This window comes from Streptosporangium pseudovulgare, assembly GCF_014648055.1.
In the GTDB taxonomy this organism is placed as follows: Bacteria; Actinomycetota; Actinomycetes; order Streptosporangiales; family Streptosporangiaceae; genus Streptosporangium; species Streptosporangium pseudovulgare.
In genome coordinates this window covers 655,363-713,033 of the sequence record NZ_BMQJ01000002.1, presented here as the reverse complement: position 1 = coordinate 713,033, position 57,671 = coordinate 655,363, and the positions used below count along the sequence as shown (strand labels likewise).

The window sequence follows — 57,671 nt, the reverse complement described above, 5'->3', positions numbered from 1 at the left end:
CGGCGGAGACCTCCGCGCTCTCCGGAGCCACCGGGAGCACCGGAAGCACCGGGAACACCGGATCCCACGGGTCCCGCGGCCCCGACCGGGAGCGGCGGCGCGCCGGGCGGATCGCACTGATCGCGGCGGCCGTGGTCGTCCTCGGCGGAGGCGGCGCCGCGGCCCTGGCGATGAGCGGGAACGGCGAGCCGGACCCCTCCGCGGCGCGGCCGTCCGAGCGGGCCGTCACCGCCATCCCCGACGGCGCCGGGACGCCCGGTGACACGGTGACGCCGAGCGCCTCGTCCTCGCCCAGCCCCACCCCCACCAGGACCAGGAAGCCCGCCTCGCAGCTGCGGCTCTGGCAGGCCAAGGCGCCGGACAACTGGACGATCGGCTACCCGGCCGGCTGGCGGGGCGACTGGGCCGCCGAGACGAACTACACCCAGTGGCTGAGCCCCGACGGCCAGGCCCACCTCGGGGTCGAGGTGCTCCCCGAGAACGCCGGGAACCTGCGCGCGCTCCAGGAGACCGTCCGGGAGGACACCGCCCAGTGGAGCGAGATCCTCACCGAGAAGACGGTGAACGTCCCGCTCGCCTACGGCTCCGGGCTCGACTGGGAGTTCACCTGGAAGACGGACCAGATCGGGGGCGCGCCGTGGGCCAGGCCCGGAGTGACCTACCGCGAGACGCGCCGGTTCGTCGGGGTCGGCGACACGGTCTTCGTGCTGAGCTGGACGGCCGCCGAGGGGTGGAACGGGCGTCCCGGGCTCATGGAGAAGATCTTCACGAGCTTCCACCCGCGGGGAGGCGAGTGACATGACCGGTGAGGCGCCCTGGAAGGTGCTGGCGCTGCCGCCGCTGCCCGCCGAGGCGCTGCGCGGCCTGCTCGGCCCGCTCGGCGACCGGGTGGAGGTGTCGGTCCCGGAGAGCCGCGACCGCGCCGGTCTGCTCACCGCGCTGGCCGGCGCCGAGATCGTGGTCGGCGACTGGAGCGGCGGGCTCGCGCTCGACGCCGAGGCCGTCCGCGCCGCCCCGCGGCTGGCGTTCGTGCAGCAGCCCTCGGTGGGCGTGGACGGCCACGACCTCGCCGCGCTGGCCGCGGCCGGCGTGCCGCTGGCCAACACCGCCGGGGTGAGCGCCGTCGCGGTGGCCGAGTGGTGCCTCGCCGCCGCGCTCTCGCTGTCGCGACGGCTGCCCGAAGCCGACGCCGCGGTCCGCGCCGGCGGCTGGCCGCAGCTCGACCTCGGCCCCAGGGAACTGCACGGCTCACGCGTCGGGATCGTCGGCTTCGGCCCGATCGGCCGGGAGTGCGCGCGAATGTTCGCCGCGCACGGCTGCGAGGTGTCCTACTGGACCCGGCGGCCCCGGGAGGCCCCCTACCCCCACCGGCCGCTGCCGGAGCTGGTCGCCTCATCCGACGTGCTGGTGGTGGTGGTCGCGCTGGCAGAGGAGACCCGGGGCCTGGTCGACCCGCTGCGGATGCCCGCCGGGTCGCTGCTGGTCAACGCGGCCCGCGGGGGAGTGGTGGACGGGGCGGCCCTGCTTTCGGCCCTTTCCTCCGGGCATCTGGGCGGCGCCGCGCTCGACGTGTTCGAGACCGAGCCGCTCCCCGCGGACGACCCGCTGCGCGGCCACCCCCGGGTGCTGCTGTCCCCGCACGTGGCGGGGGTGACCGCGCAGGTCACCGGGCGGCTGGTCCGGCGGGTCCTGGACAACCTCGGCGCCGCCCTCGACGGCCGCCCCGTGACGGATGTGGTCAATGGGACGGGGGCGGTTGTCCGCCGCCGGACGGGCCGGGCGTAGAGTTTCCGCGCGTTTAACGTGTCCCGTCTGGCTCCGATGACAGGTGAGATATACCGTGCTAGAGGCGATCTTCCTATGAGTGCTCCGGGGGTGGATGTCCTGTGGAACAGATGACGGAGATGGCGGCGCACCGCCGGGCCGTCGAGCAGATCAGGCAGGCCTACGCCGAGATTCCCGAGGACGCGGCTCCCCGGCTGGCCAAGGCCACGACCAACCTGTTCCGCTTCCGCGACTCCTCCCGTGCGGCCAAGCTGTCGGCCCGCGACCTCGACAGGGTCATCGAGGTCGACCCGGTGGCCATGACGGCCGAGGTGCAGGGCATGACCACCTACGAGCACCTGGTGGACGCCACCCTCCCGCACGGGCTCATGCCGTACGTCGTGCCGCAGCTGAAGACGATCACGCTGGGTGGCGCGGTGACCGGGCTCGGCATCGAGTCCACCAGCTTCCGCGACGGGCTGCCGCACGAGTCGGTGGAGGAGTTGGAGATCCTCACCGGCGACGGCCGGGTCGTCGTGGCGCGCGACGACAACGAGCACCGCGACCTGTTCCGGGCCTTCCCCAACTCCTACGGCACGCTCGGCTACGCCCTGCGGATCCGCATCAGGCTCAAGCCCGTCCAGCCGTACGTCCGGCTCACCCACATCCCCTTCGCCGACGCAGACAAGTGCATGGTCGCCATGCGGGAGATCTGCGAGAGCGGCCAGTACGAGGGTGAGCGGGCCGACTTCGTGGACGGCACCTACTTCGGGCCGAACGAGCTCTACATCACCGTCGGGCAGTTCGCCGAGAAGGCCCCCTACCTGTCCGACTACACCGGGATGCGCATCTACTACCGGTCGATCCAGACCCGGACGCGCGACTGGCTGACCGTCCGCGACTACCTGTGGCGCTGGGACACCGACTGGTTCTGGTGCTCGCGGGCCTTCGGCGTGCAGGGCGCGCTGGTGCGCTCGCTGATGCCCCGCAAGTGGATGCGCTCCGACGTCTACCGCAGGCTCGTCGGCCTGGACCGCAGGTACGGCCTGACCGCCCGGGTGGACCGCTGGCGCGGCCGGCCCGTGCAGGAGTCGGTCATCCAGGACATCGAGGTGCCCGTCGAGCGCGGCGCGGAGTTCCTGGAGTTCTTCCACGACAAGGTCGGCATGACCCCGGTGTGGATGTGCCCGCTGAAGTCGTCCGAAGAGTGGCCCCTCTACCCGCTGGAGCCCGGCCGCCTCTACGTCAACTTCGGGTTCTGGGGCACGGTCCCGCTGCCCCGCGGCCAGTTCGACGGCTACTACAACCGCATGATCGAGAACACGGTCCACCGGCTCGACGGCCACAAGTCCCTGTACTCCACGTCTTTCTACGACCGGGACGAGTTCTGGAAGTTTTATAACGGTCCTATCTACTGGCCGGTAAAGCGGGCATACGATGCCGGTGGCCGATTGCTCGACCTCTACGACAAGTGTGTACGGGGGCGTTAGGAGAGTTGATTCTGTGAAACTCGCAGAGATCTTCGAAAAGGTCGTCGGGCCCGAGGCGAACGTCCGCCTCACCGCCTACGACGGCAGCAAGGCCGGCCCCGCCAGCGCCGACATCGCCATCGACATCAGGTCCCCCATCGCCGTCGCCTACCTGGCGCAGGCCCCGGGCGAACTCGGCCTCGCGCGGGCCTACGTGTCGGGCCACATCGACGTGCACGGGGACATGTACTCGCTGCTGTCGCGGATGTGGTCGATCACGCTCGACGACATCCCGGCGAGCGAGAAGATCGCCGCCGTCCGCGCCCTGGGCCTCAAGCCCCTTCTGATGCGCGTGCCCCCGCCCCCGCAGGAGGTGCGCCGCAGCATGCTGGCCAGGATGGGCAGCAGGCACGCCAAGGAGCGCGACGCCCAGGCGATCCACCACCACTACGACGTCTCCAACACCTTCTACGAGTGGGTGCTGGGCCCCTCCATGGCCTACACCTGCGCGGCCTTCCCCCGCGAGGACGCCACGCTGGAGGAGGCGCAGTTCACCAAGTTCGACCTCGTCGCCCGCAAGCTGGGCCTCAAGCCCGGGATGCGGCTGCTGGACGTCGGCTGCGGCTGGGGCGGCATGGTCATGCACGCCGCCCGCGAGTACGGCGTCAAGGCGCTGGGCGTCACCCTCTCGCGCCAGCAGGCCGAGTGGGCGCAGAAGGCCATCGCCGAGGCCGGGCTGGAGGAACTGGCCGAGGTCCGCCACATGGACTACCGCGACGTCACCGAGAGCGGCTTCGACGCGGTCAGCTCCATCGGCCTCACCGAGCACATCGGCAAGGACCAGCTGCCGAACTACTTCCGCTTCCTGTACGGCAAGCTCGTCCCCGGCGGCCGGCTCCTCAACCACTGCATCACCCGGCCCACCGGCACCGAGAAGACGTTCAACGGGGGCGGGTTCATCAACCGCTACGTCTTCCCCGACGGGGAGCTGGAGTCGGTCGGCCATCTCATCCGCGAGATGGAGGACACCGGCTTCGAGATCCACCACGAGGAGAACCTCCGCGAGCACTACGCCAGGACGCTCCGCCACTGGTGCGACAACCTCGACGCGCACTGGGACGAGGCGGTCGCCGAGGTCGGCCGGGGCACGGCCCGGGTCTGGCGGCTGTACATGGCCGGCTGCATCGTCGGTTTCGAGCGCAACAAGGTCCAGCTCCACCAGGTGCTCGGCGTGAAGCTCGGCCCGCAGGGAAAGTCCGGCGTGCCGCTGCGTCCCGCCCTCGACTGGCCCTGACCCGCCCGCCGGTACGGCCCGCCCGGTCCTCACCGGGCGGGCCGTACCGTGGGTCGCGGGGCAGGGCTCAGCGCAGCTCGCGCTTGAGGATCTTCCCGGTGGCGGTCATCGGCAGGGAGTCGCGGAACTCGATGATCCGCGGATACTTGTAGGCCGCCATGTTCTCCCTGCACCACTCCGACAGCTCCGTCTCGGTGACGGCCACGCCGGGCGTGCGGATGATGTACGCCTTGACCTCCTCGCCGTGCGACTCGTGCGGCACCCCGACCACCGCGGCGAGGGAGACCGCCGGGTGCGTCATCAGCACCTCCTCCAGCTCGCGCGGGTAGACGTTGAAACCACCCCGGATGATCATGTCCTTGGCGCGGTCGATGATCGAGTAGTAGCCGTCGGAGTCGCGGACGGCGATGTCACCGGTGCGGAACCAGCCGTCCCGCATCGCGTCGGCGGTCGCCTCGGGCCGGTTGTAGTAGCCCTTCATCACGTTGTGGCCGCGGATCGCGATCTCCCCGGGACCCTCGCCCTCGATCGTCTTCCAGTCGGCGTCGATCAGCTTCATGTCCACGCCCCAGATCGGCGTGCCGATCGTGCCGGGCTTGGTCGGCCGGCCCGGCTGGTTGAAGCAGGCCACCGGGGAGGTCTCCGACAGGCCGTAGCCCTCCAGGATGCCGATGCCGAAAGTGGCTTCGAAGTCCCTGAGCACCTCCACCGGGGAGGACGCGCCGCCCGCGACCGCCGCCCGGAGGGCGGTCGGCACCTCGTCGCCGTCGGCGTGGATCTTCGTCAGCATGCCCCAGTACATGGTCGGCACGCCCGCGAACAGGGTGATGTTCTCCGCGCGCATCAGCGCCAGCGCCTCGCCCGGGTCGAAGCGCGGCATGAGCACGACGGTGCCGCGGCGCCGGAACCCGAGGTTCATCACGACGGTCTGGCCGAAGGAGTGGAACAGCGGCAGCGCCGCCAGGAACGCGTCACCCTCGTCGCCCCGGGGGAACATCTCGTCCGACACCATGGCGTTGAGCACCATGTTCTGGTGGCTCAGCTCGGCGCCCTTCGGCTGGCCGGTGGTGCCGCTGGTGTAGAGGATCACCGCGGTGTCGTCCGGCGCGGTCTGCACGGTCTCGAACTCGCCGGACACACCGTCCAGCGCCGCCCACAGGGTCTCGCCGTACTCCGACTCGGTGGCGAACGCGGCGGCCGGCAGCACGAAGAAGTGCTCGGCCCCCGCCGCCCTCTCGAACCCCTCCCGGCCGCGCGCGCCCAGCGGCAGCTCCGGGGTGCCCTCGAAGCAGAACAGCGCCTTGGCCTCGGAGTCCTCCAGGTGGTAGGCGATCTCCCGCGACTGCAGAAGCACGTTGAGCGGCACGACCACCGCGCCGGCCTTGAGGATGCCGTAGTACACGAACGGGAAGTAGGGCAGGTTCGGGCAGGCCAGCGCGACCTTGTCGCCCCGGCCGATCCCGCGGGAGACCAGCAGGTTGGCGACCTGGTTGGCGATGGTGTCGACCAGGGAGTAGGGGAGCCGCAGATCACCGAAGACCAGAGCGGTGCGATCGGGCTGCTGCCGGGCGCTGTCCTCCAACACGATCGACAGATTGAGCATGGGCGTCCTCCTCCGGACAGGCTTCTGACGCGCCCATACTCGCAGGCCGGGATACCTGCCGGTAGGTAAGCGAGGTCACAAATTGACGGGCAATCGCCGAAGGAGTATGCAGATGTGAGCCCGCTCACACGGGGGAAGCGAGCCGACACCGTCCGTATGTCGAAGGGTGCTGGCACATGATGTACGACTACGTGATCGTGGGGGCCGGATCCGCCGGCTGCGTGCTGGCCGGCCGTCTCTCCGCCGACCCGGCGGTGACCGTGGCGCTCCTGGAGGCCGGCGGCCGGGACGACGCCTTCGAGATCCGGGTGCCGGCCGCCTTCCCCAAGCTCTTCAAGACCTCCCGCGACTGGGACTTCTCCACCGTCGCCCAGCCGGGCATGTCCGGCAGGCGGCTGTACTGGCCGCGCGGGCGGATGCTCGGCGGCTCCTCCTCGATGAACGCCCAGATGTGGGTGCGCGGCCACCGCGCCGACTACGACGACTGGGACGTGCCCGGCTGGTCCTACGACGAGGTCCTGCCGTACTTCCGGCGGGCCGAACGCCGCGTCGGCTCCAACCACGGCGGCGTGTACGGCACCGACGGCCCGATCGTCGTCTCCGAGTTACGCAGCCCCAACCCGGTCACCGCCGCGTTCCTGCGCGCCTGCGAGGAGACGGGGATCGCGCGCCTTCCCGAGCTGAACGGCCCCTCCAACGAGGGCTGCTGCCCCACCCCCGTCACGCAGGACCGCGGCCGGCGCTGCAGCGCCGCCGACGCCTACCTCGGACCCGCCGCGAAACGCCCCAACCTTACGATCCTGACCGCCGCCTCCGCCCGCCGCGTCCTCATCGAGGACGGCCGCGCCGTCGGCGTCGAGTACGGCGACGGCGCGGTGGCGCGGGCCCGCCGGGAGGTGATCCTGTCGGCCGGGGTGATCGGCTCGCCCCACCTGCTCATGCTCTCCGGGGTGGGCGCGGCCGACGAGCTGTCCGCCCAGGGGATCGAACCGGTCCGCGACCTGCCCCAGGTCGGCCGCAACCTCCAGGACCACCTGGCGGCGGGGATCATCCTGCACTGCCCCGAGCCGGTCACGCTGGCCGGAGCCGAGACGACCGGCAACCTGCTGCGCTTCCTGCTCGCCCGCCGCGGCATGCTGACCTCCAACGTCGGCGAGGCCGTCGCCTTCATCCGGACCTCACCCGACGAGCCCGCCCCGGACATCGAGCTGGTGTTCGTCCCCGTCCCCTTCGTCGACCACGGCCTGACCCGTCCCAAGGGCCACGGCCTGACCATCGGCGCGGTCCTGCTGCGGCCGGAGAGCCGGGGGCGGATCCGCCTCGACGGCCGCGACGTGGTGATCGACCCCGCCTACCTGTCGGCTCCGGCCGACGTCAGACGGCTGGTGGCCGGGCTGCGCGCCGCCAAGGGACTGTTCGCCACCGTGGCGCTCAAGCCGTACGCCGGACCGCCGATGGACCCCTACTGGGGCGCCGAGACCGACGAGGAACTCGCTCGCTGGATCCGCGAACGCGGTGAGACCCTCTACCATCCGGTGGGAACCTGCCGGATGGGGGCCGACGACGAGTCGGTGGTGGACCCGTCGCTACGGGTCCGCGGCGTGGCGGGCCTCCGGGTCGCCGACGCCTCGGTCATGCCGGCCATCAACCGGGGCCACACCCATGCCCCCACCGTCATGATCGCCGAACGGGCCGCCGACCTGATCGCCGCCACCTGAGCCCGCCCTGACCGGAACCGGGCGGGCTGGGGCTTTCCCCGGGTTCGGGCGGGATGGTGCTTTGCCGGGCTGGTCGTTTGTGCGCGCTGCGGGGGGTGTTCCGGGCCGCTCGGGCTGAGGCTTTTCCCGGCTGGGGGCGTTTCCCGGGCTTGGGCGGGTCGGTGGTTGCCGGGTTGGTCGGTGGTGCGCGCTGCGGTGGGTGGGTGTTCCGGCCGGCGTTGTGGTTGGGCTCTGGTGGTTTCCGGCCTTCGGCCTGGCCTCGGGCGCGGTGGTTTCTGGCGTTTTGAAGCCGGCCGGAACACCCACCCACCTCCGCGCCATGACTTGCCCGGCCGTACGGCCTGCTCGCCGTAGTTGCTCCCTTTCCGCCCGGCCCACGGTTCCCGCCGATGCTGAAGCCACGCTGCCTCCCCGTCCGGGGCGGGGCGCCGTAGCCTTGCGGCCACACTGGCGGGGGAGAGCGCAGGGCTGAGCACCGTAGCTCCTCCCTTTCGGGCCGCTAACGGCCCCCGTCCTTTCCCCTCGGGTCATTCGCTCTTTCGGTCATTCACGATCCCGTTCCGGAAAGCGAGGAGGAGCGGGAACCGGATCGCCCATGGTCTTACCCCGAAGAGCGATGAGAGAGCGGAGTTCATGGTCCTCCCCATAGGGAGCGGCGGGTAGAGGCCCTAAGGGCGGCAAGGGCGGGGTGAGCGGAGTGGGGCGGGGGGAGTGGACCGGTGGGTCGGCCCGGTATTGGATCTGAGGCTGGCTTCGGTGGGCCCTTAGGGTTGCGGGCATGAGCAGTGCGCTGACAGATGTCGCTCCCGGTGGACGTATGAGCCCCCTCCTCCTGGCCAACCGGAACGCCGCCGCCCTCTGGACGGCGCTCGCGCAGGCCCGGGGGAACGAGTTGGTTCAGCGGCCCGGCTTCGTCGGGGTGAGGGGAAGCGAACGCGGCGGGACACGGATCCTGCTGCTCGGCCCGGACCCGGATGAGGGCGACCTCGCCGCGCTGACGGAGCTGGTCCGAAGCCGACGGGACGGCAAGGTGGTCGTCGAGGACCAGTTCGGCACGGTCGACATGGGAGATCTGGGCCTGACCCCCCGCCGGTTGCCCGTCATGATCCGCGACACCGCTCCGCAGGGGAGCGCCGGCGGTACGTCCCCCTCGTCATCCGCCATGGAGGTCGTCCGAGCGGAGTCGCCGGGCCTGCTGGAGACCGTGGAGCGGGTCGTGGCCCACGGATTTCCACTGAACGGTTTCCTGCCCTGGCATCCGGGCGAGGTCTTCCCCCGGACCATGCTGGAGCGGCAGGACGTCGAGTTCTTCCTCATCACCAGGGACGGTGTGCCCGCCGGCGCCTGCATGGTGATCCTCGACGGCGCGGTCGGCGGCGTCTACTGGGTGACCACCCTGCCCGAGCACCGGTCCCGCGGGGTCGGGCGGGCGCTCATGCACGTCGTACTGGAGCGTCTGTCCGGCTTTCCCGTCACCCTGACCGCGGCCACCGCCGGCAAGCCGCTCTACGACTCCCTGGGCTTCGATGTGATCACCCAGGCCACCTGGTGGTCCTGACCTCCCGGGCCCGGCTCCCCTCCCTGCGGACTGCCGCCGCTTCCCCTCCCGTGACGAGCCGCGTCCGCTGACCGGGGTGCTCGCCGGAGAGGATTCTCGTGGCCGGAAGCTCGGTCCTGCCGATCCTCCTCGTCGGCGGACGCGGCAGATCCGCTGTTGACGAGTCTCGTAGAGTGCCATCCCCTGCGGGGGCGTCAGCGCGGCGTGGCAGATCGCCGAGCAGACGCTGCGGCAACTCCTCCTTGTCGTCCTGCTTCATGCCGTACGACTCGCTCGGGGCCTGCCCGGTCCCCAAGAGATGATCTTGACCAGGGTGATCCTGATGATCTCACGGGGCAGGGGCGGCTCCTGATCGGCCAGTGCTGCCGCCTTGCCCCGGATCGGTCCGCGCGCGGCGAGCGCGGCCCGCCGGGATCGCTCGCCGTGCCATACGGGGTTCGGTTCTCCGGTGTCGAACACGACCAGAACTGTGACATGAAACGAGACGGACCGGTTCGTCTTGACTTAGGAGCGATGTGCCTCCATACTCCTCTCTATCGAGACGAACCGTCTCGTCTTAAAAAGTGAGGAGATTGCTGATGACCATCGGCGAACGGTTCATCGCCGGAGCGTCGAATCCGGCTGGTCGATATGCGGGCCGAGAACGCCGGCTCCCTCCTCGTCAAGGAGTACCGGACCGGAGCACCTCAGCCCCGGGTCCCCGAGTCGAACCGTACGAGGCTCGCGAAGGCCGACCAGGCATGCAGTCATGTTTCGTCCGCGCTGACAAGAGGAGGTGGGGCACTCTGCGCACCCCCGCCCAACTGGCACTCAATCAGATCACCAAGCGCTACGGCACCCGCGTCGTCCTGGACCGGGTGTCGCTCACCGTCAAGCCCGGCGAGCGGCTCGGAGTGATCGGCGACAACGGATCGGGCAAGTCCACGCTGCTCAAGCTCATGGCGGGCGCCGAGCGGGCGGACAACGGCGAACTCGTGGTCGTCGCGCCCGGCGGCGTCGGATACCTGCCGCAGTCGCTCGCGCTACCGTCACACGCCACCGTCGCCGACGCCGTTGACCTGGCACTCGCCGAGCTGCGTGGGCTCGAAGCCCGGATGCGGGCGGCCGAACGCTCGCTCGGCGCGGCGGGCAAGGAGGAGTCCGCGACCCTGCGTGCCTACGCGGAACTTGTGGCCGAGTTCGAGGCGCGGGGCGGTTACGAGGCCGACGTCCGCGTAGAGGTCGCACTGCACGGGCTCGGGCTGCCCGGGCTCGACCGGAACCGCCCGCTGGGCACGCTCTCCGGCGGCGAACGCTCCAGGCTCGCCCTGGCCGCCACGCTGGCGTCCGCTCCCGAACTGCTGCTGCTCGACGAGCCGACCAATGACCTGGACGATCAGGCCACGGCCTGGCTCGAACAGCGCCTGCTCGCCCACCGGGGCACGGTCGTGGCGATCACGCACGACCGGATGTTCCTGGATCGGGTGACCACCGCCATCCTTGAGGTGGCCGACGGGCAGGTGCGCCGCTACGGCGACGGGTATGCCGGATACCTCGCCGCCAAGGCCGCCGAACGTGTCGCTCAGGCGCGGGCCCACGAGGAATGGAAGACGGAGCTGGACCGGCATGCCACGCTGGTGGCGGCCAATGCGGGCCGGCTGGCCGCGATTCCGCGTAAGACGCCCAAAGCGGGCATGGGCACCGGTACCTGGCGGGCGCGTTCACGCACCCACGGGGCCGCCGGCCGCATCCGGCAGTCCCAGCAGCGGTTGCGGTGGCTCACCGAGCACCCGGCGGTGCCGCCGCCCGAGCCGCTGCGCTTCACCACCGTCCCCGCCACCGCGGGCGCCGTCGGGGACGAAGTGGCCACGCTCGACGGCGTGGTGGTGGCGGGACGGCTCTGCTTGGAATCCCTCACCGTTCGGGCCGGTGAGCGGCTGCTCGTCACCGGCCCGAACGGAGCGGGCAAGACCACTCTGATGCGGGTGCTCGCCGGAGAGCTGCGACCGGATGCGGGCGAGGTGCGACGGGCCGGCCGGGTTGGGTTCTTCCGGCAGGACGGGCCGACCGGCGTGGCGAACCGGACCGTGCTGCAGGCCTACGCGTACGGGCGTCCCGGAAGCCCGGATGAGCACGCGGATGCGTTGCTCGCCTTGGGCCTGTTCCGGCCGTCCGACCTGGGGCTGCGCCTCGGGGAGCTGTCCTACGGGCAGCGGCGCCGGGTCGAGCTGGCACGGCTGGTGAGCGAGCCCGTGGACCTGCTCCTGCTCGATGAGCCGGCCAACCACCTGTCACCGATGCTCGTGGAGCAACTGGAGGAGGCGCTGACGTCCTACCAGGGCGCGCTGGTCGTGGTCACGCACGATCGGCGTCTGCGGGCCACGTTCACCGGCACCCGCCTCGAACTGGCCGAGGGACGTCGGCGCTCACCGGCCCCGGGCGCTCGGTGGGAATTCCCGGACGTATCGCACCCTCGCCTATCGGAGCCTGCCACACGAATCGAACAAGGGGAGGCGCCGTGGCGGAACGCAAGGTCACGTCAGGGAGCGGGGACGGGCTGAGCTCGGCGTGATCGACTACGGCGCCCGGCCCTGCGCTCTCCCCCGCCAGTGTGGCCGCAAGGCTACGGCGACCCGCCCCGGACGGGGAGGCAGCGTGGCTTCAGCATCGGCGGGAACCGTGGGCCGGGCGGAAAGGGAGCGACTACGGCGAGCAGGCCGTACGGCCGGGAAAGGCATGGCGCGGAGGTGGGTGGGTGTTCCGGCCGGCTTCAAAACGCCAGAAACCACCGCGCCCGAGGCCAGGCCGAAGGCCGGAGACCACCGGAGCCCAACCACAACGCCGGCCGGAACACCCACCCACCGCAGCGCGCACAAACGACCGACCCGGCGACCATGACGACGATCTCCTCCGGAGGCGCATCGGTGTCGGCGGTTCTCGTGACCTCGGCAGCCCGGACGACCTCCCGCACGCCGGCAGGCGGAAGGCTGTCGTGAAGGCGGCTTCCGTAAGCCGTGGGGGCTCCACGGGTCGCCGTCCGTCACGCCGGGCCGATCTTCCTGCCGTCCCGGTCTGGTCGGCCGGAAGATCGTGTGGCAGGATCGAAAAACCGAACTCTGTTCTAGTGGAGGCTGGTGTGGCGGTTTCACCGGAAGATGCCGATCCGTTGGACGTCGCTTTCCCCGGGCCGTCGATGGCGGGGGATGTTCGTGTCGCCGCGCGCCCGGCCGGCGCAGGTCCGCTTCGCTGAAACGGCAGGCCGTTCCGCGTCCCCCGAACCGTCTCCGCGTCGGCCTCGTCAACGGTGTCGAGCGTTTCACCTGCGACTTCTGTCGACACTCCATTGACCCGATCAAGACCTGAGAAAATGATGGGCACTATGAGCGTGACGCCAGCCGAGCGGAAGCCGATCGTCTCCGCGAGCGACTTCGATCTTTCCGACTACGATTTCTGGGCCAGGCCCATGGCGGAGCGGGAGCACGCCTTCCGGTTGCTGCGCGAGCTTCCCAGCCCGGCGTTCTACCAGGAGCCGGAGGTCTCCTTCGCGCCGCGCGGTCCCGGCTACTACGCGCTGGTCAAGCACGCCGACATCCTGGAGGCCAGCCGTACGCCCGAGGTCTTCTGCTCGGGGGACGGCGGGGCCACCAACATCCCGGACATGCCGCCGGAGTTCACCGAGTACTTCGGGTCAATGATCAACATGGACGACCCGCGGCACGCCCGGCTCCGCCGGATCGTCTCCCGGGCGTTCACCCCCAAGATGATCAAACAGTTCGAGGTCGACGTCGAGGCGGCCGCCGCGCGGATCGTGGACGACCTGATCGCCACCGGTCCGGGTTGCGACTTCGTCACCGAGGTCGCGGCCAAGCTCCCACTGAAGATCATCTGCGACATGATGGGCATCCCGGAGGACCGGTACGGCTTCGTCTTCGACCGCTCGAACGTGATCCTCGGCGGCTTCGACCCCGAGTACGGCGGCGGCGACGCGACCTCGGTCGCCGAGAAGCTGCTCACCGCCGGGATGGAGCTGCAGCGGCTCGTCCAGGACCTCGCGGCCTCGCGGGTCGAACAGCCCACCGGAGACCTCACCTCGTCGCTGGTCAACGCCAACATCGACGGCGAGAAGCTCACCGCACAGGAGCTCGGTTCGTTCTTCATCCTGCTGGTCGTGGCCGGCAACGAGACCACCCGCAACGCCATCTCGCACGGCCTGCGCCTGCTCACCCGCAACCCCGACCAGCGCGCCCTGCTCCTCGCGGACCTCGACGGCCGCCTGCCCGGCGCGGTGGAGGAGATCGTCCGCCTGGCCTCGCCGGTGAACTTCATGCGCCGGAAGGTGACGCGGGACCACGAGATGAACGGCCACCTCTACCGTGAGGGGGAGAAGGTGGTCCTTTACTACTGGGCGGCCAACCGCGACGAGAGCGTCTTCACCGACCCGCTCCGCTTCGACATCACCCGCAGCCCCAACCCGCACGTCGGCTTCGGCGGTCCGGGCCCGCACTTCTGCCTCGGCGCCCACCTGGCCCGCCGCGAGATCACCGTGATGTTCCGTGAGCTGCTGCGCCGGGTGCCGAACATCGAGGGCGGCGGGCCCGAGCGCCTCTACTCCAGCTTCATCAACGGCATCAAGCACATGACCTGCGAGTTCTGACCCGGAGGACCCCGGAAGCCTGGGGGCCCGGGGCCCTCAGATCACGAGGTCGCGGGCTTGATCGACTTGAACACGGTGTTGATGTCGGGCAGCAGTTCCTTCTTGCTGTCCGGCACCGACATGTAGACGACCGAGGGCAGCTGGGCCCCGGTGTTCACGACCGCCACCACCACGGTGGTCTTCGTCTCCCCGGCGGTGATCTCGTAGGCGGCGAGCTGCGCCGGGTGCCCGCCGACCTTCAGCGTCTGCTGGGCGGTCTTGCGGGCGGTGTTGCCCTGGGGGAAGAACTTGCTGCGGGCCGCCGAGGCCACCGCGTTGATCACCGGGGCGAGCCTGCCGTCGACGTACTTGCTCTTCATCCGGGCCGAGAGCGGCCCGGACATCACCTGGGCGAACTGCGGCTTGCCCGCCGCGTCGGAGCCGGCGGGGACGTACTGGCGGGTGTCGAAGCCGTAGGAGGTCTGTACGACCGGCCGCTGGTCCAGCCGCCAGGGGCCGCCGAGCCTGGGCACGCTGATCGCGGCGCCCTGGTCGACCAGGGCGCCGGAGACCGGGGACGCCTTGCCGGGGAAGCGCGGCAGGCGAGGCACCGAGCCGCTCTTGGGAGGGCTCTTCGCGGCGGACGACGGCTTGGCCTGCGGGGCGGCGGTCTCGTCCTCCTTGCCGGAGGCGAGCGGCCCGGCGAGGAACGCCCAGAGCACGACGCCGACCAGCGCGATCACGGCGGAGCCGGCGAGCGCGTAGATCCAGACCGGCCTGCCGCGGTCCTCAAGGTCGTCATCGTCGCTCATGGCCTGGTAGTTGTCACCGAAGACGGTGTCCCACAGCTCCTGCTGGCGCTCCGGCGGAGGGGTCTTCGGACCGCTGATCTGGCCCGCTGTGACGAACGGCCGGTTGGGGTCGGAGGGGTCGCGGCTGAGGTGGCCGCCCGGCTGGCCGGGGCCCTGCCGGGGGTCCTGCTGCGGTCCGCCGTCGCCGCCGGGGAAGGGGTGACCGGGCCCGCCCTGACCGGACATTCCCCGACCCGGCATGCCCTGCGGGGGCATTCCCTGGCCGGGGCCGTTCTGGCCGGGCGCGGGGTACGGCGGGGCCTCCGGCGGGGCACCCGCCGTCTGGGGGCCGCTTCCCGCCGGGCCGCCGTCCGGGGACGGGCGGAAGGGGTCGCGGGTGCCGAACGGGTCGGCGTTGGACAGCGGGTCGCGGTTGAAGGGATCGGGGTTGGACCGCGGGTCGCGGTTGAACGGGTCGGCGTCGGTGAGAGGGTCCCGCCGGTCGAAGGGGCCGGGGTTCGCGCCCGGCGGGTTGGTCGGCGAGGGGGAGTAGGCGGGCATCGCCGCGGTCGCGCCCGGCTCGGCGTGCCAGCCGGTGCCGGAGGACTGGGAGGCGGCGTTCCAGCCGCCGCTCTCGCCGGAGCCGTCCCGGGACGGCGGGCCGGTCCGCCAAGGCTCGCCGCCCGAGGGGGAGCCGGGGGCCTGCGGGTCGGCCGGGGGCTGCGCGCCGAAGGCCTGCTGCCAGGAGCCGCTGCCGGGCACGCCGGTCCGCCAGGAGTCGCCACCGGGCTGCGAGCCGCCGCCCTGGTCGCCGGGCTGCCGCGTGTCCGGGGTCTGCCGGCCGGGCGCCTGCGAGCCGGGCGCCTGCGGACCGGGGGACTGCTGCCGGAAGGCGTCGTCGCTCTGCGCCATCGCGGCCTGCCAGCCGTTGCCGGGTGAGGTCTGCCCGGAGCCGCCGGCCTGGGAGACGTCCTGCGGGCGGGGCAGCCGCGGGCCGGTGCCGAGGGGGTCGTCCGTCCAGCTGGGAGGGTCGGCCGGCTGCGGCCATGCCGGGGGCAGGCTCGACTGGCTGGACTGCTCCGAAGCCATTGCTTCCGTACCTCCTGCGCGGACGCCCGAATTGTGGGTATTGGGCATGGTCTCATGCGGGGCGGGATGGTTCCCAGGGAAACGGGAGAATCCTCCCCGGAACTGAAGGCCGGTGGGATCGGTCGGCGGGTCCTGCAACGGCAGGCCGGCCTCGGAGGGGTCCGGGCCCTGCCCCGGCTCGACTGAGTGTGCCACGGTGAGAAGAGTAAACGGGCGAGGCAGGTGAGGCCGTAACGGACGCATCGCCATCGGATCTCGGCCCGCCCGTATCCGGCGGTCCGGTCCATTGTGCCGGACCACGGTCCCGGGCGCCGGGTATTCGCCGAGGACGAAGGTTCTCCGGGCCATGAACACGGCTTGCGAACTGCGATAGTCTTGACGTATGCGTGCCGCGGCCCTGCTGCTTACCGGGCCGCACCGGCCTTCCCGGGGCTAGACGCCCTGCCGGTGCGGCTGCCCTTCGCGTGAACGCGAAGGGTTTTTCTATTGGGCCGGATGGGTCAGATCACCTACGCATACGTATACCGAGGGAAGATTGACGTGAGCGAGCGAGCCGACATCCAGAGCGACGAGCAGCACTACGACCCGCAGGCACTGCAGGCCAAGTGGCAGCGGCGGTGGGAGGAACTGCAGCCCTTCCGCGCCGACGACGACCCGGCCGACACCCGCGAGCGGCGTTACGTGCTCGACATGTTCCCCTACCCCTCGGGCGACCTGCACATGGGCCACGCCGAGGCGTTCGCCATCGGTGACGTGGTGGCGCGCTACTGGCTGCAGCGCGGCCACAACGTGATGCACCCCATCGGCTGGGACTCCTTCGGCCTGCCCGCCGAGAACGCCGCGATCAAGCGGAACGCCCACCCGGCCGAGTGGACCTACGCCAACATCGACACCCAGGCGAACTCTTTCAAGCGCTACGGGGTCTCCTTCGACTGGTCGCGCCGCCTGCACACCAGCGACCCCGAGTACTACCGCTGGACCCAGTGGCTGTTCACCCGCTTCTTCGAGCGCGGCCTGGCCTACCGCAAGGGCGGCCTGGTCAACTGGTGCCCCGTCGACCAGACCGTGCTGGCCAACGAGCAGGTCAAGGACGGCCGGTGCGAGCGGTGCGGCGCCGAGGTGGTCCGCCGCGAGCTGACCCAGTGGTATTTCAAGATCACTGACTACGCCGACCGGCTGCTGGACGACATGGCCCAGCTGGAGGGCGAGTGGCCCGAGCGCGTGCTGACCATGCAGCGCAACTGGATCGGCCGATCCGAGGGCGCCGACGTCGACTTCGCGATCGAGGGCCGCGACGAGCCGGTCACCGTCTACACCACCCGCCCCGACACCCTGTACGGCGCGACCTTCTTCGTGGTCGCCCCGGACGCCCCGCTGGCCGAGGAGATCGTCTCCGAGGGGCAGCGGGAGGCGTTCGAGGCGTACCGCGCCGAGGTGGCCAAGCTGTCGGACATCGACCGGCTGTCCACCGAGAAGGAGAAGACCGGCGTCTTCCTGGGCCGCCACGCGATCAACCCGGTCACCGGCGAGCGCATGCCGGTCTGGGCGGCCGACTACGTGCTGTCCGACTACGGCCACGGCGCCATCATGGCCGTCCCCGCGCACGACCAGCGTGACCTGGACTTCGCCCGGGCCTTCGACCTGCCGGTCCAGGTCGTCGTGCACACCGGCCTGGCCGACCCGGGCGAGACCGGCGTCGCCACCGCGGGGGAGGGCACCCTGGTCAACTCCGGCCCGCTGGACGGGCTGAGCAAGACTGAGGCGATCAAGAAGATCATCGGGGTGCTGGCCGGGCGCGGCACCGGCCGGGCCGCGGTCAACTTCCGGCTGCGCGACTGGCTGCTGTCACGCCAGCGCTTCTGGGGCTGCCCGATCCCGATCATCCACTGCCCGGACTGCGGCGAGGTGCCGGTCCCGGACGACCAGCTGCCGGTCACCCTGCCCGACATGCGCGGCGAGGCCCTGGCGCCCAAGGGCGTCTCCCCGCTGGCCTCGGCCGACGACTGGGTCACGGTCGCCTGTCCCAAGTGCGGTGGCTCCGCGCGACGGGACACCGACACGATGGACACCTTCGTCGACTCCTCCTGGTACTTCCTGCGCTACGTGGACCCCTCCTACGAGGAGGGCCCGTTCGACGTGGAGAAGCTGCGCCTGTGGGGGCCGGTCGACCAGTACGTCGGCGGCGTCGAGCACGCGGTGCTGCACCTGCTGTACGCGCGGTTCTTCACCAAGGTCCTGCACGACATGGGCATGGTCGACTTCACCGAGCCCTTCCGGCGGCTGCTGAACCAGGGTCAGGTCATCAACCAGGGCAAGGCGATGTCGAAGTCGCTGGGCAACGGCGTCGACCTGGGCCAGCAGATCGACGCCTACGGCGTGGACGCCGTCCGGCTGACCGTGGTGTTCGCCGGTCCGCCGGAGGACGACATCGACTGGGCCGACGTCTCCCCGGCCGCGTCGCAGAAGTTCCTGGCCCGGGCGTTCCGCGTCATGGCCGAGGCCGGCGCGGCCTCGGCTCCCGGCGCCGACGTCTCCACCGGTGACCTGGAGCTGCGCCGGTTCACCCACCGGACCGTCGACGAGGTGACCAAGCTGGCCGAGTCCCACCGCTTCAACGTCGCGGTGGCCCGCCTGATGGAGCTGACGAGCGCGGCCCGCCGCGCCATCGACGCCGGTCCCGGCGCCGCCGACCCGGCTGTCCGCGAGGCGGCCGAGGCGCTGGCGGTCATGCTGTCGCTGGTCGCGCCGTACACCGCCGAGGAGGGCTGGGAGCGGCTGGGCCGCCCCGCGCCGGTGGCCAGGGCGGGCTGGCCGGTGGTCGACCCGGCGCTGCTGGTCCAGGAGTCGGTCACCTGTGTGGTGCAGGTCGCGGGGAAGGTCCGCGACCGGCTGGAGGTCTCCCCGGAGATCTCCGAGGCCGAGCTGGAGGCGCTGGCGCTGGCCTCGGACAAGGTCCGCGCCTTCCTGGACGGCGACCCGCGCAAGGTCATCGTCCGCGCGCCGAAGCTGGTCAACATCGTCCCCTGAGCCTCCGGGACGTCCGTACGGCGGGCGCTTCCATTCCGGGGACCGGCGGCCCGCGGGCCGGACGGTCCCCGGCCGGCCCGGGCTCGCATCGAGCACGAAGACGACCGGCGCGTGAAGCGGTCCCCGGGCGGCAGGGCGCGTGTGGGGACGGCCGGCACGTGAAAAGGAGCGGGCCCCGGTGGAGACCGGGGCCCGCTCTTCCGGGGAAGGGTCAGAGCTTGCGCAGCACCGCGACGACCTTGCCCAGGACGGTCGCCTCGTCGCCGGGGATCGGGTCGTAGTTCGGGTTGTGCGGGACCAGCCAGACGTGGCCGCCCTTGCGCTTGAAGGTCTTCACCGTGGCCTCGCCGTCGATCATCGCGGCGACCACGTCGCCGTTGTCGGCCACCGGCTGCTGGCGGACGACGACCCAGTCGCCGTCGGCGATGGCGGCCTCGATCATCGAGTCACCGGTCACCTGGAGCAGGAAGAGCGTGCCCTCGCCGACGAGCTGCTTGGGCAGGGCGAAGACGTCCTCGACGCTCTCCTCGGCGAGGATCGGGCCGCCGGCGGCGATCCGGCCGACGAGCGGGACATAGGCCGCGGTGGGGCGGTTGACGGTCTCCTGGGCGGCATCCGGGTCCACCCACAGCACCGGCTCACCGGGGAGACGCACCTCGAGCGCGCGGGGACGGTGCGGGTCACGGCGCAGGTAGCCCTTGCGCTGCAACGCCGTCAGCTGGTGCGACACGCTGGAGGTGCTGGTGAGCTGCACCGCCTCGCCGATCTCCCGCATGGACGGCGGGTAACCGCGCTGCTGGACCGAGTCGCGGATGACCTCGAGGATCTTCCGCTGCCTGGGAGTGAGGCCGAGGGAGTCACGTCTGCGCACCGCCAGGTCGTTGACGGCCGAACCGTTCTCGTGGTGCTCGCTCATGCGATCTCCTTGCCTCCCGGTCTGTATTGCCCGTGTCGCACACAGCGACCGTACCGCCGTCGAAGATCATGTTCAAACAACTGTTCGAGTCTTCCTCGAAATGGCCGACGGCGTGGTGTACAACATCGTACGGGAGTTCGATCGACATCGTGTTCGATTCACCGATCTTTCCTCGACGTGTGTTCGACCAGGTCGGAGGGGGTGGGGTCAATATGAAGACGACCGCGGCGGAGATGGCGGCGCGACGGTCCCGGCGGCGGCCCGGCCGCAGGCCCGGGCCGCCGGGGAACGTCCGATACCCTGGTGCGCCGGTCCGGCTCACCCGGCGGGGCAGGGCCGTCGTGCTGGCGGCCCTCACGCTCGTCACCCTGGGGGCGCTGTGGCTCGCTCCCCGCGTCGACGCGACCCTCGGGGTCGGCTATCCGGGGTGCGCCGACTCCTCGCGCGCCCCGGCCCGCGGCGACGCCGTGCCCTGGCGGGCGGCGCCGTGATCGCCGCGGCGACACGCCCCGGAGGGTGACGGCGCTCCCCGGCGTCCCGGCGACCGCCGGGACGCGACGGCGTCGTGAGTCGTGAGGATGAAAAGCGGCATGGGGGGTGTTACCGCCGTGACCGGTGGGGTAGGAGGGGGCGACACGCCGGGGCGGCGCGCTGATCAGCGACTTCGGCGCGCGGGGTCCGGCTGACTTGCGTTCATGGTCCGACCCTCCTACCGTTGGACCACAACATCTAGTGGCTCCACCGGTGAAGTTCACCATAGATTGTGTTTTCGTTACCGCATTTCGACCTTTGGAAGACGCGCGCGAGCGCCCCTGCCATGGGATTTGCGGGACGCACGAGGCGAAGCACAGGGCGCGGGGTCACGGCAGGCCAAGGAGGCGACCCGCGTGCACTGTCCGTTCTGTCGTCACCCTGACACGCGGGTCATCGACAGCCGGTCCACCGACGACGGCGGTGCCATCCGTCGCAGGCGCACGTGCCCCGAATGCGGCCGCAGGTTCACCACCCAGGAGACCGTCCTGCTCATGGTCAGCAAGCGCAGCGGGGTGACCGAGCCGTTCTTCCGGGACAAGGTGATCGCCGGCGTGCGGCGGGCCTGCCAGGGGCGTCCGGTGAGCGAGGACTCCCTCGCCCAGCTGGGCCAGCGGGTGGAGGAGAGCATCCGGGCGACGGGATCGGCCGAGATCGCGGCCCACGAGGTGGGGCTGGCGATCCTGGGCCCGCTGCGTGAGCTGGACGAGGTGGCGTACCTCCGGTTCGCCTCCGTCTACCGCGGCTTCGAGACCCTGGCCGACTTCGAGGCCGAGATCGAGCAGCTGCGCGCGGAACGCTCCGCCAAGCAGGACTGAATTCAAACCCCGGGCGCCGGGGGCCAGAGCGGCGCGTTGATGTGGTCCGACTCGTGGGTTCCGCGAAGCGGGGCCCCGGAAGGGGGAAGTCATGACGGAGACGGTCAGCGGCGCGGCCGCTAGCGGGGGCAGGCGACTGCGCAAGGGGCTGAAGATGAAGCGCATCTTCACCACCCCCGGGGTGCATCCCTACGACGAGGTGTCCTGGGAGCGCCGTGACGTCGTCATGACCAACTGGCGGGACGGCTCGATCAACTTCGAGCAGCGGGGCGTGGAGTTCCCCGAGTCCTGGTCGGTCAACGCCGCCAACATCGTGACCACCAAGTACTTCCGCGGCGCGGTGGGCACCCCGCAGCGCGAGTGGAGCCTCAAGCAGCTGGTCGACCGCGTGGTGGGCGTCTACACCAGGACCGCGGTGGAGAACGGCTACTTCGCCACCGACGAGGACGCCGAGATCTTCGACCACGAGCTCAAGCACGCCCTGGTCAACCAGGTCTTCAGCTTCAACTCGCCGGTGTGGTTCAACGTCGGCACCGCCTCGCCGCAGCAGGTGAGCGCCTGCTTCATCCTCGCCGTCGACGACACCATGGAGTCGATCCTCGACTGGTACAAGGAAGAGGGCGTGATCTTCAAGGGCGGTTCGGGCTCCGGCGTGAACCTCTCCCGGATCCGCTCCTCCAAGGAGCTGCTCTCCAGCGGTGGTACGGCCAGCGGCCCGGTCTCCTTCATGCGCGGCGCGGACGCCTCCGCGGGCACCATCAAGTCCGGCGGCGCGACCCGCCGCGCGGCCAAGATGGTCGTCCTGGACGTCGACCACCCCGACGTCGAGGAGTTCATCGAGACCAAGGCGCGCGAGGAGGACAAGGTCCGCGCGCTGCGCGACGCCGGCTTCGACATGGACCTGGGCGGCAAGGACATCGTCTCCGTCCAGTACCAGAACGCCAACAACTCGGTGCGCGTCTCCGACGAGTTCATGCGCGCGGTGGAGGACGGCGACCGGTTCGGCCTGCGCGCCCGCCTCACCGGCGAGGTCATCGAGACGGTCGACGCCCGCGACCTGTTCCGCAAGATGGCCAAGGCCGCCTGGGAGTGCGCCGACCCGGGCGTCCAGTACGACGACACGATCAACGACTGGCACACCAGCCCCGAGACGGGCCGCATCACCGCCAGCAACCCGTGCTCGGAGTACCTCCACCTGGACAACTCCTCCTGCAACCTCGCCAGCATCAACCTGCTGAAGTTCCTGAAGGAGGACGACGGCTTCGACGTCGCGACCTTCGTGAAGGTGACCGAGCTGGTCATCACCGCGATGGACGTCTCCATCACCTTCGCCGACTTCCCGACCGAGAAGATCGCCGAGACCACCCGCGCCTACCGCCAGCTCGGCATCGGCTACGCCAACCTCGGCGCGCTGCTCATGGCCACCGGCCACGCCTACGACTCCGACGGCGGCCGGGCCATCGCCGGCGCCATCACCTCGCTGATGACCGGCGTCTCCTACCGCCGCAGCGCCGAGCTGGCCGGGGTCGTGGGACCGTACGACGGCTACGCCCGCAACACCGATGCCCACAAGCGCGTCATGCGCAAGCACGCCGCGGCCAACGACGACCTGCGCACGCTGGAGGCCATGGACAAGGCCCTCCACGCCGAGGCGACCCGCCAGTGGGCCGAGTGCCTGAAGCTCGGCGAGAAGAACGGCTACCGCAACGCCCAGGCGTCGCTGCTGGCGCCCACCGGCACCATCGGCCTGATGATGGACTGCGACACCACCGGCATCGAGCCCGACCTCGCCCTGGTGAAGTTCAAGAAGCTCGTCGGCGGCGGCTCCATGCAGATCGTCAACCAGACGATCCCGCGGGCCCTGCGCCGCCTGGGCTACCAGGAGGAGCAGGTCGAGGCGATCGTCGAGTACATCGCCGCCAACGGCCACGTCGTGGACGCCCCGGGCCTGCGGCCCGAGCACTACGAGGTGTTCGACTGCGCCATGGGCGAGCGGGCGATCGCCCCCATGGGCCACGTCCGCATGATGGCCGCCGTCCAGCCGTTCCTGTCCGGCGCCATCTCCAAGACGGTCAACCTGCCCGAGTCGGCCACGATCGAGGACATCGAGCAGGTCTACATGGCCGGCTGGAAGCTCGGTCTCAAGGCCCTGGCGGTCTACCGCGACAACTGCAAGGTCGGCCAGCCGCTGTCGGCCGCGGGCAAGAAGGCCGAGGACAAGACGGCCGAGCAGCCCGCCGAGCAGGCCGCGCAGCCGCAGGTCCAGATCGTGGAGGTCGGCCGCCCGACCCGCCGCCGGATGCCGAACCAGCGCCCCAGCACCACCACCCGCTTCACCGTGGGCGGCGCCAAGGGCTACATGACCGCCTCGTCCTACCCCGACGACGGTCTCGGCGAGGTCTTCCTGAAGATGTCCAAGCAGGGCTCGACCCTCGCGGGCGTCATGGACGCCTTCTCGGTCGCCATCTCCATCGGCCTGCAGTACGGCGTGCCGCTGGAGACCTACGTCAGCAAGTTCGTCAACATGCGCTTCGACCCGGCGGGCATGACCGACGACCCGGACATCCGCATGGCCGCCTCGGTGATGGACTACATCTTCCGCCGCCTGGCGCTGGACTACCTGCCCTACGACGAGCGGGCCGCCCTGGGCATCTTCTCCGCCTCCGAGCGGGCCGCCCAGCAGCGCGGCGAGGACCCGGCCGCGCTGCACACCGCCGAGGTCATCGCCGAGCTGGCCACCTCGGCTCCGATCGAGCAGGCCAGGTCCGGCGAGGACGCCGGCGCAGCGGAAGCCCCCGCGGCCGAGACCGGGCCGGAGCGCGGCGGCTCCCTGGAGTCCCACCAGGGCCGCACCGCCGACGCGCCGCTCTGCCTGACCTGCGGCACCAAGATGCGCCCGGCCGGCAGCTGCTACGTCTGCGAGGGCTGCGGCTCCACCAGCGGCTGCAGCTGATCACGGCACCTCTCCGCGGAGGCGGAGGCGGGGGGCGGTGCGCCCGGCGGACGGCCGGGCGCACCGCCCCCCCCGCGTATGAGCGGGGTGACGGACACCGGCGGTCGGCCGGCGCCCGTTCGCCCGTCCGGGGCGCGGCCTTTCGGGTCGCGGTGCGCTCCTCGGCGGCCGTCAGCCGCAGTTGCCCCAGGAGGTCCGGCCGCCGCTCGCGACCCGAGGGTCGTGGCCGTTGGGCCTGATGGCGCCCCAGTACTTCACGCAGTGGCCTTTGCCGTACAGCTTCACCGGGCCGGCGTAGTACTTGTAGGCCCCGCTCTCGCCCTTGGTGCCCCCGCCCTTGACCTGCAACTGGGCGACGGTCCGGGTGGCGCTGCCCGTGAAGCTCGACTTGATGGTGGTCACGCAGTTGAAACCGGTCCTGCGGTTGTACAGCAGGTAGACGCGGCCGTAGACCCTGCCGGTGGAGGTCTTGACCACCCGGCTGCCGTCGTTCACCCTGGCGAACCCGGCTCCGCAGACGCCCTCCGGGGTGTAGGAGGCCGCCACGGCGTACGCCGGGTTCGCCATGACCGCGCCCGCGGACAGGGCTGCGGCGATGATGATCCTGCTTGTCGGCTTGAGCACTTACCCATCCCATCGTCTTGCGTCGCTCATCGTTCGGACGAGCCAGGGAATGATCTCCCCGTCGTTCGACGCGGGGAGATCAGGGTTTGTTCGGGATTTTCGGCTTTATTTCATGACGGATTCCGGCCGGTTCGCCCGTCGGCCGGACCGGCCGGACCGTCCTCGCAGCTCACGCCGACCTGGACCGATCCAGCGGAGACGGGTGGCCGACGGGCGCGGGAACACCGGAGACCGGGGAGACCGGCGCGCGCCGGAGAGCGGGGTGACCGGCTCTCCGGCACGCGCCGGAGGCTCACCGTACGGCGAAGCGGTCGAGCGCGGCGCGGATCTCGTCGCGCATGGTGTCGCTGCCGGTGTGGCCGGAGTCCTCGACGACGACCAGCTTCGCGTCCGGCCAGGCCTGGGCGAGCTCCCAGGCGGTGGAGACCGGGCTGCCCAGGTCGTGGCGGCCGTGGATCAGCACGCCCGGGATGCCGGCCAGCCGGTGCGCCTCGCGCAGCAGCACACCATCCTCCAGCCAGGCGTCATTGGAGAAGTAGTGGGCGCAGATCCGGACGAACGCCATCGCCGCGTCGGACGGCCGGTCGCTGTAGGCGCCCCGCTTGCCGTTCGGCTCCATGGAGATCACCGCGTCCTCCCAGGCCAGCCAGTCGGTCGCCGCCCTGTACCGCACCTCGGCGTCGGGGTGCTCCATGAGCCGGGCGTAGGCGGCGAGCAGGTCGCCGTCGCGGTCGGCCTCGGGAACGCCGGCCCGGAACCGGTCCCACGCCTCGGGGAAGAACCGGCCGACGCCCCGGTACAGCCAGTCGGTCTCCGAAGGCCGGGTCATGGTGACGGCGGGGATGACGATCTCCGACACCCGCTCGGGGTGGCGCTCGGCGTAGGCGAGGATGAGCGTGGATCCCCACGAGCCGCCGAACAGCAGCCAGCGGTCGATGCCCAGGTGCTCGCGCAGCCGTTCCATGTCGGCCAGCAGGTGCTCGGTGGTGTTGACGCTCATGTCGGCGGCGGGGTCGCTCGCGTGCGGCGTGCTGCGCCCGCAGCCTCGCTGGTCGAACAGGACGATCCGGTAACGCTCGGGGTCGAAGGAACGGGGGTGGCGGGCCGAAGACCCCGCCCCCGGGCCACCGTGCACGACGAGGGCGGGCTTCCCCTCGGGATTGCCGTACGCCTCCCAGTGGACGAGGTTGCCGTCGCCGACGTCGAGCATGCCGTGGTCGTAGGGCTCGATCGGAGCGGGGGGCCGGGTCATGTCGGGTTCCCTTCGGTGGTGCGCCGTACGGTGTGACGGCGCGGTTGGGCGAAGGATCCCGAAAATACAACAGCGCTGTTACATTGGGCGAGTGGATTTCCCCGTCCCCGGGCCGGAGCTGCTCGGCACCCGCCTGCGTCACCTGATCGACCTCCTGGACGCCGAGGTCGCCCAGATGGCCCGGCAGGACCTGGTCGCGCTCGCCCCCGGTGAGGACGCCCGCACCCGGATCGTCCATCTCACCCCGCGGGCCGAGGCGCTGCTGCCGGCGCTGGAGGCCGAGTGGGACGCCACCGCGGCCGCCGCCGCCCGGGTCAGCGGGCCGTCCAGCGGCGGGTGACCTCCTCGGCGGTCGGCGGCGGGCCGGGCGGGGGAGGGGCCGAGGTCAGGCGCAGGGCGTCCAGCATCAGGGCGAGGTGGCGGCGCCGTATCTGCGCGGTGCGCTCCTCGTCGCCGAGGTGGAGGGCGGCGAGCTGGTCGAAGATCAGCGACATGTCGGAGGTGTTCAGGCCCGGCCGTACGGCACCCGCCTGGACGGCGCGGTCGAAGACCTGCTCGGCGAGCCCGCCGGCGCGGGCGGCCTCACGCCCCAGTTCCTCGGTCGGGGTGAAGGTCCCGGCGAGGTTGATCGTCAGGGAGTGGACGTCGGCGTCCACGACGCGCCGCATGAAACCGGCGAGCGCCTCCCACGGGTCGTCCTGGTCGGACAGGGCGGCCTCGGCCTCGGCGATGTAGGTCCGCAGACCGTCGGAGCAGAGCTTGCGCAGGAGGTCCTCCTTGCCGGCGTAGCGGCGGTAGAGCGCGCTGATGCCCACCCCCGCCCGCTCGGCCACCGCCGAGATCGGGGCGTCGGGGTCGGCGACGAAGACCGCCCGCGCCGCTTCGAGGATCACCTGGTCGTTCCGGGCGGCCTGGGCCTTGCGGCCGCTCATCGGGGCCGGGGTCGTCTCCATGCCCCCACTATAGCTGTGGAACATAGTCTTCCGTTCTGCTGACCGCGGCAGGTCGCCGGGGTGATCCGCGGCGGCTCCGGGAGGACCGGGGCGATCCGCGGCGGCTCCGGGAAGAACGGCCCCGGGAAAACGGAAAGACCCGCACCAGGCGGGCCTTTCACTGGAGTCCCGGCGGGAGCACCCCTGCCATCCCCCCGGGCGGTCAGGCCGCCGGTGTGGGGCCGCTCGTGCGCGGGAAGAGCACGACGTTGCGTCCGGCGTAGGCGCGGAGGTCCACGACCTTGCCGTCCCCGGCGGTTCTGCGGTGCTTCACGGAACGGATATCTCTGATCTTGAGCCGTGCGACCTGAGGTGGCACGACCGCAAGTCTCCTCATTGAGCCCCCCGGCGTGATGATTCCGTTACGCGAGTTGTCTACAGAGAATCGCGTAAAACCACTGTAAAGGGACGTTCAATAGGGAAGCATCCGGCCCGACGGGGTCCGTAGGTCCGGCTCGGTGCCGATGGTGCGGCGGCGCCGGTCGCGCGGCCTGATGGTCTTGCTGCGTCGCATGGTCCGCCTCCTTTTTCCTCGCACCCGGTGTGTCCGATATCACCCGGCATTCCCCTTCGCGGGCCCGCGTAAAAGGCCGGCTCGCACGGAAAGCCCGTGCGAGCCAACCTAGCCCGGTGATCCCCTCCGGATCAACCGTTTTGGTTGCGGAGAGAGCCCGCGATCTTACGTGTGGTGACGCAGATGCGGTTCCAGGCGTTGATCGTCGCGATCGCCACCACGAGCGAGGCCAGGAGCGGCGGCTCGAAGTGCCGGGCCGCCTCCTCCCACACGTGGTCCGGCACCGCCTCCGCCCGGTCGCTGAGCCGGGTGGCCTCCTCGGTCAGGGCCAGGGCCGCCCGCTCGGCGTCGGTGTAGTACGGCGCCTCCCGCCAGGCGGCCACCGAGAACAGCCGCTCGTCGCTCTCGCCGGCCTTCTTGGCCTCGTGGCTGTGCATGTCCACGCAGAAGCCGCAGCCGTTGATCTGGCTGGCCCGCAGCTTCACCAGCTCCAGCGTGGTCTTCGGCAGGCCGCTGCGGTGGAGGTACTTCTCCAGGCCCAGCATGGCCTCGTAACCCTCGGGGGCCAGCTCGGCGACGTTCATCCGTTCCTTCATGGAATGCTCCTCAGCTTCTCCGGATTCATCACGATGTAGATCTCGGTGATCCGGCCGCGGGCCGTGTTCAGCGCGTAGACGGCGTGCGTCGCGTCCCGCCGGGACCGCAGCAGCCCCGGCCAGCCGTTGACCATGACCGGTGCGAACCCGCGGGAGGGCCCGTACCGCCTGGTGACCCCGAGCAGGAAACGGGCCACCCGGTCGGCGCCGCGGACGGGCCGCCTGGCCGCGGTGACCAGGCCGCCCCCGTCGCTGCGCAGTACCACGCCGGGGTCGAGCAGCTCCATCAGCGCGCCGATGTCGTCTCCGGCGCCGGCCCGGGCGAACGCCTCGACCACCCTGCGGTGCTCGGCGGCGTCCACCTCGAACCGGGGCGCCCGCGCCGCGACGTGCCGGCGGGCCCGGGTGGCGAGCTGGCGGCAGGCGGCCGGTGAGCGGCCCACGGCCCGGCCCACCTCGTCGAACGGCAGCCCGAACACGTCGTGCAGCACGAACGCGGTGCGCTCGGCCGGGCTGAGCGACTCCAGCACGACGAGCATCGCCATGCTCATCGACTCGTCCAGCGTCACCCGGTCGGCAGGGTCGCCCCCGTCCACCACCGGCTCGGGCAGCCACGGCCCGACGTACTCCTCCCGGCGCGCCCGCGCCGAGCGCAGCACGTCCAGCGCGAGCCGGGAGACCGTGACCACCAGCCAGCCCGTGACGTCCCGGATCTCCGCGCGGCCGGCGCGGCCCAGCCGGAACCAGGCGTCCTGCACCACGTCCTCGGCCTCGTCGAGGCTGCCGAGCAGACCGTAGGCCACGCCCACCAGGCGGGGCCGGATGGCGGCGAACTCGGCGGCGAGATCTTCATCGGTCTTCACACATGGAGGACGGGACATCCTCCGAGTGTGTGACATCCGCCGGACGGCGCCACCGTCGGAGCTCCCGGAGGGCCGGGAGGCCCGGGGAAGATGGTGATTGCGCCCTCTTGCGCGGCGCGTGTTGACTTACCATGACGGAGACGTGAAAGGGCGGGGGTGAAGTGAACGTCATCGAGCCCACTCCCGTCCACGCCGCGGCCTGCGAGACGGTCTCCGAGCACTGGTGCGGACGGGGCGCGTGTCCCGTGGCCTGCAGTGACCCGGGCTGCTCCGTCTGCCATCCCGAGCCCGCCGACCCGGTCATCGTCTTCCGCATGCGGCCCGCGGCCGCCCCCGGGATGCCGGCCTCCGCCTGACCCCGGCCTCCGCCCGATCCCGGTCCCGCCCGACCCCTGGTGCGGGACGGTCCCCCGGGGACCGGTCAATGTTCGACCGGCTTCGTCTGAGGCCGCTCCCGGACGGGTAGACCCACGGCGAGGATGCCGGTTTTCGGGGGGAGACATGGCTCGGTGTGAGGTCTGCGGCAACGACTACGACATGTGCTTCGAGGTGCACGCCCAGGGGGCCGTGCACGTCTTCGACAGCTTCGAGTGCGCGATCAGCAGCATGGCTCCGGTCTGCGAGCACTGCGGTGTGCGGATCGTCGGGCACGGGGTGGAGGCCGACGGGCGCTGGTACTGCTGCGCGAACTGCGCCCGGCAGGAGGGCGCGGAGGCGATCGTGGACCGGGTCGGGGTCCCGGCCCAGCAGCGCGGCCGGTAGACCGCCGACCGGCTACGGCGCCGGGCGCGGACGGGAGGTCTCCCCGGCGTCCGGAGCCGGTTCCCCCGGGCGCGGGCGCGGCGTCTCGGAGCGGAAGCTGCGGCCCAGCTCGGGCCCGAGGCCGTGGTAGTGCCGGAAGTTGTAGATCAACGGGCTCCAGGCGGCGGGATCGACGTGCTGGGTCCCGGGGACCACGATGCGCGGGGCGGCGTGCACCCGGAGCACCTCGGTCTCGATGATGAGGAACCGCCCGGCGGTGTCCGGCCGTACCGTCGCCGCCCGGGCCTCCAGCTGGAGCGGGCAGCCGGCCACGCGCGGCGGGCGGACCAGCTCGGAGGGTTCGGGGCGCAGCCCCGCCGCACCGAACTTGTCCGGCTCGAACCGGAACGCGCCTCGCTTCTGGGCGGGGACCGGGTCGCGCCCGGTCAGCGGCGCCAGCCGCTCCACGGCCCGCCACTGCTCCGGTGAGGGAAGGCTGATCACGACGTCGGGGCGGGCGGCGAGGTTGTGCGCGCCCTGCCCCTCGGCGCCCAGGCCCAGCACCACGGTCGAGCCCAGTGCCCACGCCGAGGACATCGGCGTGAGGTTGAACGTCCCGTCCTCGTTCTCGGTGGAGAGCAGGACCACGGGGGTGCCGAAGTACAGGATGTTCGGAGTGATCACCATGTGGGAGTCGTGCGGGTGGGTGAGCGGTTCGTCATGGGTCGCGCTGTTCATGGTCCGACCGTAGAGACGGAACGTTTCGGTGCGCTCCGAACGGTCCCGCCCCGCCCCGCCCCGTCCCGCATCGGCCCCGATCAGCGGGCGGTCGCGGCGGGGTCGCCGAACGCGTACCGCGCCGGCGGCAGGACCGCCCGGGCGTCCGCGCCGCGGAACCACAGGCCGACCATGAACGCCATCGTCGCCTCCAGCAGCCCGGCGCGGTCCAGCCCGCCGCCCTCGACGGCCGCGCAGCCCAGGTCCTCGACCAGGGAACGCACCGTCGCGAGCGCCCCGGAGTCGTCCCCGCACAGCGGGACGGCCAGCCGGTCGCCGTCGAAGACGGGCGGCGTCATCCGCCAGACGTCCTCGTGGCACAGGTTGAACGCCTTGACGACACGGGCGCCGACGGCGATCTCCGCGACGCGTCGCGCCATCGAGGGACCGCCTTCCGTGGCGAGGACGAACCTCCCGGGAACCACGGAGTTGGTGCAGTCGATCAGCACGCGCCCGCGCAGCGCCCCGTCCGCTGCGCCGGCCGCCGCGAGGACGCCGGGCACCGCCTCCGCGCGTACGGCCAGCAGCACCGCCTCCCCGAACCCGGCCGCCTCGGCCCAGGTGCCCGCGCGGGCGGCCGGTCCGAGACGCTCCGCCAGGGCCGCGGCCTTCGCCGCGTCCCGGCCGCTCACCATGAGCTCGTGACCCGCGCGGGCCCAGTGCGTGCCGAGGGCGTCGGCCATGTTGCCCGCCCCCAGGATGCCGATGCGCATTCGTCCTCCCTTGTCTTCATGACCGGGGCCCGGAGACCGGGCGTGACCCGGTCCGCGTGCCGTCCGGTCCGGCTCCGCGCCGCGGGCCGGTGGGAACGAACATAGGGAAGCCGTAGGGCACCGTTCGGTGTGCGACGGCGGCGCCATAATCGGGGACGTGGACATGTTCCTCGCCGACTGCCGCGCACGACTCGCCTTCGACCTGATCGGCAACACCTGGAACGCCGTCGTGCTGTGGGCGCTGCGCTCCGGTCCGCGCAGGCCGGGGGAGCTGCGCGAGGGGATCGGCGGGATCAGCCCGAAGGTGCTCACCGAGACGCTCCGCAGGCTGGAGTACAACGGCCTCGTCGGACGGCGGGCCTACCCGGAGGCGCCCCCGCGGGTCGAGTACGGCCTGACCGACCTGGGGCGCAGCCTGGTGCCGCTGATCGGGGCGTTCGGGGAGTGGGCGTTCGAGCACGGCGACGACGTCCTCGCCGCACAGGACCGGGCCGAGGCCCCCGCCCGCGAGTGTCCCCGCGACCCCCGTCCCGCCGCGGGTCTCCGCTAGCCGCGTCCGGCGGCGCGCGGGACGGCGGCCACGGCCTCCACCTCGACGGCCAGCTCGGGGGCGGCCAGGGCCGCGACCACCGCCAGCGACTGGGCGGGCCAGTCGCCGTCCGGGAACCACCTGCCGAACGCCTCACCCATCGCCGCCCGGCAGCCCGGCAGGTGCTCGGTCCCCGCGACCATCGTGAACACCTTCACCAGGTGCGCCGGTGTCGCGCCGATCGATTCGAGCAGCAGCTCGATGTTGGCGTAGACCTGCCGCGCCTGGGACTCCGCGTCCGGGCCCGCGAGGGTGCCGTCGGGCAGCACGCCGAGCTGCCCGGAGATCATCACCAGCTCGTGGCCCTCGGGCACCGTGGCCAGGTGGCTGTAGCGGCCGGCCGGGGCGGCCACGACGTCGGGGTTCCAGCGGCGGATCATCGGCTCTCCTCGCGTCCTGACACGGCGGGCACCGCCGTGCGACGGACCTCCGGGTACGGCGAGCGCCGCCCGAGGTCTCCGCGCGGCGCCATCCGTCGCATCCTCCCATGCCGTCCGGATCATCCCATCCGGATCATCCCGTCCGAGTCCCCGTCCGAGTCCGAGTCCCGGTCCGAGTGCCTGTGCGGAACGACTCGTCCGGAACGCTTCGTCCGCCGCGTCCTTCCACGCCGCCCGGGTGTCCCGCACGGCGTCGATCGCCGCACCCTTCCTGCGGTCACGGCGGAAGGCCGCTCAGTCTCTCCGGGGCTCGTCCCGCCGGGCCACCAGGACGTCGTGGCTCCCGGCCGGGCCCGCGGTCCCGCCGTCCGGGACATCACGCGGATCCGCGGTGTCGCCCAGGGCGCTCCCCGGCCCGGGGGCGTCCCCGTCAGCGGCCTCTCCCGCCTCCCCTGTGTCCCGCGCGTCGCCGTACGGGTGCGCCCGCGTCCGGGCGGGGAACTCCGCGGTGTCCCCGCCGGGCGCCGCCCGGCCGGCGTCTCCCGCCCCCGCGGAACCCGCGGAACCCGCGGAACCCGACGAGCCGGCCGGACCCGTGGAAACCGCAGGCCCCGTGGAACCCATGGGGCCCGCGATCCCGGTGGCACCGGCGGTCCCGGTGGCACCGGTGGTCCCGGTGGCACCGGTGGTCCCGGCGGTCCCGGTGTCCCGGGCGGACTCCGGCTCGCGCAGCGCCGCGATGACGTCGTCGGCCTCCGCCTCGGCGGCGAAGTCCTGGGCGGCCTCGGCCTCCCGCCGCCTCATCACCAGCAGGTGGTCGACCGACAGGCGGCCCGCGCCGACGACCGCGAGGAGGACGGAGGCGGCGCCGAGCGCGACCACCAGGCTGACGTCCCCGCCGGTCAGCGGCAGGCCGTGCTCGCCGGTGGTCACGGCGAACACCGCGACGGCCTCGGCGAACAACACCAGCCCGCAGGCCGGCACCGCCAGCCCGGCCACCAGGAGCACCCCGCCGACGAGCTCGATCAGCATCGTCGCGGCGGCCCAGATCCCGGGCGCGGGCGCTCCCAGGGACGTGAACTGGTCATTGGTGGCGGTCAGGCCCGCCTCCAGCTTGTGCCAGCCGTTCGCGAAGAAGATCCCGCCCACTCCCAGCCTGGCGGCCAGGGCGGCGAGATCGCGGAGGGTTCGTCGCACGGTTCCTCATTCTGGGGAGATTCCGCGTTCCTGCCCATAGCTGACCGCGAGCGGGTTTCTCAAACGCCCGGCGCGCGACCGGGAGAACGCCTCTCCGGCCGGTTCGTCCTCCTCCGGGACCCGGCCCGAACACCTTGATCGATCCAGCCGTCCGGCCCCGGGCCGGTTCAGCCCGCGTCGTCCCGCCGGTCGCGCGGCACCAGCAGCGCCACGGCCGCGGCGGTGCCGGCCAGCAGGAGCAGGCTCACCAGGACCGTGGTGTGCAGGCCGGAGACGAAGGCGACGCGGGCGGCGTTCAGCAGCGCCGTACCGGCGTCGCCGCCGACCTCCCGCGCCACGTGCGCGGCGGCGGCGAGCGACTGGCGGGCCTCGTCCATCAGGGCGGGCGAGACGCCCGGGACCTGGGCCAGCGAGGGCGCGTAGACGAGGGTGGTGACCGTGCCGAGGATCGCCACGCCCAGGCCGGCGCCCAGTTCGTAGGCCGTCTCCTCGATCGCCGCGGCCCCGCCGGCACGCTCCTCGGGGGCGGACGACATGATCGTGTCGGAGGCGGCCAGCAGGGTGACCTGGATGCCGAAGCCGATCCCGACGAAGCAGAACGCGAGGACCAGCGGGTGGCCCTCGGTGCCCCAGGTGAGCGGGGGCATCAGCGACAGGGTGGTCAGCGCGAGCCCGCCGCTCATCGTGGCGCGCAGCCCGAACCAGCGCAGCAGCCGCGCGCCGGCCAGCCCGCCGGAGATGGCGGCGACCATCAGCGGCAGCATGCGGACCGCGGCTCCGAGCGGGCTGTCGCCGAGCACGAGCTGGAGGTACTGGGCGAGCATCAGCTCCAGGCCCACCAGGGCGAAGACGGTCAGCAGCACCGCGGCCACGCCGACGGAGAAGGCCCGCCGCCGGAACAGTTCGAGGTCGAGCAGGGGGAAGGCCAGCCTCCGCTGCCGGCGCACGAACCAGACCAGCAGCCCGGCCCCGCAGACGAACGCCGCGATCCCGGCCGGGTGGCCGGAGCCCGCCTCCTTCAGCCCGAAGGCCAGCGCGAGGATGCCCAGCACCGACAGCAGCGCGCTGGGCGCGTCCCACGGCTTCGGGGCGCGCGGGCGGCACTCGGGCAGCAGCCTGGCGGCGGCGGGCAGCAGCACCAGCAGGATCGGCACGTTGATCAGGAAGACGGCGCCCCACCAGAAGTGCTCGACGAGCAGGCCGCCGATGACCGGTCCCACCGCGGCCCCGGCCGCCGCGACCGCGCTCCACACGCCCAGCGCGAGCGCGCGCTCCCTGCGGTCGGTGAAGACCTGCCGGATGATCGACAGCGTGGCAGGCATGATCATGGCGCCGCCGACGCCCAGGAGCACCCGCGCGGAGATGAGGGCGAGCGGGGTCGGCGCGAAGGCGGCCGCGGCCGAGGCGACGCCGAAGACCAGGTAACCGGCGAGCACCAGGCGCTTGCGCCCGTGACGGTCGCCGAGCGTGCCGAAGGTCAGCAGCAGCGGCGCGACCACCAGCGAGTAGGCGTCGATGATCCACAGCAGCTCCACCGAGCTCGGTTCCAGCGCGGCGGTCAGCGCCGGGACCGCGATGTGCAGGACTGTGGCGTCCACCGCGATCAGCAGCAGACTGAAACAGAGGAGGGCGAGGACCGACCAGCGGCTCGTCTCGCCCCGCCGATCCCCCTCGCGCCGCGAGGGCGCCACCGCGACCCTCATGGCGCTCATCGGCGGCGGGGGGTCTTGCCGGCCTGGACGAACATGCGACGCAGCTTAGGCGAAGTCGGGCACTGATTGAGGCGGCATCGGGGTATCGGTTCATGACGGCATGCCCACGGCGGCGGCGCCGGCCGGTGTGGGGCGGGCCGGCGCGTGCGACCTCTCTAGAGAGATACAGGCATGTGGCCGCCGTCTAGGCAAACGCCGTCTCCGCGCAGATCATGGCCATCGTGGCCGATGAGCGCGGGACCCGCGGCGAGCCCGGCGAGACACGTGACGCCCCCCGGACTCCCGGGGGCCGCGGCCGGTGAGAACGAGATCCGCGGAGAACGGAACCCCCCTGTCGACGAACCCCGGCGACCCGCGCGAGTGGTGCGCCCTGGCCGCGCGCCGGCTGGCCGAGGACCGGCCCGAGGCCGCGCTGGAGGCCGCCCGCCGGGCGGTGGACCACGACCCGGGCGCCGAGCACGCGACCGGGTGGGGTTACCGCCTGGCCAGCCTCGCGTTCGAACGGCTCGGCCGCTCCGCCGAGGCCGTCGCGGCGGCGGAGGAGGCCGTACGGCTGGCCCCGGGGTCCTGGGCGGCGCGGCTGCGCCTGGGCGCGGCCCTGCGGCACGTGCCCGGTCGCTGGCGGGAGTCGCGGGCGCAGGCGGCGCGGGCCGTGCGCTACGCGCCGCAGGAGCCCGACCCCCACGTGCTCACCGGCGACCTCGCGCTGTTGCGCGGCGAGCACCGCGCCGCCGAGGGCGCCTACCGGGAGGCGCTGCGCCGGCTGGACGGGCACGCCGGGGCGAGGGTCGGCCTGGGCCTCGCGCTGCTGCGCTGGGAGAGCCCCCGGGACCACCACGACCCGGCGTGGCCGGTGGATCCACGCGAGACCGGGCGGGCGAGACGGGCCCTGGAGTCGTGGACGAGGCAGATCCGCCTGCTGCTGGCCGCGGCGCTCGTCGCGGCGGCCGTCACGGCCTTCGGGACCGGCCTGACCACCTGGGCGGAGATCGGCGGCGGAGCCGTGCTCGCGGCCGTCGTGGCGATCACCCTCCGGCAGGCCCGCCGCGTCAGGCTCTGGCCCTACGTCCCCGGCATGCTCGCCCGGGACGTGTGGCTCGCGGCGTCCGTGTCGGTGACCCCGGTCGCGCTCGCCGCCTACGTCGCGGCGGTCGCCACCCTGCCGCGGGCCGTCTCCCGGTCCGCGGCGGGGGACCTCGACGGCACGTGGGCCGTCCTGGCCGGGACGGTCCTGCTCAACGGCGTCGCCGTGTTCGTGCTGCGCGTCCTGGCCGAGGCGTGGCGGGGACGGCCGGTCGCCGCCCTGACCCAGTTCGCCGCCGCCGGCGGGGACCGTACGGCCCGGCGTGCCGCCGACGTGACCCTGTGGCTGGTGGCGGGCCGCGCGTGGTCGGCGCTCGCCGCCGTCGCGGTGGCCGCCCGGATCACCGGGGAGCCGGGGTGGGCGGCGGTCGCGCCGGCGGTCCTGCTCGCGCCGGCCTGGGCGTACGGCGGGACCCGGCGACCGCGAAGCCCGGGAGGCCCAGGGAGCCCGGGAAGCCCGCACGGTCCGTACGGGCCGCGCGTTTCGCGCGGCCCGCGCCTTTCCGGCCGGGTGCACGGCGGCGACCGGTGGCTGGTGGCGGCGGCGGTCACGCTGGCCGCCGCGTCCGCGGCGCTCGGCGGGTCGGCGCTCCTGGCCGTGTACGGGCGTGGCCGGGCGGACGACCTGGCCTGGTGGTGCGGCGCGGGGGCGCTGGCGGCGTTCGCGGCGGTGTTCGCCGCCCGGTCGGCACGGGCGTGGTGGCAGGGGTCGCCGGGCCCCTGGCGGGCGTCCCTGATCATGCACGACGGTCGCGGTGACCGCCTGCCGGGCGACGCCGGGCCCCCGGTCGGCCTCAGCGGCGACGTGCGCCGGACCTTCACCCACGCCCGGGAGGTGGTGCTCTCCTGCGCCGCCTCCGGCGGGCCGCGCGCGCTCGCGGTCGGCGCGGTCGGCGCGGTCGGGCCGGGCGGCGAGCTGCGCCTGATCGCCGCCGACGACGCCTGGGAGGCGGCCGAGCGGGATCCCCGGGTGGCGGTGTTCGCCGCCGACCCCGCGGAACGCGGGTTCTGGGTCGAGGTGCGCGGCATCGCGGTGGGCGACCCCGAGGCCGGCGTGCTGCGCGTCACCCCCGAGCACGTCACGGTCGGCGAATTCCCCGGACGCCACCAGGGTCGCGCCCGCGCCGGCTGAACACCGGGTCCCGGGCGCCGGAGCCGCGCCGTACGGGCCTCAGTACGGGCTCAGTACGGGCTCAGTACGGGCTCGGTGCGGGCTCGGTGCGGGAACGCCGGGCGCGTCCGCGCGGGCTTGCCGGGCGGTGACATTCCCCTGCCGGTTTGCCGTGTCGCGTGGCGGGCAGGAGGCCGCCGCCCGGATTGTGGGGTTCATCCGGTCCCATCGCTTCGCCCGATCGTGACCGAGCGGCGGCGTGGCGCGACGCTCAGGCGCGCGCGAACGCCTGTCCGGTGCGGTATAACCGGGTGGCAAACCGGGGAGGCGTGATGCGGGAACCCGACATGGCCCGGCCGGCGGGGCGCGCGGCGGCACGTGACGCGTTCGAGCAGGTGCGGATGCGATACTTCCGCCTCCGCCCTCCGCTGCGGCGGCTGATCCACGTCGCGGTCCTGGTCGCCGCGGCCGGGCTGGCGCTCGGCATGGGATGGTCTCTCTTCACCGCGCTGCCCGTCACGATCGCCCTGCTCGGCTTCGTGTCGCTGGCCCTGCGCTACCCCCGCGCCGCCGCCACCGTGGCGGTCGTGGCCGCCTGGATGCTGACGCTGCCGATCTTCCAGGCCGTCTTCGGCGCCTCCGCCGCCCCGATCGCGATGATGCTGCTGGCCCTGCCCGTGGCCGGCCTGGCGCACGTCGTCCGCTGGGTCCCTCCGTGGCTGACCACGCTCATGGCCCTGGCCGCGGCCGGGGTGGTGGCCGTCGCCGCGGGGACGGTCGTGCCGGGCGCCGCCGTATGGGCCGCCTACGGCGCGGCCGCCGCGGTGCTGGTGTACCGCTTCGTCCAGGCGCGCCGAACCAAGGCCGCGCTGGACACCGCCGAGGGGCGCGCGCGGCCGGGACGGGCCGAGCGGGCCGAGCGGCTCCGCGGCCGGGAGGGGGGCCCGCCGGCCGCCGCGTCCGCCGGCCGTACCGCTCCGCCGCCGATCTCGGTGGAGGAGGCGCTCGGCGAGCTGGACGCCATGATCGGTCTAGCCCCGGTGAAGGAGCAGGTGCGCTCCATCGCCGCCTCGATCGAGGCGGCCCGGCTGCGCAGGGAGGCCGGATACACGACCGAGCCGCCGATGCGCCACTTCGTGTTCGCCGGTCCGCCGGGCACCGGCAAGACCAGCGTCGCCCGGACCGTCGCGAAGATCTTCTACGCCTTCGGCCTGCTGGAGACCCCGTACGTGGTGGAGGCCCAGCGGGCCGACCTGGTGGGGGAGTTCCTCGGAGCCACCGCGATCAAGACGAACGAGCTGGTCGACCGGGCGCTCGGCGGGGTGCTGTTCATCGACGAGGCCTACGGCCTCATCAACTCCGGTGACGGCCAGCCCGACCGGTTCGGAGCCGAGGCCGTGCAGACGCTTCTCAAGCGGGCCGAGGACGACCGCGACCGGCTGATCATCATCCTGGCCGGATACGAGAAGGAGATGGCCGCCTTCCTGTCCTCCAACCCCGGGCTGTCCAGCCGGTTCGCGAGCCGGATCCACTTCCCCGGCTACGCGCCCGAGGAGCTGCTGAGCATCACCGGGCTGCTGCAGCGGGGACGCGGCGACCGGATGGCCGCGGACGCCGTGCCCGCGCTGCTCGCCCGGTTCGAGGACGTCCACCGGCGCGGGCTGGTCGACGAGCTGGGCAACGCCCGGTTCGCCCGCAGCCTCGTCGAGGCCGCCGCCCAGGCCCGCGACGTGCGCGTGGTGGGCGCGGGGGGCGCGCCGACCACCGAGGACCTGGTCACCGTCACCTCCGCCGACGTCACCAAGGCGTTCGACGAGCTGACCGCCCGCTATCACGGCTACCAGGCGGCCCCAAGCCTGGAGGAGGCGCTCGCCGACCTGGACCGGATGGCCGGCCTGGAGCCGGTCAAGCAGCAGGTGCACGCGATCACCGCGCAGCTCAGGGTGGCGAGGATGCGGCAGGAACGCGGCCTGCCGACCCCGCCGCAGATGCGGCACTTCGTCTTCACCGGCCCGCCCGGCACCGGCAAGACCACGGTGGCCCGTATCCTCGGCCGCATCTTCGCCGCGCTGGGCCTGCTCGCCCAGCCCGACGTGGTGGAGGCCCAGCGGGCCGACCTGGTGGGGCAGCACCTCGGCGCCACCGCGATCAAGACGAACGAGCTGGTCGACCGGGCGCTCGGCGGGGTGCTGTTCATCGACGAGGCCTACAGCCTGGTCAACGCGGGCTACGCCGGGGGCGACGCCTTCGGCGCCGAGGCCGTGCAGACGCTGCTCAAGCGGGCCGAGGACGACCGCGACCGGCTGGTGGTCATCCTGGCCGGATACGAGGGCGAGATGGACCGCTTCCTGGCGACCAACCCCGGCCTGGCGAGCCGGTTCAACCAGCGGGTGCGGTTCCCCTCCTACGCGCCGGGCGAGCTCGCCGAGATCGCCGAGCTGCTCGCCCGCCGGGCCGGCGACCGCTTCGACGAGGCCGCCCGACGGGACCTGGCGGAGGTCTTCACCTGGGTCTGCGACAACGACCTGATCGACGGCCTGGGCAACGGCCGGTTCGCCCGCTCGCTGTTCGAGCGCGCCGCGATGTGCCGTGACGTCCGGCTGGCCGCCCTCGACGGCACCGCCAGCGCCGAGGAGCTGACCACCATCACCGGCGCGGACCTGCGGGCCGCCGTCGACGAGCTCGCCGGCCGCTGACCCGCGCGCCGCCTCCCGGGGTCCCGCCCCGGAGGTCGGGCCGGACCCCGGCAGGCCGCCGGGACCCCGCCTTCCGGGCCCCGGCCCGGGGCTTCGCCGTACCCGGATGGGCGCTTGACCGAGACCGCACCCCAGATTGGGCACGCAGCGTGTTCGCGTTGCTGCATTATGTAGCAGGATGGCTGCCGACGGCGCGGACCGCGGAGGGGGACGATGGCGGGATTCCTTTTCCGCAGGCTGCTCAACTATCTGGCGCTGATCGCCGTCGCCACGAGCCTGGCGTACGCGCTGGCGGCCACCGCGCTGAACCCGCGGGCCAACTACGAGGGCCGCAACCCGCCGATCCCGCCCGCGGTCGTCGACGCCCGCCTGGCCGAGCTGAACCTCGACGACCGCACGCCGCTGCCCGAGCGCTACCTGAGGTGGGCGAGCGGGGTCGTGCGTGGCGACTTCGGCCGGACGGTCACCGGCGGGTCGGTCAACCAGGACCTCGGGCGGCGGATCGGCGTCACCCTGCGGCTGATCACCGCCGGGCTGCTCCTCGGCAGCGTCACCGGCGTGCTCGTCGGGGCCTACGCGGCCGTCCGGCAGTACGGCCCGTTCGACCGGCTGTCGACCGGCGTGTCGTTCGCGGTGCTGGCCGTCCCCACGGTCGTGCTCGCCAACATCCTGATCATCGCCGCGGTCTGGTTCAACTACCTGGTGGGCGCCCACGTCCTCCTGGTCAGCGGCGAGGCGACGCCCGGCATGCCGGGCGGCTTCGCCGCGCAGGCGGCCGACCGCCTGCGGCACCTGGTCCTGCCCACGCTGTCACTGTCGCTGGGCCTGGCCGCGGTCTACAGCCGCTACCAGCGCAACATGATGCTCGACGTGCTGGGGGCCGACTTCGTGCGCACGGCCATGGCCAAGGGGCTGCGCCGCCGTACCGCGCTGGTCAGGCACGCGCTGCGCACCGCGCTGATCCCGGCGGTCACCTACTTCGCCTTCACCTTCGGCGCGCTGCTGGTCGGCACGACCTTCACCGAGAAGATCTTCGGCTGGCACGGCATGGGGGAGCAGCTCGTCAACTCCATCTCCGCCAACGACGTCAACACCGTCGCGGCGATCAGCTGCTTCGCCGCCCTCGCGGTGCTGGCCGCCGCCCTGGCCTCCGATCTGATGCACGCCGTCCTCGACCCGCGGGTCCGGATGGGGGCGGACCGATGAGCGTCACCGACGAGGAGCTCGCCGAGCAGCACGAGGCCGGGGACCGGCTCGGGGCGCCGTCGCGGCTGCGGGTGGTCGCGGGCCGCTTCTTCGGCTCGTTCCAGGGGCGGGCCGGGTTCGCGCTGCTGGCGCTGATGTTCCTGCTGGCCTTCGCCGGCCCGTTCCTCGGCCGGTGGAGCTACACCGACCGGGACTTCACCGCCTTCCTCGCGCCGCCTTCGGCCGACCACTGGTGGGGCACGCTGCAGACCGGCGCCGACGTGTACGCCGTCACGCTGCGCGGCATGCGGCGGTCGCTGGTCGTCGGCCTGCTCGCCGCGGTCGTCGGCACCACGCTGGCGGCCGTGGTGGGCGCGTTCGCCGGATACTTCGCCGGATGGACCGACCGGGCGCTGACCTGGGTCACCGACCTGCTGCTGGTGCTCCCGGCCTTCCTGATCCTGGCGGTCATGTCGCCGCTCTTCGCGAGCGGCCAGTGGCCGCTGTTCGTGCTGGTGCTGGCGCTGTTCCTGTGGATGGTCACCTCCAAGATCGTGCGGGGCGTGACGATCTCGCTCCGGGAGCGGGAGTTCGTGTACGCGGCCCGGTTCATGGGGGTGCGGCCCACCACGGTCATCTTCCGGCACATCCTGCCGAACATGTCCTCGCTGCTGGTCGTGGACGCCACGCTCAACGTCAGCGCCGCGATCCTCACCGAGACCTCCCTGTCCTACTTCGGCTTCGGCATCCAGCCGCCCGACGTCTCGCTGGGCAGCCTCATCGCCGACGGCACCAGGACGGCCCTGTACGCCCCGTGGACGTTCTGGTTCTGCGCCGGACTGCTGGTCGTGACGGTGCTCGCGGTCAACATGGTCGGCGACTCCCTGCGGGACGCCTTCGACCCCGCCTCCGGGAGAGGACGCCGATGAAGGGGTACGGCGGGCTGCGGGCGGAGTCGGCGGGCCGGCCCGGGACGGGCCGGGCGGACCGGGACGACCCGGCGGAGCCGCCCGGCCCGGTGCTGGAGGTGACCGACCTCCACGTGACCTTCGGCGCGGGGGCCGGGGCGGTGCGCGCCGTACGGGGGGTGAGCTACGCCGTCCGGCCGGGAGAGGTGCTCGGCGTCGTCGGCGAGTCGGGGTCCGGCAAGTCGGTCACCTCGCTGGCCGTGATGGGCCTGCTGCCGCCGCACGCCCGCGTCACCGGCTCGGTGCGGCTGCACGGCCGGGAGATCCTCGGGGCGGACGAGAAGACCCTCTCGGCGGTCCGGGGCGGGACGATCTCGATGGTCTTCCAGGACCCGCTCTCCGCGCTCACCCCGGTCTACCGGGTGGGCGACCAGATCGCCGAGGCGGTCAGGATCCACCGGCGGGTGAGCCGGCGGGACGCCGCCCGGCGGGCCGTCGAGCTGCTCGACCTGGTCGGCATCCCCGACGCCGCGCGGCGCGCCCGGGCCTTCCCGCACGAGTTCTCCGGCGGCATGCGCCAGCGCGTCATGATCGCGATGGCGATCGCCAACGACCCCGACGTGATCCTCTGCGACGAGCCCACCACCGCCCTCGACGTCACCGTCCAGGCCCAGGTGCTGGAGGTGCTGCGGCGGGCGCGGCGCGAGACCGGCGCGGCGATCGTGCTGATCACCCACGACCTGGGGGTGGTGGCCGGGTCCGCCGACCGGGTGATGGTCATGTACGCCGGGCGGCCTGTCGAGGCCGGGACGGTGGACGACGTCTACCTGCGGCCGCGCATGCCGTACACCGCGGGCCTGCTCGCCGCGGTCCCGCGCCTGGACGCCGCGGAGCGGCCCGTGCCGATCGAGGGGACGCCGCCGTCGCCCGCGGCGCTGCCCCCCGGCTGCCCGTTCGAGCCGCGCTGCCCCCTGGCCGTCCCCGCCTGCGCCGCCGCCGAGCCCGCCCTGGAGCCGGTCGGCTCACCCGGCCACCTGGCCGCGTGCATCCGCGCGGAGGAGATCGAGGCCGCGGGCGGGGCGCCGCTCGCGGCCCGTCCCCCGGGAGCCCTCCCGGCGGAGGCCGGAGCGGAGGCCGCGGCGGGCGTCCTCCCGGCGGGGGCGGGCGTCCCGGCGCGGACCGGCGGGGCGTTCGGAGGGAGGGCCCCGGAGGAGCCCGGCGGGCGCGCGGCACCGCCGCCGCGGCGGGACCGCGAGGTGGTCCTCGCGGTGGACGACCTGGTCAGGTACTACCCCCTGACGAAGGGGACGCTCCTGCGGCGGCGGATCGGCACGGTCCGGGCGGTGGACGGCGTCTCCTTCGACGTCCGGGAACGCGAGACGCTCGCGCTCGTCGGGGAGTCGGGCTGCGGCAAGACGACGACGCTGATGGAGATCCTGAGGCTGGCCGGGCCGCAGCACGGCACGGTCACCGTGCTGGGCCGTGACACCGCGGCGCTGGGCGCCCGCGACCGGATGGCGATCCGGCGCGACCTGCAGGTCGTCTTCCAGGACCCGATGGCCTCGCTCGACCCCAGGATGACGGTCTACGACATCGTCGCCGAACCGCTGCGCACCCACGGGATCCGGCGGCCGGGACCGCGGGTCCGCGAGCTGCTGCGCCTGGTCGGCCTGGAACCCGGTCACGCCGCGCGCCACCCGCAGGACTTCTCCGGGGGGCAGCGCCAGCGCGTCGGCATCGCCCGCGCGCTCGCGCTGGAACCCCGCCTGGTCGTGCTGGACGAGCCGGTCTCCGCGCTCGACGTGTCGATCCGGGCGGGCGTGCTCGACCTCCTCACGGACCTGAAGGCGCGGCTGGGCCTGTCCTACCTGTTCGTCGCGCACGACCTGGCCGTGGTCCGGCACCTCGCCGACCGGGTCGCGGTCATGTACCTCGGGGTGATCGCCGAGATCGGGCGGGTCGAGCGGGTCTACGCCGCGCCGCTGCACCCCTACACGCGCGCCCTGCTGTCGGCCGTTCCGGTGCCCGACCCCGGCGTGGAGCGCTCGCGCGGGCACGTCCTGCTGGAGGGCGACCTGCCCAGCCCGGCCGACCCGCCCTCCGGCTGCCGGTTCCGCACCCGCTGCCCGCTGTTCCGGATGCTCGGCGGGTCCGAGCGGGCGCGGTGCGTGGATGAGCGGCCCCCGCTCCGGATGCTCGGCGACGACCACGCCGCCTCGTGCCACTTCGCGGAGAGATCCGGCGCCGTATGAGGATGAAGGAGGAAGAAGCGTGACATCATTCCGGCGCGCGGCCGCATCCGCCGCCGTGCTGGCCACGGCCTGGGCGCTCACCCTGACCGGCTGCGCCGGCGGGCGGGGAGCCGGGCCGGGCGGGGACGACAAGGCCGCCTCGGTCCGCGCCTACGACATCAACCCCGTCCCGCGCGAGCGGATCAGGAACGGCGGGCGGCTCCGCTGGGGCCTCAACGAGTATCCGGCCAACTGGAACCTCAACCACGTCGACGGCAACTCCGCGATGGTCAAGAAGGTCATCGACGGGCTGATGCCCTCCGCCTTCCGCTCCGACGAGCAGGGCCACGTCTCGGCGAACACCGATTACGTGCTCTCCGGCGGGATCACCGCGCGCACCCCCAGGCAGGTCGTCACGCTGCGGCTCAACCCCCGGGCCCGGTGGTCCGACGGAACCCCGGTCACCTGGGAGGACTACCGCGCCCAGTGGCGGGCGCTGAACGGCTCCGACCCGGCCTACCGCGTCGCCGGGACCACCGGCTACCAGGACATCCAGGACGTCGCCAGGGGCCGGGACGACCACGAGGTCGTCATCACCTTCGCCCGTCCCTTCGGCGACTGGCAGTCGCTGTTCGGGCCGCTGTACCCGAGGTCCACCAACGCCACCCCCCAGGCGTTCAACACCGCCTGGCTGAACCGCATCCCGGTGACCGCGGGACCCTTCCGGCTCGGGTCGTTCGACCAGACCGCCAAGACCGTCACGCTCCTCAGGGACGACCGCTGGTGGGGCGACCGGGCCAAGCTGGACCAGATCATCTTCCAGGCCATGGAGAGCGACGCGCTGGTCGGCGCGTTCAGCAACGGCGAGCTGGACACCTTCGACGTCGGCCCGTCCGCGCCCGACTACATGCGGGCCCGGAGCACCCCGGACGCGGTCGTACGGCAGGCCGCCGGCCCGGACTTCCGGCACATCACGATGAACGGCGAGAGCGCGGCGCTCTCCGACGTCCGGGTGCGCCGGGCCGTCGCGATGGGCATCGACCGGCAGGTCATCGCCCGGTCCGACCTGCAGGGCCTCGACTGGCCCATCACCCTGCTGGGCAACCACTTCCTGATGAACACCCAGGAGGGCTACCGCGACAACGCCGGGAGGATCGGCGTCTACGACCCCGCCGAGGCCGGGCGGCTGCTGGACGCCGCCGGATGGCGGCTGTCCGGCCAGACCCGCCGCAAGGACGGCCGTGACCTGACCCTGCGCTTCGTCGTGCCGTCCGGCCTGCAGCTCACCAAGTCCGAGGCCGAGCTCGTGCAGAGCATGCTCGCCCGGATCGGCGTCGGGGTCGTCATCCAGTCGGTGCCCAGCGACGACTACTTCACGAGATACGTCATCCCCGGCAACTACGACGTCACCGCGTTCTCCTACGTGGGCACCCCCTTCCCCGTCTCCAGCGGCTACGGCCAGTACGCCGACGCGTCCAAGGACGCCGCCGGGCACCTCCAGTGGAACGCCAACCTGGGCCGCATCGGCTCCCCGCGGATCGACGCCGCCATGCAGAAGGCGACCGCCGAACTCGACCCGGAGCGGGCGCTGGCCGCCACCAACGCCGCCGACCGGCTGATCTGGGAGGAGGTCAACGTGGTGACGCTCTACCAGCGCCCGCAGAACGTCGCGGTCGGCCGTGACGTGGCCAACTACGGCGCCCGCGGTTTCTACGACCTGCGTTACCAGGACATCGGCTTCACCCGCTGACTCCCACGCCCGCGCGGGCGTCCCGGACGCCATCGTCGTGCCGAACGCCGCGGAGTGCTGATCCCGCGCCCGCGCGGGCCCGGTCGCCGGGGACCGGGCCCGTCCGGTCCGGCCGGCCCGCACGGTCCGTTCGCCGCCGAGGAGCCGGGCCGGACCGTCGTCCGTCACGGCGGCCGGCCCGCACGGTCCGGCCGCCGGTGCCCTTTTCGTCGGGACGGTGGTGTAGAACCTGGTCCATGTCTGTTTCCGTGACCTGGCCACAGGCGCTCGCCTGGCGGCTGAGGCGGCAGTTCGTCGACCCGGTGGCCGGCCCGGACGCGGTCTCGGTGGTCCGCCGCCTGACCGGGGTGCAGGCGCAGGTGGCCTCCTCGGCCGAGCTGGCCGTGGCCGTACGGCACGCCGCCCCCCGCCCCGGCGAGCTCGACGACGCCCTGTGGCGCGACCGCACCCTGGTGAAGACGTGGACGGCGCGCGGCACCCTGCACCTGGTCCCCGCCGACGAGCTGGCCGCCCACACCGCGGTCCTCGGCTCCTTCCGCCACTGGGAGAAGGGGTCCTGGCAGCGGGGCCACGGCGTCGGCGCCGCCGAGGTCGCCGCCATCCTGGAGGCGGTCCCCGCGGCGCTCGCGGGCCGCGCCCTCACCCGCGAGGAGCTGGTCGAGGCGGTCATCACGACCACCGGCGACGCCCACCTGCGGGAGGCGCTCACGTCCGGCTGGGGCGTTCTGCTGAAACCGCTGAGCTTCCTCGGCGAGCTCTGCTACGGCCCGCCGCGCGCGGGCCGGGTGACCTTCGTCAGCCCCCGCGACTGGCTGGCCGGGCACCGGCCCGGGTCGCTCCCGCCCGAGGAGGCCGGTGTACGGCTGGTCCGCTCCTTCCTCGGCGCGCACGGCCCCGCCACCCCCGAGGCATTCGACGCCTGGCTCTACCGCGGGGGCGCCCGCAAGGCGGCGCTGCGCGGCTGGTTCGGCGACCTCGCCCCCGAGCTGGCCGAGGTCGAGGTCGAGGGCCGGCCGATGACGATCCTCGCCGAGCATCTCGACGACCTGGCCGCGACCGCCCCCACCGCCGGGGTCCACCTGCTGCCCGGGTTCGACCAGTACATCCTGGGCGCTCCGCGCGACCTCACGCCGCTCCTGCCCGCGGCGGCCCGGCCGAAGGTCAGCCGGGCCGCGGGCTGGATCTCCCCTGTCGTGGTCCACCGGGGCCGGGTCGCCGGGGTCTGGGAGGCGAAGGACGGCGGGATCGTCCTCGACCTCTTCGAGGACGTGCCCGCCGCCCCCCTGGCCGCCGCGGTCGAACGCGTCGAAGCCCTGCTGCGGCGGGGCCGGCCCGGCGCCTGAGCCAGGCGATCCTCTCCTCCCGCCCCCGTGACCGCGCCCCCGGGGCCCGCGGTCACGGGAGGCGGCCGGACACCCGGCCACCCCGGTGCCCCGCCGTCCGCGGCGCCGGTCACAGCGGTGCGGCGAACGTCCAGCCGCGTGCCAGCAGGGCGTCGACCGCCTCGACGGCCCGCTCCAGCCGCGCGGCCGGCGGGCCGGACACCACCACGTGCGGCAGCCCCCGCGCGCGGAGTTCCTCGCGGAAGCGGGCGTCCATCCGGTGCCGGACCGCCTCGCCGTCCCGCCAGCCGTCCTGCTCGAAGGGCACGTCCTCGACCGAGGTGTGGATCCACAGGTCGTGCCGGGCCCGCGGGTGAACGGCGCAGGCCGTCCCGAGGTAGCGCTCGTGCCACAGCGAGGTGGCGAACGCGTCGGTGTCGCACACCAGCAGCGGGGAACCCACGCGGGCGGCGGCGTCCTCCCACGCGAGCTGACGGTCGGCGATCTCCGCGAACTCCGCCGGATCCCACTCCAGATCGTCCAGCCACGGCTCCGGAAGCCCGGCCGTCTTCGCCCGGCGGCGGGCCAGGGCGAGCTTCTCCTCGCAGTACGTCCTGCCGTACTCGGGGACCCAGCGGGTCGCCGCCCAGGGCCCGCCCCGGGCGGCGTAATGAGCGGCCAGGTCCCTGGCCAGGGTGGTGGTGCCGCTGGACTCGGCGCCGACGACCACCACGCGGCGGGCCAGGTGGCCGCGGACCGCCGGGGACAGCCACGGCCAGGACGCCACCGGATCGCTCCTGACCATCGTCCCGCTCACCGGGAACCGCTCCCTGGCCGCGTCGACGCTCACGTGGACGGCGCCGAACCGGCGGGCCAGCTCCGGGCCGTACTCCTCAGAGGAGAAGACCGCGTCGATCCGCGGGACGGCGCCGTGCGCCAGGGCGAGCGCGTGGCGGAACACCGCCACGTGCGCGGCCCAGATCTCCGGATCGCCGTAGTCGATCTCGACGTCGTCGACCACCGGGGCGATCGTCACGCCGGGCTGCGGGTGGGCCTCGCGCAGCCAGGCGGCGCGCAGCGCCAGCGGGACGCTCTCGGCCGACGAGGCGGCCACCACCACGCTCACCCGGGCGCACCGGTCCGCCGCGGTGTCGACGAGGTGGTGGTGACCCGCGTGCGGGGGATAGAACTTGCCGATCACCAGCCCGTGGGCGAAGCCCCCGGTCACGCCGCCCGTCCCGTTCACATCGCCCGTCCCGCTCACGTCACCTGTCCCGTTCACGTCACCCGGACCGCTCACGTCACCCGTCCCGTTCATGTCGCCTGTCCCGGTCATGTCACCCGGACCGCCCGGACCGCTCACCCCGGTCACGCCGTCACCGGGGCCGGCCGGGCCGCGAGCTCTCCGCGCCAGGTCCGCAGGCCCGAGACGCAGAGCGCGAGGAAGACCACGTACAGGACGGCGGTGAGGTACAGCCCCTTGTAGGCGTAGAGCGGGATGTAGATCAGGTCGGCCGCGATCCACAACCACCACGACTCCACGAGCTTGCGGGTCTGCCCGTAGGTGGCCGTCAGCGACAGCGCGGTGGTGAGCGCGTCCCAGAAGGGCACGGTGGAGTCGGTCCAGGCCGCGAGGGCGACGGTGAGCACGGCGGTGGCGGCGGCGCCGCAGACGGCCAGCGCGGTCCACTCGGCGCGGCGGGTCCGGCGCACCGCGGGCCGGGTGCGGCCCGCCCCGCCGTACAGCCACTGCCACCAGCCGTACGCGCCGAGCGCCACGTAGAGGACCTGCAGGGCCGCGTCGGCGTAGAGCCCGGCGGCCAGGAACACCAGTCCCAGCAGGATCACGTTGGCGATCCCGATCGGCCAGTTGGCGATGTGCTGGCGGGCCACCAGCCAGACCGTGAGGACACCGCTGGCGAAGCCCAGCAGCTCGGCCCAGCCGGTCGGCGTCCCGGCGAGGGTGAAGGCGGGCTGGAGGAGTGGGTCCAGCAGTTCGGTGAGGGACATGCGCTCTCCTTTATCGTCGGTATGACGATAAAGGGTCAGCGGAGACGGAACCAGACCGGGTCCCCGGGGCGCAGCTGCGCGGCGACCGCCAGGTCGGCCGAGGCGACGACGGCGATGACCGGGTAGCCGCCGGTCGGGGGATGGTCGGCGAGGAAGACGATCGGCTGGCCGCTCGGCGGCACCTGCACCGCCCCGGCCACCATGCCCTCGCTGGGCAGCTCACCGTCGCGGACGCGCCGCAGGGCCGTCCCCGCCAGCCGTACGCCCACCCGGTTGCTGCGCCGGCTCACCTGGTACGGCGCGGCGCACAGCGCCTCCAGCGCGTCCGGGGCGAACCAGTCGTCGCGGGGGCCGGGAAGCACCCGCAGCACGCCCCGCGGGATCGGAGGCGGCGGGGCGGCGTCGACGACGATCGGCGGCAGGCCGGCGGCCGGTCCCAGCGGCAGGCGCAGTCCCGGGGCCAGCGGCGCCGGGCCCAGGCCGGAGAGCGCGTCGGTCGAGCGGCTGCCCAGGACGGCCGGCACGTCGAGGCCGCCGCGGACCGCGACGTAGGTGCGCAGCCCCGCGGTGGGCGCACCCACCCGCAGCTCGCCGCCGGACGGCACCCACACCGGCGCGTACGGCCCCGCCGCTCCGGGCCGCGCCGGGGCCCGCGCGGCGTCCCGGCGGGATCCGGCGGCGGGGGAACCGGTATCCCGGGATCCGGAACCCCGGGATACCGCAGAGGGCCCCGTGCCTCCGGAGCCGCCCGCGCCCTCGGGGACGCGGAGCGTGAGAGGGCAGGGCGCCCCGGTGACGGCGACCCAGGCCCCGGCGGGGAACCGCAGGCGGGCGCCGCCGAAGGTCAGCTCGATCCCGGCGGCGTCCTCGGGATTGCCGACCAGCCGGTTGGCCAGCCGCAGGCTCGGCGCGTCCGCGGCGCCGGAGCACGGCACCCCGAGGTGGCCGTGGCCGGGGCGGCCCAGGTCCTGCACGGTGGCGTACGGGCCGGGCGCGACCACCTCGACCACGCGGAGGACGGGGTCCGCCTCCGGGTTCATCCCCGCACCGCCCGGAAGCGGACCCGGGTGCCGGGGGTGAGCAGCGCGGGCGGGTCGGCGGCCGTGTCCCACACGGTAAGGGAGGAGCGGCCGAGCAGCCGCCAGCCGCCCGGCGAGGCCGCGGGGTAGACGGCCGAGTACGGGCCGGCGATCGCCACCGCCCCGGCGGGCACCGAGGTCCGGGGCGTGGAGAGACGCGGCACGTGCAGCGCCGGGTCCAGTCCGGTGAGGTAGGCGAAACCCGGGGCGAACCCCAGCCAGCCCACCACCAGCTCCACGCCGGTGTGCCGCTCGACGACCTCCCGGACCGGCAGCCCGCTCAGCTCGGCCACGTCGGCGAGGTCGGGGCCGTCGTAGACCACCGGGACCGTCACCGTCCCGCGCGCGCCGGAGGGGGCCGGGGCGGCGTCGCGCGCCGTGCCGAGCAGCAGGGACAGCCGGGCCCGCAGCGCGGCCGGGTCGGCGCCCGGGGCGACGACGAGGACGGTGGCGGGACCGGGCACGATCTCGGTCACCCCAGCCGGGCGGCGTTCCCGCAGCAGGGCGTCCAGCCGGTGGGACACCTCCAGCGAACCGGTCTCCACCAGCAGGGCGGACTCCCCGGCCCGGCGGACCACCGCCCGGTCGCCGGAGCCCGGCCGGGACGTCATCCGGCCCTCCGGCGGGCCGGGCCGGCCGGCCGTGCCCGTTCCGCGCCCGCACCGGTGGACCGCGTCGTCGGCGGAGTCCTCATCGGAACGCCCGCAGCGTCACCCCGGCGGCCTCCAGCGCCTCGCGGACGGCCCGCGCCAGCGCCACCGCGCCGGGGGTGTCGCCGTGCACGCAGATGGACCGGGCGTCCACCGCCACCTCCGAGCCGTCCGCCGCGGTGACCGTCCCGGCCGTCGCCATCCGCACGGCGCGGGCCGCGACCGCGGCGGGGTCGTGCAGCACCGCGCCGGGGGAGCGGCGGGGGACCAGCGTTCCGGCCGGGGTGTAGGCACGGTCGGCGAACGCCTCGGTGACGGTGGCCAGGCCCGCGCGGGCCGCGACGGCGTGGACGGCCGAGCCGGGCAGCGTGAGCACCGGCAGGCCCGGGTCGTAGTCGGCCACGGCCGCCACGACGGCCTCGGCCTGCCCGCTGTCGCGGCAGATCCGGTTGTACAGCGCGCCGTGCGGCTTGACGTAGGAGACCCGGCCGCCCATCGCCCTGGCGATCCCGTCCACCGCGGCGAGCTGGTACAGCACCTCGGAGCACAGCTCCTCGGGGTCGACCTCCATCTCGCGCCGCCCGAAGCCGGCCAGGTCGTGGTAGGACACCTGGGCGCCGATGGCCACCCCCCGGTCGGCCGCGGCCGCGCAGGTGCGGCGGATCGTGCGGGGGTCACCGGCGTGGAAGCCGCAGGCGATGTTCGCGCTGGTCACGATGTCCAGCAGGGCCATGTCGTCGCCCAGCGGCCAGATGCCGAACCCCTCGCCGAGGTCGGCGTTCAGGTCGATCACCACGCCGGTCACCACGGCCTTCCCGTACCCGGCGGCTCGTCGGGGATGTCGGCGATGTCGTCGAGGGCGACGGCGAGCTCCTCCGGGTCGTCGCCGATCCGCTCGACGATCTCCATCAGCACGTGCAGCACGTCGTGCCGGTCGTGGCCCAGGTCCAGCAGCCGCTGCGCGGCCTCCCACAGCTGCGGGGGGTCGCCCTCCCACAGCCGGCCGGCGATCTCCTCGTGCCAGGCGAGGTGCTCGTCGCGGTCGGGCCGGCGCCGCTCGTCCGCATGGTCGATCTCCAGCAGGATCCGCCGGTCGGCGTCGTCGGCCGGGTTGAGCAGGTCGAGCTTGATCTCGCCGTGCGTGCCCTGCAGGAAGGGGAACGCGAAGACGCGCCGGGCCAGCGCCGACAGGTCGCCGTCCGGCAGCAGCCTCTCCAGCAGGTCGCGGTCGATGCCGAAGGTGGTCGGGTCGCGGTAGGCCTCGGCGAACTTTCCCGTCGCCTCCCAGATCCCGTCCAGCGTGGCGCGCAGGCCCTCCTCCGGCAGCCCGGTCCGGCGGGCCGCGAAGCGCGCCCAGGCGCTGAGCACGTACGGCACCGCCTCCTGCTCGGCCGGGCTGAGCATCACCTTGCGCGGCAGCCAGTCGAGCAGGAACGCCTCGCACTTGGCCGGGCTGACCCGCAGGGGACGCCCGAAGTCCTGGTCGCAGCCGTAGTCGATGATGTGGTCGGCGCACCGCGAGGCCGCCGACGGGTCCGACAGGTGCTCGGCCGCGTCCGAGGACAGGAACTCCGCGGCGAGCATCGCCCGGCGGTCGCGGCTGTAGGGGGCCTCGCTGTGCAGCGGGGCCGGGCGCTTGCGGCCGGGCGGCAACGCCTTGATCCGGGAGCGGGCGAAGGCGTGGTAGGCGCTGTAGCTGTCGCTGACCGGCGCGGTCGTCCTGCGGTCGCCGTACTCGGCGGTGGCCTTCATGGCCGACTCCAGCAGCGCCCGCGCCTGCTGCGGCTCGATCTCCTCGAACCGGAGCATCGGGTTGGCCTCGGCCTCGGCCCTGGCCTGCTCCAGCAGCTTGTCGACGTGCGAGGAGACCCAGGCGTCGCGGGCGATGCCCCGCATGTTGTAGTCGACGACCATGACCAGCGCGTGCGGCTCCTCGGCGGCCTCGGCCCCGCGGTAGCCGAAGGTGCACACGACGGTGTCCTGGTCGCCGTAGGCGTCGCGGGAGACGTAGCAGCCGGTGGGCTTGACCGCGCCCAGCCGGTCGGCCCAGCGGGGCCTGGCCACGTCGCGCTCGATGAGCGCCAGCGCCGCGCCCTCGGCCTTGGCGGCCTGGCGGGCGGTGCCGAGATAGGCCAGCGCGATCAGCAGGGTCAGCGCGGCGGGGGAGCCGGCCTTGGCGGCGTAGTCGACCAGTCCCTCGCCGAGGACCTGCTCGGCGTCGCCGCCCTTCAGGCGGCGCCCCCACCAGGCCCCGACCATGTCGGAGACCATGAGCTCGGCGTCCAGAGGGCTGCGTACGGCCAGCAGTTCGCGCGCGGCCACCAGCATCTCGGAGAAAACCTCGTCAGGAGAACGGTTCTCCCGGGGGTCTCGACGGTGTCGCCGGCTCAAGCGACCTCCCCCATCCGCCGGATCCCGGTGCCGCCGCGCTGATCGGTTCGCTCGCTCACGCCCCAACCCTCTCGCATTCCCGGGCCAAACGGTGCGTAGGACGCGCTCCGGTGATCTCGATGTTACCGAGGACTTCGGGGCGGCGGCGCGGAGTTGACGAGCGCGAGCAGATGCTCGCGGGCGACGCGTTCCACCACCTCGGGCGTCGCGTCGATCCCCAGATGCTCCGCGCAGGCGCGGACGTCGGCCACGCACCTGCTGACGGTGCCGAGGGGAACGGTGAGGAACTCATCTGCCAGGCGGGCGCTCACCGGATCGTGGAGCTTCGTTGCGCCGCCGGCGAGACGGGTGACCAGAGCGGACATGTATGTCGCATTCCTCCGGGTTCCCGGGGCAAACCCCCGGACGGACGACGGGGACGTGCGTTCTCATTCCACAGCTTATCGCGCGAGTGTCAACCCCCGATGCCGTCCGGCATGTTCGGGTTGACACGGGTTCTGACAGATTTGCAGGATCGCGGAGTAAGCGAATGTCCCCGAAGAGGGAGCCAAATCGGGATTGAGTCAGTAGCCTGATCTTGTTCGGGGCGCGCGCGGGGTCGAGGTGGACGGTTGTCGGGACGGTCCGGCTTGATCCTGCTAGGGTCCTGGCGGCATACGGAGGTGGACGCGGAGGGGAACGGCGCCACCATTCGGCTTCGGCGGAATGCTGGTCGGGCGATGCCCGTGCTGGGAACCCGGCGCGTCAGCGTGCGGGCTCCGGTCCCGGACCGGGGAGGGGCCGCGGGATGCGCGCTTCGCCGCATCTTGGGCGGGGCTTCCGTCCGCACGCACCCATCGCCGATGATGTACTGCAGATCCGGTCCCCCGGAGCTGCGATACGCCGATTCGCAAGTTTGGAGATGTGCCTCGTGGGAGACCCTGGCACGCGACGGAGGTGCCGACCATGAGCGCCGAAACCTCCGTGCCCCGTCCCCGGGAGTCGGGTGTGGACATCTCGGACTCCGGACTGCTCCATGGCCTGCTGTCGCAGTCGCCCTTCGCCTTCGCGTTCTTCGGCCCCGACGGCCGCTTCCACCGGGTGGACGAGGTCTTCGCCGACGTGGTCGGCCTTCCCGCCGAGCGGCTGGTCGGCCGGACGCCGGGCGAGCTGCTCCCGGCCGACCTCACCGCGCTCCTGGAGAGCGCGGTCCGCGGCGTCGTCGCGGGCACCGACGTCGAGGCCGACCAGCGGATCCGGGTGCGCGCGGCCGACGGCGGCACCCGCCACTGGTCGCTGACCTTCTCCCCGGTCCACGACGACAAGGACGCGCTGCGCGCGGTCTGCCTGGTCGGGGTGGACGTCACCGGCAGCCGGCAGGTCGAGGAGGACCTCCGGCGCAGTGAGGAGCGCTACCGCTCGCTGGTGGAGGCCCAGTCGCAGCTCGTGTGGATCACCTCGCCGAGCGGGACCGTCGTGGAGGACGCGCCGCAGTGGCGGGCCATCACCGGCCAGGGCCTGGAGGAGTACCTCGCCCACGGCTGGCTGGAGGCCGTCCACCCCGACGACCGCTCGCACACCGAGGAGGCGTGGCGCGAGGCGCTGCGCGGCCGGACCATGTTCGAGTGGAGCTACCGCGTCCGCACCCGAGCCAGCGGCTACCGCCACTTCGAGGTGCGCGCGGTCCCCATCATCCGGCACGGCCGGGTGGTCGAGTGGGTCGGCGCCAACACCGACGTCACCCCGCAGCGCGAGGCCGAGGAGATGCGCGGCCGCCTCACCGACCAGCTCGGCGCCGCCGCGCTGCGCACCGCCCGCCTCCAGGGCGCCACCGCGATGCTCGCCGAGGCGCTCACCGTCGAGCAGGTGGTCCAGGTCATCATCGACGTGGGCCGTACGGCGGTGGCGGCGGACCGGTCCGCGGTGGCCCTGCTCGACGTCGACCGGGCCGCCCTGAAGCTGGTCAACAACGGCGGCATCCCCGACGTCCCCGGCGCGCCGGGCGAGGAGATCCCGCTGGCGCACTCCAGCGTGATGACCATGGCCGTCAACAGCCGCCGCCCCGTCTTCGCCGAGTCCCCCGAGAGCCTGCGCGCCCAGCTCGTCGAGGCCGGCGGCGACGAGGAGATCATCTCCGGGTTCATCGCGCACAGCGACGAGCGGGCCTGGGTCGGGCTGCCGCTGCTGGCCGCCGGCCGCGCGCTCGGCGCCCTGCGGTTCTCCTTCACCCGTCCCCAGAAGATCTCCCAGGAGGACGGCGTCTTCCTGGAGGCGCTGGCCGGCCAGTGCGCGCTCGCCGTCGAGCGCGCCACGCTGTTCGAGCGCGAGCACCGCACCGCCGAGACGCTCCAGCGCAGCCTGCTGCCCGACCGTCTGCCGGTGGTGCGGGGCCTGGTGCTGGCCCAGCGGTTCCGTTCGGGCAGCCGCCACGTCCAGGTCGGCGGCGACTGGTACGACGCCTTCGTCCTGCAGGACGGCAGGGTCGCGGCGGTGGTCGGCGACGTCATGGGCAAGGGCGTCAAGGCCGCGGCCGGCATGGGCCGGATCCGCAACGCCATGCGGGCCCTGGCGCTGACCAACCCGCCGCCCGCGGCCGTCCTCACCGGCCTGGACCGGGTGTTCGAGGCGACCGAGGAGGAGGAGCAGGTCACCACCCTCGCCTACATGGTCGTCGAACCCGGCACGGGAGAGGGCACGCTGGCCCTGGCCGGCCACCCGCCGCCCCTGCTGGTCTCACCCCAGGGCGTGCCGATCCTGTGCGACGGAGAGCCGGGCACCCCGCTCGGCTGGCCGACGAGCCGCAGGCAGTTCCGGTTCTGCGTGCCGCCCGGGCACACCGCGGTCCTGTACTCCGACGGCCTGGTGGAGAACCGCAAGCGCGGACTGGACGCGGGACTCGCCGATCTGTGCTCCGTCGTGACCGAGGCGCCTCCTGAGGTCGTGGGAAGTCCTCACATGTTGCTCGACTTCCTCGTTGATCGCATGTTGGCGGGATATGAGCAGGATGACGACGTCACGGTGCTGGCGATCCACGTCCCGCCCGCCACGAAGAGTGACTGAATGAAACAGTCATAACGGTTGCTTTCGGGTATCGGTGGCGCGCTTACGTACGCACTACTCTCTTGGTCGGCCTAGGGTGGAGGACAACCGCCAGGAGGCGGCCGTATGGATCACGGTGTCATGTCACAATGCTTGACAGGTGCGTCGCGGTTCGCGCGGCCTCGTCCAGCACAACTAGAGGTATTCGCCCCTAGCGGGCATCTGGGTCCATTCTCGTCACGCTTTCCTTCGAGAGGTGTTCGTGTCGCCTGCAAGTTCGACTCGCTCGAAGCCATCCGAGCTGAACGAGCCCGTCATTCAGCAGCTGATGGAGCGGGGACGCTCGCAGGGGTTCCTCGAGTCCGAGGATGTCCGCAAGGCCGTCGAGGAAGCGGACATTCCGATGGCGCAGGTCGCTGGGATCCTGCGCAACCTCAGCAAAGAGGGCATCACCGTACGGTTGACTGCTGAGGACTCCAAGGCTCCCAAGAAGTCCCGGACTCCGGCCAAGCGCCGTACCCCCGCCGCCCCCGCCCCCGTCAAGAAGACCAAGACCGCCGCCGCGGCCAAGGAGCAGCCGGAGACCGTCACCGCGGTCGTCAGCGGCTCCGAGCCCGCTCCCGCGGCCAAGAAGCCCGCGCCGCCGGCCAAGAAGGCCGCTGCCGCGGCTAAGAAGCCCGTGCCCGCGCAGCCCAAGCGGCCCACCGCCGAGGTGGTCACGCCCAAGCCCGAGCCGAAGCCCAAGGCCGCCGGCGCCGAGGACGACGAGGTCATCGACCTTGAGGACGTCGAGATCGAGGACTTCGACCTGGAGGTCGAGGAAGTCGAGGTCGAGGTCGAGGCGGAGGGCGACGCCGAGCCCGAGGTCGAGGCCGAGACCGAGGAGCCCAAGGGTGAGACCCTCGGGCAGAACGAGGACGAGGTCCTCATCCTCTCCGATGACGACGACGACGCCCCGGTGCCGCAGGTCGCCGCCGCCGGCGCCACCGCCGACCCGGTCAAGGACTACCTCAAGCAGATCGGCAAGGTCCCCCTGCTCAACGCCGAGCAGGAGGTGGAGCTGGCCAAGCGCATCGAGGCCGGCCTGTTCGCCGAGGAGCAGCTCGCCACCGACGGCGAGGTGCTCCCGGTGGACGTCCGCGCC

Annotated in this window: 44 protein-coding genes and 1 pseudogene (1 of these 45 running past the window's edge); 25 read left to right on the top strand and 20 right to left on the bottom strand. The window is 72.9% G+C overall.

Annotated features, from left to right (window positions below; all coding sequences use genetic code 11):
• The 4 genes from IEZ10_RS06855 to IEZ10_RS06840 form a co-directional block, all read left to right on the top strand.
• Positions 1-797 carry the final stretch of a serine/threonine-protein kinase gene (locus IEZ10_RS06855; RefSeq protein WP_189245579.1) on the top strand. The gene continues 868 nt to the left of window position 1, outside the view, so only the last 797 of its 1,665 coding nucleotides appear in the window; its start codon lies beyond the left edge, outside the window; its stop codon occupies positions 795-797.
• 1 nt (position 798) lies between these two features.
• Positions 799-1,785: an NAD(P)-dependent oxidoreductase gene (locus IEZ10_RS06850; RefSeq protein WP_189245578.1), complete on the top strand. Its 987-nt coding sequence runs from the start codon at positions 799-801 to the stop codon at positions 1,783-1,785.
• A gap of 110 nt (positions 1,786-1,895) precedes the next feature.
• A complete protein-coding gene (locus IEZ10_RS06845) occupies positions 1,896-3,254 on the top strand; it encodes an FAD-binding oxidoreductase (RefSeq protein WP_189245736.1) in 1,359 nt (452 codons plus the stop codon).
• Between the two features lie 13 nt (positions 3,255-3,267).
• Entirely contained in the window at positions 3,268-4,527 is a 1,260-nt protein-coding gene (locus tag IEZ10_RS06840) for an SAM-dependent methyltransferase (protein ID WP_189245577.1), read from the top strand.
• A gap of 67 nt (positions 4,528-4,594) precedes the next feature.
• On the opposite strand, the gene IEZ10_RS06835 is transcribed toward IEZ10_RS06840, so the two are convergent.
• The gene (locus IEZ10_RS06835; RefSeq protein ID WP_189245576.1) at positions 4,595-6,130 is read right to left on the bottom strand and encodes a long-chain-fatty-acid--CoA ligase; all 1,536 of its coding nucleotides are present in this window, start codon (positions 6,128-6,130) and stop codon (positions 4,595-4,597) included.
• 176 nt (positions 6,131-6,306) lie between these two features.
• Between IEZ10_RS06835 and IEZ10_RS06830 the strand changes: the two genes are divergently transcribed.
• The 4 genes and pseudogenes from IEZ10_RS06830 to IEZ10_RS06815 all read left to right on the top strand — a co-directional run bounded on the left by IEZ10_RS06830 (position 6,307) and on the right by IEZ10_RS06815 (position 14,039).
• Entirely contained in the window at positions 6,307-7,848 is a 1,542-nt protein-coding gene (locus tag IEZ10_RS06830) for a GMC family oxidoreductase (protein ID WP_189245575.1), read from the top strand.
• Positions 7,849-8,665: 817 nt separating this feature from the next.
• On the top strand, positions 8,666-9,406 hold the full coding sequence (locus IEZ10_RS06825) for a GNAT family N-acetyltransferase (RefSeq protein WP_189245574.1): 741 nt from the start codon (positions 8,666-8,668) through the stop codon (positions 9,404-9,406).
• Between the two features lie 740 nt (positions 9,407-10,146).
• Positions 10,147-11,826 (top strand): annotated as a pseudogene (locus IEZ10_RS06820) (TlrC/CarA/OleB/SrmB family ABC-F type ribosomal protection protein); the annotation flags it as partial.
• 938 nt (positions 11,827-12,764) lie between these two features.
• Positions 12,765-14,039, top strand: a complete 1,275-nt coding sequence (locus tag IEZ10_RS06815) for a cytochrome P450 (protein WP_229811014.1) — start codon at positions 12,765-12,767, stop codon at positions 14,037-14,039.
• Between the two features lie 41 nt (positions 14,040-14,080).
• Here the strand turns inward: IEZ10_RS06815 and IEZ10_RS06810 are convergent, their stop codons facing one another.
• Entirely contained in the window at positions 14,081-15,898 is a 1,818-nt protein-coding gene (locus tag IEZ10_RS06810) for a hypothetical protein (protein WP_189245571.1), read from the bottom strand.
• 540 nt (positions 15,899-16,438) lie between these two features.
• Between IEZ10_RS06810 and leuS the strand changes: the two genes are divergently transcribed.
• Positions 16,439-18,925, top strand: coding sequence for a leucine--tRNA ligase (gene leuS, locus IEZ10_RS06805; protein ID WP_189245570.1), 2,487 nt, complete (start codon positions 16,439-16,441; stop codon positions 18,923-18,925).
• A gap of 211 nt (positions 18,926-19,136) precedes the next feature.
• Here the strand turns inward: leuS and lexA are convergent, their stop codons facing one another.
• Complete coding sequence (gene lexA / locus IEZ10_RS06800; protein WP_229811013.1) at positions 19,137-19,841, bottom strand: transcriptional repressor LexA; 705 nt, start codon at positions 19,839-19,841, stop codon at positions 19,137-19,139.
• A gap of 212 nt (positions 19,842-20,053) precedes the next feature.
• Between lexA and IEZ10_RS06795 the strand changes: the two genes are divergently transcribed.
• From IEZ10_RS06795 to IEZ10_RS06785, 3 genes are all read left to right on the top strand, one after another.
• Positions 20,054-20,332: a hypothetical protein gene (locus tag IEZ10_RS06795; protein WP_189245569.1), complete on the top strand. Its 279-nt coding sequence runs from the start codon at positions 20,054-20,056 to the stop codon at positions 20,330-20,332.
• Positions 20,333-20,728: 396 nt separating this feature from the next.
• On the top strand, positions 20,729-21,190 hold the full coding sequence (gene nrdR, locus IEZ10_RS06790) for a transcriptional regulator NrdR (protein ID WP_179826633.1): 462 nt from the start codon (positions 20,729-20,731) through the stop codon (positions 21,188-21,190).
• 91 nt (positions 21,191-21,281) lie between these two features.
• Positions 21,282-24,143 (top strand): vitamin B12-dependent ribonucleotide reductase, encoded by a 2,862-nt coding sequence (locus IEZ10_RS06785; protein WP_189245568.1) that lies wholly within the window; start codon positions 21,282-21,284, stop codon positions 24,141-24,143.
• 171 nt (positions 24,144-24,314) lie between these two features.
• Here the strand turns inward: IEZ10_RS06785 and IEZ10_RS06780 are convergent, their stop codons facing one another.
• Together IEZ10_RS06780 and pip are read right to left on the bottom strand one after the other, a co-directional pair.
• On the bottom strand, positions 24,315-24,767 hold the full coding sequence (locus IEZ10_RS06780; protein WP_189245567.1) for a hypothetical protein: 453 nt from the start codon (positions 24,765-24,767) through the stop codon (positions 24,315-24,317).
• A 292-nt stretch (positions 24,768-25,059) separates the two neighbouring features.
• Complete coding sequence (pip, locus tag IEZ10_RS06775) at positions 25,060-26,019, bottom strand: prolyl aminopeptidase (RefSeq protein ID WP_189245566.1); 960 nt, start codon at positions 26,017-26,019, stop codon at positions 25,060-25,062.
• A gap of 91 nt (positions 26,020-26,110) precedes the next feature.
• Between pip and IEZ10_RS06770 the strand changes: the two genes are divergently transcribed.
• Entirely contained in the window at positions 26,111-26,359 is a 249-nt protein-coding gene (locus IEZ10_RS06770) for a hypothetical protein (RefSeq protein ID WP_189245565.1), read from the top strand.
• Here the strand turns inward: IEZ10_RS06770 and IEZ10_RS06765 are convergent.
• The 3 genes from IEZ10_RS06765 to sigJ form a co-directional block, all read right to left on the bottom strand.
• Positions 26,334-26,972 carry a TetR/AcrR family transcriptional regulator gene (locus IEZ10_RS06765; protein WP_229811012.1) on the bottom strand — a complete coding sequence of 213 codons (639 nt, stop codon included), beginning with the start codon at positions 26,970-26,972 and terminating at the stop codon, positions 26,334-26,336. The genes IEZ10_RS06770 and IEZ10_RS06765 overlap by 26 nt on opposite strands.
• A 684-nt stretch (positions 26,973-27,656) precedes the next feature.
• On the bottom strand, positions 27,657-28,121 hold the full coding sequence (locus tag IEZ10_RS06760; protein WP_189245564.1) for a carboxymuconolactone decarboxylase family protein: 465 nt from the start codon (positions 28,119-28,121) through the stop codon (positions 27,657-27,659).
• The gene (gene sigJ, locus IEZ10_RS06755; protein WP_229811011.1) at positions 28,118-28,984 is read right to left on the bottom strand and encodes an RNA polymerase sigma factor SigJ; all 867 of its coding nucleotides are present in this window, start codon (positions 28,982-28,984) and stop codon (positions 28,118-28,120) included. The genes IEZ10_RS06760 and sigJ overlap by 4 nt, the downstream gene beginning before the upstream one ends.
• Before the next feature lie 161 nt (positions 28,985-29,145).
• Here sigJ and IEZ10_RS06750 point away from each other — a divergent pair, with 161 nt between their 5' ends.
• Positions 29,146-29,340 (top strand): hypothetical protein, encoded by a 195-nt coding sequence (locus IEZ10_RS06750; RefSeq protein WP_189245562.1) that lies wholly within the window; start codon positions 29,146-29,148, stop codon positions 29,338-29,340.
• A gap of 145 nt (positions 29,341-29,485) precedes the next feature.
• On the top strand, positions 29,486-29,746 hold the full coding sequence (locus tag IEZ10_RS06745; RefSeq protein ID WP_189245561.1) for a metallothionein: 261 nt from the start codon (positions 29,486-29,488) through the stop codon (positions 29,744-29,746).
• Between the two features lie 12 nt (positions 29,747-29,758).
• Here the strand turns inward: IEZ10_RS06745 and IEZ10_RS06740 are convergent, their stop codons facing one another.
• A complete protein-coding gene (locus IEZ10_RS06740; RefSeq protein WP_229811010.1) occupies positions 29,759-30,463 on the bottom strand; it encodes a flavin reductase family protein in 705 nt (234 codons plus the stop codon).
• Positions 30,464-30,543: 80 nt separating this feature from the next.
• Positions 30,544-31,215 carry an NADPH-dependent F420 reductase gene (locus IEZ10_RS06735; RefSeq protein ID WP_229811009.1) on the bottom strand — a complete coding sequence of 224 codons (672 nt, stop codon included), beginning with the start codon at positions 31,213-31,215 and terminating at the stop codon, positions 30,544-30,546.
• A 163-nt stretch (positions 31,216-31,378) separates the two neighbouring features.
• Here IEZ10_RS06735 and IEZ10_RS06730 point away from each other — a divergent pair, with 163 nt between their 5' ends.
• The gene (locus IEZ10_RS06730; RefSeq protein ID WP_189245731.1) at positions 31,379-31,765 is read left to right on the top strand and encodes a winged helix-turn-helix transcriptional regulator; all 387 of its coding nucleotides are present in this window, start codon (positions 31,379-31,381) and stop codon (positions 31,763-31,765) included.
• Here the strand turns inward: IEZ10_RS06730 and IEZ10_RS06725 are convergent.
• From IEZ10_RS06725 to IEZ10_RS06715, 3 genes are all read right to left on the bottom strand, one after another.
• A complete protein-coding gene (locus IEZ10_RS06725) occupies positions 31,762-32,184 on the bottom strand; it encodes a RidA family protein (RefSeq protein WP_189245560.1) in 423 nt (140 codons plus the stop codon). The genes IEZ10_RS06730 and IEZ10_RS06725 overlap by 4 nt on opposite strands.
• A gap of 294 nt (positions 32,185-32,478) precedes the next feature.
• A complete protein-coding gene (locus IEZ10_RS06720; RefSeq protein WP_189245559.1) occupies positions 32,479-33,381 on the bottom strand; it encodes a DoxX family protein in 903 nt (300 codons plus the stop codon).
• 167 nt (positions 33,382-33,548) lie between these two features.
• Entirely contained in the window at positions 33,549-35,084 is a 1,536-nt protein-coding gene (locus tag IEZ10_RS06715) for an MFS transporter (RefSeq protein ID WP_229811008.1), read from the bottom strand.
• Positions 35,085-35,391: 307 nt separating this feature from the next.
• Between IEZ10_RS06715 and IEZ10_RS06710 the strand changes: the two genes are divergently transcribed.
• The 7 genes from IEZ10_RS06710 (at position 35,392) to IEZ10_RS06680 (ending at position 47,400) form a co-directional block, all read left to right on the top strand.
• Positions 35,392-37,308 carry a tetratricopeptide repeat protein gene (locus IEZ10_RS06710; RefSeq protein ID WP_189245557.1) on the top strand — a complete coding sequence of 639 codons (1,917 nt, stop codon included), beginning with the start codon at positions 35,392-35,394 and terminating at the stop codon, positions 37,306-37,308.
• Between the two features lie 311 nt (positions 37,309-37,619).
• A complete protein-coding gene (locus IEZ10_RS06705) occupies positions 37,620-39,983 on the top strand; it encodes an AAA family ATPase (RefSeq protein ID WP_189245556.1) in 2,364 nt (787 codons plus the stop codon).
• A gap of 213 nt (positions 39,984-40,196) precedes the next feature.
• Positions 40,197-41,189 (top strand): ABC transporter permease, encoded by a 993-nt coding sequence (locus IEZ10_RS06700; protein ID WP_189245555.1) that lies wholly within the window; start codon positions 40,197-40,199, stop codon positions 41,187-41,189.
• Positions 41,186-42,097, top strand: a complete 912-nt coding sequence (locus tag IEZ10_RS06695; protein WP_189245554.1) for an ABC transporter permease — start codon at positions 41,186-41,188, stop codon at positions 42,095-42,097. The genes IEZ10_RS06700 and IEZ10_RS06695 overlap by 4 nt, the downstream gene beginning before the upstream one ends.
• The gene (locus IEZ10_RS06690; protein WP_189245553.1) at positions 42,094-44,328 is read left to right on the top strand and encodes a dipeptide ABC transporter ATP-binding protein; all 2,235 of its coding nucleotides are present in this window, start codon (positions 42,094-42,096) and stop codon (positions 44,326-44,328) included. Before IEZ10_RS06695 ends, IEZ10_RS06690 begins: the two co-directional genes overlap by 4 nt.
• A gap of 19 nt (positions 44,329-44,347) precedes the next feature.
• Positions 44,348-46,057, top strand: a complete 1,710-nt coding sequence (locus IEZ10_RS06685) for an ABC transporter family substrate-binding protein (RefSeq protein ID WP_189245552.1) — start codon at positions 44,348-44,350, stop codon at positions 46,055-46,057.
• Positions 46,058-46,293: 236 nt separating this feature from the next.
• Positions 46,294-47,400 (top strand): winged helix DNA-binding domain-containing protein, encoded by a 1,107-nt coding sequence (locus IEZ10_RS06680; protein ID WP_189245551.1) that lies wholly within the window; start codon positions 46,294-46,296, stop codon positions 47,398-47,400.
• 109 nt (positions 47,401-47,509) lie between these two features.
• Here IEZ10_RS06680 and IEZ10_RS06675 read toward each other — a convergent pair whose 3' ends face one another.
• The 7 genes from IEZ10_RS06675 to IEZ10_RS06645 form a co-directional block, all read right to left on the bottom strand.
• Positions 47,510-48,643, bottom strand: coding sequence for an AAA family ATPase (locus IEZ10_RS06675; RefSeq protein WP_229811007.1), 1,134 nt, complete (start codon positions 48,641-48,643; stop codon positions 47,510-47,512).
• Between the two features lie 104 nt (positions 48,644-48,747).
• The gene (gene pnuC / locus IEZ10_RS06670; RefSeq protein WP_189245549.1) at positions 48,748-49,389 is read right to left on the bottom strand and encodes a nicotinamide riboside transporter PnuC; all 642 of its coding nucleotides are present in this window, start codon (positions 49,387-49,389) and stop codon (positions 48,748-48,750) included.
• Between the two features lie 35 nt (positions 49,390-49,424).
• Complete coding sequence (locus tag IEZ10_RS06665; protein ID WP_189245548.1) at positions 49,425-50,429, bottom strand: 5-oxoprolinase subunit C family protein; 1,005 nt, start codon at positions 50,427-50,429, stop codon at positions 49,425-49,427.
• Positions 50,426-51,079: a 5-oxoprolinase subunit B family protein gene (locus IEZ10_RS06660; RefSeq protein WP_189245547.1), complete on the bottom strand. Its 654-nt coding sequence runs from the start codon at positions 51,077-51,079 to the stop codon at positions 50,426-50,428. The genes IEZ10_RS06665 and IEZ10_RS06660 overlap by 4 nt, the downstream gene beginning before the upstream one ends.
• Positions 51,080-51,158: 79 nt before the next feature.
• On the bottom strand, positions 51,159-51,914 hold the full coding sequence (locus IEZ10_RS06655) for a LamB/YcsF family protein (protein ID WP_229811043.1): 756 nt from the start codon (positions 51,912-51,914) through the stop codon (positions 51,159-51,161).
• 5 nt (positions 51,915-51,919) lie between these two features.
• Positions 51,920-53,446 (bottom strand): hypothetical protein, encoded by a 1,527-nt coding sequence (locus IEZ10_RS06650; RefSeq protein ID WP_189245545.1) that lies wholly within the window; start codon positions 53,444-53,446, stop codon positions 51,920-51,922.
• Between the two features lie 185 nt (positions 53,447-53,631).
• Complete coding sequence (locus tag IEZ10_RS06645) at positions 53,632-53,874, bottom strand: hypothetical protein (RefSeq protein ID WP_189245544.1); 243 nt, start codon at positions 53,872-53,874, stop codon at positions 53,632-53,634.
• Between the two features lie 580 nt (positions 53,875-54,454).
• Here IEZ10_RS06645 and IEZ10_RS06640 point away from each other — a divergent pair.
• Both IEZ10_RS06640 and IEZ10_RS40235 read left to right on the top strand, forming a co-directional pair.
• On the top strand, positions 54,455-56,548 hold the full coding sequence (locus IEZ10_RS06640) for a SpoIIE family protein phosphatase (protein WP_189245543.1): 2,094 nt from the start codon (positions 54,455-54,457) through the stop codon (positions 56,546-56,548).
• Between the two features lie 241 nt (positions 56,549-56,789).
• A partial coding sequence (locus IEZ10_RS40235) for a sigma-70 factor domain-containing protein (RefSeq protein WP_373287375.1) occupies positions 56,790-57,671 on the top strand: 882 nt, incomplete at its 3' end.

Excerpts from the sequence above, each read along its gene's own strand:
- IEZ10_RS06850 (WP_189245578.1), top strand. The coding sequence starts at position 799 with ATGACCGGTGAGGCGCCCTGGAAGGTGCTGGCGCTGCCGCCGCTGCCC.
- IEZ10_RS06845 (WP_189245736.1), top strand. The coding sequence starts at position 1,896 with ATGACGGAGATGGCGGCGCACCGCCGGGCCGTCGAGCAGATCAGGCAG.
- IEZ10_RS06835 (WP_189245576.1), bottom strand. The coding sequence starts at position 6,130 with ATGCTCAATCTGTCGATCGTGTTGGAGGACAGCGCCCGGCAGCAGCCC.
- IEZ10_RS06830 (WP_189245575.1), top strand. The coding sequence starts at position 6,307 with ATGATGTACGACTACGTGATCGTGGGGGCCGGATCCGCCGGCTGCGTG.
- IEZ10_RS06825 (WP_189245574.1), top strand. The coding sequence starts at position 8,666 with ATGAGCCCCCTCCTCCTGGCCAACCGGAACGCCGCCGCCCTCTGGACG.
- IEZ10_RS06815 (WP_229811014.1), top strand. The coding sequence starts at position 12,765 with ATGAGCGTGACGCCAGCCGAGCGGAAGCCGATCGTCTCCGCGAGCGAC.
- IEZ10_RS06810 (WP_189245571.1), bottom strand. The coding sequence starts at position 15,898 with ATGGCTTCGGAGCAGTCCAGCCAGTCGAGCCTGCCCCCGGCATGGCCG.
- lexA (WP_229811013.1), bottom strand. The coding sequence starts at position 19,841 with ATGAGCGAGCACCACGAGAACGGTTCGGCCGTCAACGACCTGGCGGTG.
- IEZ10_RS06795 (WP_189245569.1), top strand. The coding sequence starts at position 20,054 with ATGAAGACGACCGCGGCGGAGATGGCGGCGCGACGGTCCCGGCGGCGG.
- IEZ10_RS06785 (WP_189245568.1), top strand. The coding sequence starts at position 21,282 with ATGACGGAGACGGTCAGCGGCGCGGCCGCTAGCGGGGGCAGGCGACTG.
- pip (WP_189245566.1), bottom strand. The coding sequence starts at position 26,019 with ATGACCCGGCCCCCCGCTCCGATCGAGCCCTACGACCACGGCATGCTC.
- IEZ10_RS06765 (WP_229811012.1), bottom strand. The coding sequence starts at position 26,972 with ATGGAGACGACCCCGGCCCCGATGAGCGGCCGCAAGGCCCAGGCCGCC.
- IEZ10_RS06760 (WP_189245564.1), bottom strand. The coding sequence starts at position 28,121 with ATGAAGGAACGGATGAACGTCGCCGAGCTGGCCCCCGAGGGTTACGAG.
- IEZ10_RS06745 (WP_189245561.1), top strand. The coding sequence starts at position 29,486 with ATGGCTCGGTGTGAGGTCTGCGGCAACGACTACGACATGTGCTTCGAG.
- IEZ10_RS06740 (WP_229811010.1), bottom strand. The coding sequence starts at position 30,463 with ATGAACAGCGCGACCCATGACGAACCGCTCACCCACCCGCACGACTCC.
- IEZ10_RS06735 (WP_229811009.1), bottom strand. The coding sequence starts at position 31,215 with ATGCGCATCGGCATCCTGGGGGCGGGCAACATGGCCGACGCCCTCGGC.
- IEZ10_RS06730 (WP_189245731.1), top strand. The coding sequence starts at position 31,379 with ATGTTCCTCGCCGACTGCCGCGCACGACTCGCCTTCGACCTGATCGGC.
- IEZ10_RS06725 (WP_189245560.1), bottom strand. The coding sequence starts at position 32,184 with ATGATCCGCCGCTGGAACCCCGACGTCGTGGCCGCCCCGGCCGGCCGC.
- IEZ10_RS06715 (WP_229811008.1), bottom strand. The coding sequence starts at position 35,084 with ATGAGGGTCGCGGTGGCGCCCTCGCGGCGCGAGGGGGATCGGCGGGGC.
- IEZ10_RS06705 (WP_189245556.1), top strand. The coding sequence starts at position 37,620 with ATGCGGGAACCCGACATGGCCCGGCCGGCGGGGCGCGCGGCGGCACGT.
- IEZ10_RS06700 (WP_189245555.1), top strand. The coding sequence starts at position 40,197 with ATGGCGGGATTCCTTTTCCGCAGGCTGCTCAACTATCTGGCGCTGATC.
- IEZ10_RS06695 (WP_189245554.1), top strand. The coding sequence starts at position 41,186 with ATGAGCGTCACCGACGAGGAGCTCGCCGAGCAGCACGAGGCCGGGGAC.
- IEZ10_RS06690 (WP_189245553.1), top strand. The coding sequence starts at position 42,094 with ATGAAGGGGTACGGCGGGCTGCGGGCGGAGTCGGCGGGCCGGCCCGGG.
- IEZ10_RS06680 (WP_189245551.1), top strand. The coding sequence starts at position 46,294 with ATGTCTGTTTCCGTGACCTGGCCACAGGCGCTCGCCTGGCGGCTGAGG.
- pnuC (WP_189245549.1), bottom strand. The coding sequence starts at position 49,389 with ATGTCCCTCACCGAACTGCTGGACCCACTCCTCCAGCCCGCCTTCACC.
- IEZ10_RS06665 (WP_189245548.1), bottom strand. The coding sequence starts at position 50,429 with ATGAACCCGGAGGCGGACCCCGTCCTCCGCGTGGTCGAGGTGGTCGCG.
- IEZ10_RS06660 (WP_189245547.1), bottom strand. The coding sequence starts at position 51,079 with ATGACGTCCCGGCCGGGCTCCGGCGACCGGGCGGTGGTCCGCCGGGCC.
- IEZ10_RS06650 (WP_189245545.1), bottom strand. The coding sequence starts at position 53,446 with ATGCTGGTGGCCGCGCGCGAACTGCTGGCCGTACGCAGCCCTCTGGAC.
- IEZ10_RS06645 (WP_189245544.1), bottom strand. The coding sequence starts at position 53,874 with ATGTCCGCTCTGGTCACCCGTCTCGCCGGCGGCGCAACGAAGCTCCAC.
- IEZ10_RS06640 (WP_189245543.1), top strand. The coding sequence starts at position 54,455 with ATGAGCGCCGAAACCTCCGTGCCCCGTCCCCGGGAGTCGGGTGTGGAC.